The organism is Kitasatospora sp. UYEF31 (assembly GCF_057291755.1).
The window spans coordinates 1-57,671 of record NZ_JBXAWK010000016.1; the positions used below are offsets into that span (position 1 = coordinate 1).

A 57,671-nucleotide genomic window follows, 5' to 3' on the forward strand; every position below is an offset into this window, starting at 1 on the left:
ACGATCAGGCGTACGAGGTCGTCGTACGACGGACGACGCTTCGACAGGCTCACGGTCAGTCCAACGAGCTGATCATGCGCAGGTCACACCACCACGTGAGTAGTTACGTTCGCGGGACCTCAACTCGTTCGGGGTTCAGGTTGGTGGGCAGCGTTGAATAGTCACAGCGTCGACCCGACGAAAAGTCAACGATCCGCGCTCACAGCGTCCACCCCTGCACCCCCCCGTCCTGGTCCCCCACGATCAGCGCGTTCCGGGTGACCCCGGGGGAAGCGGGAAGCCCCGACCGCACCGGCAGTGTCCACAGCAGCTTCCCCGAGTCCACCCGGAACGCGTGCAGCCCCTGGTCGGTGCCGACGTACGCGACCCCCTCGGACAGGGTCGCCCCGGACCGGATCGCCCCCATCCCCTGATAGGCCCAGCGGACCCGTCCGGTGGCCGTGTCCAGGGTCACCAGGCCGTCGCCCAGGCACAGGCACAGCGCATCGTCGTCGCCGGACAGCGCGCTCACCATCTGCCGGGCGTTGTACAGCCAGCGCATCCGGCCGGTCGCCGGGTCGACCGCCTGCACGCTCTCCCCGGCGGAGAAGCACAGCAGCCCGGCGACGGTCAGTGGCTGGTTGATGACGGGGCCGTCCACCCGGGTCGTCCAGCGCAGTTGCCGGGTCTCGGGGTCCAGTGAGGACATCCTGGCGTCCGCGTAGCCGAGGTGGACGAACGCCCCGTGGGCCGCGGGTGTCACCGACACCTGGTGGTCCGCGTCGAACCACGACCACTCGACCTTCCCGTCGGTGAAGCTGAGACTGTGGACGCGCCCGGTGTCCGTGCCGACCAGGACCGAGCTGCCGAACGCCACGGGTGAGGACGCCGGCCGTTCCGGCAGGGAGCGCTGCCAGACGATCGCACCGGTGGTCGCGTGGATCCCGTAGACGGTGCTCCGGTCGGCGGCGGCGAACAGGATGCCGCCCACGATCATCGGGTCGGACCACACGACCCCGTCCGTCCGGACCGTCCAGCGGATCTCTCCGCTGGGGATGTCGATCGCGTGGACGGCACCGCCCGACACTGTGATCCAGGCCGTCTCACCGGCGGCGGTCACCGAGGTGACCCTGGTGTCCAACGGGCGGTGCCAGCGGCGGTGGGGCGCGGGGGCGTCCTTCGTGCCGTTCCCGGCCCGGAGTCCCCAGGCCGCGCCGGCACCGAGGACCGCGGCGCCGACCAGGCCCAGGATGATCAGCCTGCGCCGGGTCGGTTGCTCGGATTCCGGCTGCGGCAGGCCGCTTGACTGGGCGTCAGTGATTATCTCCGAGGCCGGGGCCTGCTCCGGCGGGGGACTGGTTTCGGGTGGCGGGTTGAGCCAGGCGTCCAATGCGTACGACGTAGGGCGGTCGGCGGGGTCCGGTTGCAGGCACTGGGTGATGAGTGTGCGTACAGCCCGGGGCGGCCGGGCGTCCAGGCCGCTGGTGTAACTGAGTAACAGGCCTAAAGCGAACACGTCCGCCGGAGGTTCGGGAATAGCCTCCAGCGACCACTCCGGCGGCCGGTAACCGACTTCCGGCGGGGTGTAGCTGACCGCCCCGCGCAGGCGCGGCCCGGCAGGGGTGAGCAGGATGTACGCCGGGCTGAGGTGCCCGTGCACCAGCCCGGCCCCGTGCAGTGCGGCCAGCGCGTGCGCGAGCTGCCCGGCCAGTTCGCGCACTGCTGCCCGGGACATGGGCCCGTCCCGGGTGACGGCCTCCTCCAGTGTGTGCGTGGAGGCGGCCGTGCGGGCCGGGTCTTCCCGTGGGCTGACAAGTGGGTCGGCGGGTGGGCAGGCATGTGGGCCGGCGGGTGGGCCGGTATCCGAACCTGTTCCTGCACTCGTCCCTGTACCGGGCATCGTCGGGCGTTTCCCCACTCCCGAAGCACTGTTAGGGAGAAGGTAGAGCCGACGGTGCCCGCGCGGGAACAGTTCGCGCGTCGACTTCCCAGAGCGACGTTCCGGTTCGCCAGGGGAAGCGCTGGAGCAACGTTCCGGTTCGTCAGGGGGAAACTCTGGAGCAACAGTCCGGTGAGCGCGGGGGGAAGCCCTGGAGCAACAGTCCGGCTAACGCGGGGAGTTCCCGGAACAGCGTTCCAGTTCGAGTGGGGAAGTCCCAGGGCAACTCTCCGGTTCAGGCCGCGCTGTCCGCCGAAGCCTTGTCCAGCGCCTCGTCCCACACCCGGTGCCAGTGCGCGACGGCGGACTCGCCGGTCCCGACGACCATCGTCCGGACGCCCGCCTCGAAGCCCCGCTGGCAGGCCTCCGCGCCGGGGAAGTCCTCGTTGGCCAGCACCCGCTTGTTGGTGTCGTGGTTGTACAACGCGGCCTTCTCGTCGATCCCGGACCAGACGCCTTCGGTCATGCTGATGACAGACTCGCCGGGACGGTCGCCGGGGTAGATGCGCAGCATCGTCGTGCTGACCGGCGACTCGATCAGTACGGTCGACGGGAAGACCGTCTGCACGTTGACCATCGGCAGCCGGTCCGGCCAGTGCTCCTCCGGCACGTCGGCGAGCTTCTCGAAGCCGAGGATGGGCACCGCGAAGCGGGTGTGCTTCCCGCCGAAGATGTCCACGATGCCGTGGTTGCCGACGATCTGACTGATCGTCTCCTTGTGCAGGAACGGGACGTGGTACGCCTCGACGTTGATGTCCTGGGTGAGCTTCCAGTTGCACTTGAGGCGGAACACCTCGGTGACCACGGCTCGGGTGCTGTCGTACGGGAAACCCGCGTACGGCTCCACGAGGTCGTCCAGCCAGCCCTCGACGACGACGTCGGGGCGCAGGCCGATCACGATGAGCCCGGCGCTGACGGTGACGGGCAGCGGGCGCAGGCCGAACTCTCCCGGGTCGATGCCGGGGAACTGCTTCCGGGCCGGAATGCCGGTCAACGCACCGGAGTTGGAGAACGTCCAGCCGTGGTAACCGCACGTGAAGCGCTTGGCTGAGCCGCACCCGACCGCGCGTCCCTCGGCCGCGTCGGTCTCGCTGGCGACCTGCATGCCGCGGTGGGTGCAGGCGTTGATGAACGCGTGCAGTTCACCGGCTTCGTTCCGCGTCACCAGGACTGGGACGCCGTCGACGTCGCGCGCGATGTAGTCGCCGGGCTCGGCGAGTTCGCCGGCCCACCCGACGACCTGGGGGGTGCGCCGGAACAGTACCTCGCGTTCCCGCTCGTGCCGGTCCTGGTCTGTGAAACACGCGGTGTCCACGATCGCCGGGGCGTCGCCCAGGTCCAGGGTGCGGTCGGCGAGGTGCTTGATGATGCGGCGCCCGGTGGCGACCACGTCGGTGTGCCTCATAAAAGTCTCTCTCCCGGAGTGCGGACACGTGTCCACAAGGCTGGACAGGTGCAGTATTGGCTTAATGCATGACAAGGTCAATGAAATCTCGACCCGGCCCCCCGGTTGGTGCGCCCGTGTGATGGGATCGGAGTCCTTCGGACGAGCAGGTTGGAGGGCGGGGCGCGTGCCGGTGCGGCAGGTCGAATACGAGGTCGGAGGTGTCCGGCTGTCCGGCCTGCGCGCCGAACCCGCCGGGGTGTCACGCGGCACGGTCCTGGCCCTGCACGGCGGCGGTTCCCGCGCCTCCTACTGGCACCGCGACCAGGCCCCCGAGCAGTCACTGCTACTGCTCGGCGCCCGGCTCGGCTGGACGGTGTGCGCGATAGACCGTCCCGGGTACGGGGCCTCAGCCGGTCTGCCCCGGCAACAGCAGGGCCTGGACCGCCAGGTCGACACCGTCTACACGCTCATCGAACAGCTGGACGCCCCGGTCTTCCTCGCCGCGCACTCGATGGGTGCGGTCCTGGCCCTGCGGATGACCGCCGACCCGCGCGCGGACAAGGCCGTGACGGGGCTCGCGGCGGCCGGTGTGCCGTTGCGCTACACCGCGGCGAAGGCGGCGCAGCTGGCGTCCGTGCCGACCGGCGGGGAGTACGTGCCTCCCCTGCGCGGCGGCGATCCGGCGTCGTACTTCGGCCCGGCGGGCACCTTCGACCCCGCGCTGCTCACCCGCGAGGGGCGGATAGCCGCGCCGGTTCCGATCGCCGAGTTCGCCGACGCGCGGGACAGCCCGGCGACCCTGCCCGGCATCCTCGGGCGGGTGCGGACCCCCGTGCAGTGGGCGGTCGCCGAATTCGAGCGGTCCAACGAGGCCGGGTCCGAAGTCCTCGCCGAGGCCGCTCTGTTGCTCGCCGCGGCGCCCCGGGTGGAGACCTTCCGGCAGCCGGACGTCGGGCACAACATCAGCCTGCACCTGGCCGCCGCCGCCTACCACCTGCGGGTGTTCGCGTTCGCCGAGGAATGCCGCAACAGCGGTCCGCGGTAGGGGCCCGGCGGCGCGGCTCGGTGGTCGGTGCTCAACGGCTGGTGTTCAACGGCTGGTGTTCAACGGTCGGTGTTCAACGGTCGGTGTTCAACGGCCGGCTTTTCAGTCACAGAGGCTCAGCCGTAGAGGTTGAGGCAGAACCACACGACCTTTCCGGGGGCCTTCGGCGTGCAGCCCCACGTGTCGGCCATGCAGTCGACCATCGCCAGGCCCCGCCCGAACTCCTGGTCGTCCGTCCCCTCCCGCAGCACGGGCATGCAGGGGGACGGGTCGCGCACCTCGACCGTCAGTCGCTCGCCGTCGTGCGTCACGGTCAGTGAGTACGGAACTCCCGGGCCGACGTGTACGAGCACGTTCGTCAGCAGCTCACTGACGAGCAGGATCGCGGTGTCGACGGACTCGCCGAGGCCCCAGGAGTCGAGCAGCCGGCCGGCCGCGCGCCGGGTGCGGCCCACGCCGTCGTCGGACGCGGCGAGATGGATGCGGTAGTGGCGGGCTGACAAGGCCTGCTGGTGTGTCGTCAGCTGTTGTGCCGTCAAACGCAAGGCGACCCCCGGGGAGTGCCGCCCGTGCTGAGGCTGGGGCGGGATGGCGACGGTGTCCGGACGGCCGGCGGGTGTGGACGGCGCCGGAGCGGGACCGGCCGGAGCCCGGATGTGGAATTCCGGTACACAGGCCAGGCGTGGTGCGACGATGAATCATGCCGGTTCCTCAGAGTGGCGGGCCGTCCGGGGGCCTGCAACTCCCATTGTGTGATTGGGCGTAAGTTTCTGCGAGTAGCCACTCGATCACTCTTTGTGCGGCACACTGTCCTCCGCCGGAGCCCTCCGCGTCGACGCGCCTGACGGATCGGTTGTCAGGAGCGGCCCATTACGGGCGGTTCGCCGAACAGGGATCCGGCAGCGGCTGCCGCCGGGTAGGAAACGGCCGCGCAGGTGTGAATCACCGGGATTCCCTTATGGGGCCTGTCCCGGACTGCGACGGTAGCGGCATGCGGGGCAGCAGCTGGAGCAAGGCAGTTCAGTCGGTTAGGAATGCTTCACGGGTGTAGTGGAGGTGCATCGTGACAATGTCGCCCAACCCCACCGTGCGCCAGCGTCGGCTCGGCGCGGAACTGCGACGGCTACGCGAAGCGTGCGGTCTCAGCCTCGAGGACGTCGCGGCACGGCTGGAATGCTCCGATTCCAAAGTCAGCCGGATCGAATTGGGGCGCAGCGGAGTGCGCCCGGTCGACCTGCGGATCCTCCTGGATCTGTACAGCGTCAACGACGAGGGCGAGCGTGAAGGACTGCTCACCCTCGCCCGCGAGGCGAAGAAGCGCGGGTGGTGGCGCAGCTATTCCTCAGTGCTGCCGCCTTCGTACACCGAACTCCTGTCGTTGGAGGCCGAGGCCTCCGGAATGCGCAATTTCGAACTCGCCCTGGTGCCCGGGTTGCTGCAGACCCCGGACTACGCGCGCTCGGTGATCACCACGGTGCGCGGCGACCTCAGCACCCCGCAGGTGGACACGCTCGTGCGGGTGCGGGCCGAACGGCAGGCCGTCCTGGGCCGCAGCCGCCCGGACGGGGAACCGGCCTTCCAGCTCACCGTCGTCCTGGGGGAGGCCGTGCTGCGGCAGTCCGTGGGCGGCAGGGAGACCATGCGGGCCCAACTGCACCACCTTGTGCAGGTGGCCCGCAGGCCTAATGTGCGCATTCAGGTTCTGCCGTTCGGCAGCGGTGCGCACCCGGCTCTTGAAGGCGCGTTCGCGATCATCGATTTCCCGGCCCTTTCCGACCTGGACGTCGTGGTGGTGGACACGCGCACGAGTAGCCTTTATCTCGAGGAAACCGAGCACGTTCGCGTCTATCAGCGGATCTTTGAAGACATCCGCGCTTCGGCGCTGCCGTACGGCGACTCGCTGTCCATGATCGAGCACGCTGCAAAGGAATTGACTTGAGCAACTCCCGGCACGATTCCCTGAATACGGAACAGCGAAAGAGTCGCTGTCCGGAAAACCGGGGCCCCGCAGGTCGCACCGTTCTGCAAGCGCAGGAAGACGGCCTTCGCTGGCACCGCAGCTCCTATAGCGGGGGCGCCAACAATTGCGTCGAAGCGGCCTTGCCGCAGCGTGCCGTTCTGGTCCGCGACTCCAAAGTCGACGCAGGTCCTGTCCTCGAACTGGGTCCGCAGGCGTGGTCCGCATTCCTCGGCTCCCTGGCCTGAGGCTCGCCCCACGGGAGCCACCGATCAAGTTGGTTGTATTCCGGGGCTGGAATCAGCCCCGGAAACTCCACCCGGTCGGGTGAAGGAAATCCCACGAATGGGTGAATTCACCCGATGATCTTTTTCTAGGAATGCCGCCGGGAATCCGCCGGGAGACGGTGGGAATCCCAGCGGTGTGCCGGCGGACGGCCCTTCCCCACTGTCCGGGCCCGCTGCCCGCGTTCGCGCCCCCGCAACCTGCGACAGTGGGGGCGTGCAGGTAAAGGTGCTGGGTCCGCTCGAAGTGCGGGACGACGAGGGCCGGCCGGTCGCGATCGGCGGGGCGCGGCTGCGCGTCCTGCTGCTCCGCCTCGCCCTCGACGCCGGGCGCCCCGTCGGTGCCACCCGGCTCATCGAAGCGGTCTGGGGTCCGCACGACACTCCCGCCCTGCCGGGCAACGCCCTGCAGGCCCTGGTGTCCCGGCTGCGCAGGGCGCTGCCGGACCCCGCGCTGCTGGTCGGCGACGCCGCCGGCTACACCCTCGCAATACAGCCCGGGCAGGTGGACGCCCACCACTTCACGGCCCGGGCCAGGACCGGTCGGCACCGGCTCGACGACAACGACCCCGCCGCGGCCCTGACCGCACTCGACGAAGCACTGGGCCTGTGGCGCGGCCCCGCACTGGCCGACGCCGGCGGCGCGGGCTTCGCCGCCGGACCGGCGGCGGGCCTGGCTGAGCGGCGCGCCGCCGCCGTCGAGGACCGCTTCGAAGCACTCCTGCGCCTGGGCAGGGCGGCCGGAACCGTCGCCGAACTCGAACAGGCCGTATGCGAACACCCCCTGCGCGAAAGGCTCTACGGACTGCTGATCCGCGCACTCGACGACACCGGAAGACGCGGCGAAGCGCTGAGCGCCTACCAGCGCGTCCGCAGCCTGCTCGCCGACAGCCTCGGGGCCGACCCGTCGCCGGAGCTGGCGGCCGTGCACCTGGCGGTGCTGCGCCGGGAGGGTCCGGAACCCTCCCGCGCGGAGTCAGGCGACCGCGGGTCCACCCGTACGACGTCTTCTTCTGAAGCGTCGCCCGCCGCAGGACCGCCGGCGGACTCCAGGACCAACCTGCCGGCCCGGCTGACCAGTTTTCTGGGCCGCGACCAGGACGTCGTACGGATCCGCAAACTGCTCCAGGAATCCCGTCTGGTCACGCTGGTCGGCCCCGGGGGCGCGGGCAAGACCCGGCTTTCCCTCGAAGTCGGTTCGCAGTTGCTCGGCGACGCGGGGGTCTGGTTCGTCGAACTCGCCCCCGTGCACGACCCGGCCAACGTCCTCCAGGCAGTCCTCAACGCCCTTGGGCGACGCGAGAGCGGCCTCCTGGAAACCCCCGCGCCGCCGGGCCGCGAAGCCGACAGACGGGCCTCCGTGGAGCGCATCGTCGACCGGATCGCCTCCTTTGTGGGCGACCGCCCCGGCGTGCTCATCGTGGACAACTGCGAGCACCTGGTCGATGCGGCCGCCGACTTCATCGACCGGCTCCTGGCCGCCGCGCCCGCCCTGCGGGTGCTGGCCACCACCAGGGAACCGCTCGGGATCGGCGGCGAAGTCCTGTGGCCCCTCGGCCCCCTCGCGCTCCCGTCGGCCGGCACCGAACCGGAGGTGGCGCTGACCTACGCCTCGGTGCGGCTGTTCGCCGACCGCGCGGCTTCCGTACGGCCCGACCTCGTGGTCGACGCGTCCAACATCGCCGCGGTCACCGCCATCTGCGCCCGGCTCGACGGGATGCCCCTGGCGATCGAGCTCGCGGCAGCCCGCACCCGGTCCCTGACGCCGGATCAGATCGCCGGGCGGCTCGACGACAGGTTCCGGCTGCTCACCGGCGGCAGCCGCACGGTCCTGCCCCGGCACCAGACGCTGCGCGCGGTGGTCGAATGGAGCTGGGACCTGCTCGACCAGGCCGAACGCGCAGTCCTGCGACGGCTTTCGGTGTTCGCCGGCGGCGCGACCCTGGAGGCCGCCGAGGAGATCATCGCGGGCGGCGACGTCCCCGCCGAGGACGTCCTCGACCTGCTGTCAGGACTGGTCGACAAGTCCCTCGTCGAAGCGGTCGGCGTACGGGAACGCCGCTACCGGATGCTGGAGACCATCCAGGCCTACGCCGCCGGGCAGTTGGCCGACTCCGGTGAACAGCGGTCCTTCGCCGACCGGCACACGGCCTGGTTCCGCGACCTGGCCGAGGAAGCCGACCGCAACATACACAGCAGGGAACAACTCGCCTGGCTGGACCGGCTGACCGCCGAACACGACAACCTGGCCACGGCGCTGCGCCACGCCGTCCACTTCGAAGACGCCGACTCGGCGGTCCGCATCGTGGCCGGCCTGGGCTGGTTCTGGACGATCCGCGGCTCCCACGTCGAGGCGGCCTCCTGGCTGGCGGAGGCGACCTCCGTACCCGGGCGCAGTCCAGCCGAAAAGTACGCGCTGGCCCAGCTGTTCAGCATGCTGCACTCCTATGCGACCGGCCAGGAGGAGCGCGGTATCCGCGCCGCCGCGCACGCCCGCTGGAAGATCCGCCGGTTCGACCACCGCACCATGCGGGCCGAACTGCTCTTCCTCATGCCGATGCTGGACGCGTTCCGCGGCGCGATGGAGCGGGCCGAAGCCGGTCTCGACCGGGCGGAGGAACGCGGCGACCCGTGGGTGAGTGCGATCGCCGACGCGGTGCGCGGCCACATCTACGTGAACGTGGGCCGGGTCGAGGACGCCCGCCGGTGCCTGGGGCAGGCGGTCACGGCCTTCGAGGTGATCGGTGACCGCTGGGGGCTGACCACCGCGTTGTCCGGGCTCGCGGAGCTGTACGCGTTCGCGGGGGAGCCGCACCAGGCCATCGCGGCCTCGGACCGGGTCCTTGAGCTGGTCAGGGAGCTCGGTGCGGAGGAGGACGCCGCCGAAGTACTTGTCCGCCGCGCGATGCTGAAGGCCCGGGTCGGCGATGTGCCCGGGGCACGGCGCGACCTGGCCGTGGCGCTGGAACTCTCGGAGCGGCAGTCGTCGATGGTAACGAGGGCCTTCACCCACATCGGGATGGCCGGCGTCGCCCGGATAATCGGCGACCTCCCGGAGGCCCGCCGGCATTTCGAGATCACCAGAGGGATACTGCCCCGGGTGCTCAACATGGCCCCGCAGGTCGTCGCACTGATGCACACCGGGATCGGCTACCTGCACGGCGAGGAAGGTGACCTGGTGGCCGCCCGCCTGGCCCACCTGGAGGCGTGGCGGTTCGCCAGGTCGACCTTCGACATGCCGATCTCCGGCGCGGTGGTCGAAGGTCACGCGGCGCTGGCCGCGCTTGAAGGCGACGTCCGGCGGGCCGCGCTGCTGCTCGGTGTGGCCAGGGGGCTGCGCGGCACGACCGACCTCAGCGACCACGACGTACGCGCGACGGTGGACGCGGCCCGCGGGGCGCTCGGCGCGGGGGAGTACGACCGGATCTATGAGCGGGGCGCGGCACTGGACCGGGAGGCGGCGCTGGCCGAGATGGGGCAGCCGGAGCCGGAACCGGGCGGCCCCGGGAGGGCGGCCCGCGGCCCCGGCCGGAGCACCGGAGCCGTTCGGGGATAATGGACCTTCCGGCGGAGCCTCGAAACGGCCCCGCCTGAGCCGGGCGGTGTCACAGTGCCGCCGGTGCTCTGCTTGACGAAGCCGCGGCGCGTCCCGGCAAATGATCCGCGTGAGCGGGGAACATGGCGGTTGACCCAGTGAGCACAGCAGACACCGAAGCGGCGCGGCGGCGTACCTTCGCGGTGATCAGCCACCCGGACGCCGGTAAGTCCACGATGACCGAGGCCCTGGCGCTGCACGCGCAGGCGATCCTCAGCGCCGGTGCCGTGCACGGCAAGGGCGGCCGTCGCGGTGTGACCTCCGACTGGATGGAGATGGAGCAGGCCCGGGGGATCTCGGTGACCTCCGCCGTCCTCCAGTTCGACCACCGCGGCCAGGTCTTCAACCTGCTCGACACCCCGGGGCACGCTGACTTCTCCGAGGACACCTACCGCGTCCTGGCGGCCGTCGACTGCGCGATCATGCTGGTCGACGCGGCCAAGGGCCTCGAAGAGCAGACCCGCAAGCTGTTCGACGTCTGCCGCCACCGCGGCGTCCCGGTGATCACTTTCATCAACAAGTGGGACCGTCCCGGCCTGGACGCGCTGGCCCTGATGGACGAGATCCAGACCACCTTCAACATCCGGCCCACCCCGGTGACCTGGCCGGTCGGCGAGGCCGGGCACCTGCGCGGGCTGCTCGACTCCCGCGAGCCCGGCATGATGCGCCGCTACACCCGCGCCCCGGGTGGTGCTCTGGAGGCCCTCGAAGAGGAACTGACGGCCGAGCGCGCGCTGGTCGAGGAGAACGTCGACTATGTGCGGGCGACCGAGGAACTGGAGCTGCTCCAGCTCGAGGGTGCTGTGCACGACGAGGAGTCCTTCCTCGCGGGCGAGACCACACCGGTGTTCTTCGGCGCGGCGCTGTCCAACATCGGTGTCCGCACGCTGCTCGACGCGGTCGTCGACATCGCCCCGGCCCCCGCGCCGCGTGAGCTCGACGGCGGCGGCACCCGACCGCTGGACGCCGACTTCGCCGGGCTGATCTTCAAGGTCCAGGCGGGCATGAACCGCTCGCACCGCGACCAGGTCGCGTTCGTCCGGATCTGCTCGGGCGTGTTCGAGCGCGGCATGAGCGTGACCCGCGAGGCCAACAACCGGCCGTTCGCGACCAAGTACGCGCACAGTGCGTTCGGGCAGGACCTCTCCGTGGTGGAGCGGGCCTACCCCGGCGACGTCGTGGGCCTGGTCAACGCGGGCGCGCTACGGGTGGGCGACACGCTGTACGTCGGCAAGCGGGTCAAGTTCCCGCCGCTGCCGACCTTCGCCCCCGAGCACTTCGCGGTCGTCCGCCCGGTGGACATCAGCAAGTCCAAGCAGTTCCGCCGCGGTGTCGAGCAGCTGGACGAGGAGGGCGTGGTGCAGGTGCTGACCTCCGACCGGCGCGGCGTCCAGGCCCCCGTCATGGCGGCCGTCGGGCCGATGCAGTTCGACGTGGTCACGCACCGCATGGAGCACGAGTTCTCCGCGCCCGTGCACCTGGACTTCCTGCCGTACAGCCTGGCCCGGCTGACCGACGCGGCCGGTGCCGACGCGCTCAACGGCTCGCGGATCGCGCAGGGCGAGGCGATGACCCGCACGAAGGACGGCGCGATCCTGGCGCTGTTCCCGGACAAGTGGAAGCTCGGCACGTTCGAGCGCACCTTCCCGGACGCGCACCTCGAGCCGTTGATCGCGGCGCACGAGTAGCCAGCGCGTACGAGTAGCCAGCGCTCGCGAGTAAGAAGCACGCGGCGCACGGGAAAACCGTACGGGAAAAGCCCGCCGGGTCACCGTGGAAAGGTGACCCGGCGGGCTTTTTGCTGTGCGGAAAACCAGTCAGCCGTACGGAAGGACCCAAGGCTCAGGTTTTGCGCTTGTACGCCCGGACGGCCATCGGGGCGGCGAAGGCGGTGATGCCCGCCGCCCAGGCCAGGGTGATCAGGACGTGGCTCGCCACCGGGCCGCCGAGCAGCAGGCCGCGGACGGCCGTGACCAGGTGGCTGACCGGGTTCACCTTCACCCAGGCCTGCAGCCAGCCGGGCATGGTGTCGGCCCTGGCGAAGATGTTGGCGCCGAAGGTCAGCGGGAACATCACGAGGAATCCGACGCCCTGCACGGTGCGTTCACTGCGCAGGATGACACCCATCCACGCGGCGATCCAGCAGATGGAGAAGGCGAAGACCAGGACGAGCAGCACGGCGGACAAGGTGGCCAGCGCGTTCGTCTGGACCCGGAAACCGATGATCATGCCGAAGCCGAGGGTGAAGACGGCACCGACGACGAACCGCACGATGTCGCCGATGATCGAACCGGCGAGCGGTGCCATCCGGGAGATCGGCAGTGACCGGAACCGGTCGAAGACACCCTTGTTGATGTCGGTGGCGAGCCCGATCCCGGTGCCCATGGTGGCGAACAGGATGGTCTGCACCAGCAGTCCGGGCAGGACGAACTGGAGGTACTGGTGGGTGCTGCCCTCGATCGCGCCGCCGAACAGGTAGACGAACATGACGATGAAGATGATCGGTTGCAGCGTCAGGTCGATCAGTTGCTCAGGTTGTTTCTTCAGTTTGACCAGGCTTCGCCACGCGAGCGTGAGCGAGTGCCGCACCGGCGCGAACGGGTCACGCGGGTGGGCCACGGCGGTCTTCGGAGCGGTCTTCGGGACGGGGGCGTTCAGGGTGGTGGTCATGTCAGGCTCCGGATGAGTACGAGGGCGAGGACGGCGAGGACGAGCAGGAACTGTTCGGGTGGGAAATCCGTACGCGATCGGCCTTTCACGCGGCCTCCGCCTCCGCCTCGTCCGGTTCCGGCTGCGCCCGGTGGCCCGTGAGGGTCAGGAAGACCTCGTCGAGGCTCGGCAGGCGCAGGGCGAATTCGGTCGTACGGATCTGAGCTTCGTCCAGGCGGCGCACCACGGCGCTCAGCAGCGCGTCGTCCCGGACGGTCAGCCGGACCAGGCCGCGGTCGACGGTCGGGACGTCTCCGGTGAGCCCGGTCAGGATCCCGGCCACCGCGTCGACGCGGGCACTGTCGGCGGGGCGGATCTCCAGCGTCTGCCCGCCGGTCTGCGCCTTGAGACTGTCCGAGGTGCCGCTGGCGATCACCTTGCCGTGGTCGATCACCACGATGTCGTTCGCCAGCCGGTCGGCTTCGTCCAGATACTGCGTCGTGAGCAGGACGGTCACGCCCTCGGACTCGACCAGCCCGCGCACGAGGTCCCACACCTGGCTGCGGCTGTGCGGGTCGAGGCCGGTGGTCGGCTCGTCCAGGTAGAGGAAGTCCGGGCGGCCGACCAGTGAGGCGGCCAGGTCGAGACGGCGGCGCATACCGCCGGAGTACGTGCCGGGGGCGCGGTTTCCGGCCTCCGTCAGGTCGAACTGCTCAAGCAGCTCGCGGGCCCGCGCCTTGGCGTCCTTGCGCGACATGTCGAGCAGCCGGCCGACCAGGAACAGGTTCTCGAACCCGGTCATCTCCTCGTCCACCGAGGCGTACTGCCCGGTCAGCCCGATCAGCCGGCGGACCTGCTGGGCCTGGCGGACGGTGTCGAACCCGCCGACGCTGGCCCGTCCCGAATCCGGCTTGACCAGGGTCGCCAGGGTCCGGGTGACGGTCGTCTTCCCGGCACCGTTGGGGCCCAGGAGGCTCAGGACGGTGCCCTGCTCGGCGACGAGCGAGATGCCGTCCAGGGCCTGGGTGTCACCGAACCGCTTGGTGAGGCCTTCGGCTTCGATTGCGTAAGTCATGGGATGTCCGTCCGGGTTGGGAGTTTCTTCTGTCCTGTCTGCTGAGAACACCGTGCACCGGCCCGCTGACAAGCCACCCACACGCCGCTGACACGGACCCGCGACCGCTGACATACCGCTGACAGCGCTGGTGGGGGCATCTGCGGGAACCCCCTCGAAAGCCCCTCCGAAGAGGGGATTTGAGGGAAAACCATCGGGCTGTGAGGGAGTTGGGCGATAGCGTCGGACGGGGCGGGTGAACCGTCCTTCGGCGGAGCCCGGTGAACGGGCCGCGCCGGGCAGCACCGTTGCGGGGGGAGGTTGGGCCATGGTGGCGTTGGACCCGTCGTCAACAGGGGTGATCGCCGCCCCGCCCCGGCCGCCGGCGCCGCCCGTCGCAGTGGCCGTCCAGGCTTCCCGCAGACGTCAGCGCCGGCTGCGGCGTCCCGACTTCCTGTCCGGGCGGTGGCTTCGCGCCACCCCCGGCCGGTTCGCCGGGCTCGGCGTCGTCGCCGTCGCACTGTGCGTGCTCGCCGGGGCCCTCGGGCTCGCGGCGGTCAACGAGCGGGCCGACGGCGCGACGGCCGTCGCGACCCACAGCGGGCCGCTGGTCCGGCAGACACAGGACCTCTACCAGGCCCTGGCGGACGCCGACGCGGCCGCAGCGGCCCGGCTGCTCACGGCGGGTAATGAACCCCCGGACCTCAAACTGGCCTACTCCGACGCCGTGGCCCGCGCGTCGCGCGCGCTGCACGACGCGACCGGATCCGAGCCCGGCGGACCGACGGCGGTCCTGCTCGCCGAGATCCAGGAGCGACTGCCCGAGTACTGGGCGTTCGTCGCCGAAGCGCGGGCGGAGACCCGCCAGGGCCACCCGGTCGGCGCGGCCTACCAGCGCGCCGCCTCGCAGCTCATGCGCGGCGAGATCCTGTCGCGGGCCAAAGAGGTGCACGGCATCGCCGCCACCAGGCTGCACGACGACAACACCAAGGCGACCAGCACACCCTGGACCGCGCTCGCGGCCCTGGTCCTGGTGGTCGTAGTCCTCCTGGGCACCCAGGTCTACGTCTTCCGGCGCACCCGCCGGGTGTTCAACCCCGGACTGGTGCTCGCCACCGTCGTCACGGTGGCCGCGGCCGGCTGGCTCGGCTGGGCGTCCTCCTCATCGCGCGCCGACTTCGCCGACGCGCGCAAGGACGGCTGGCTCCCGATGGAGTCGGTGGCCAAAGCCCGGTTCACCGCCCTCCAGGCCCGCGGCGACGAAGAACTGACGCTGGTTCAGCACGGCCAGGACAACGGCTTGTACGAAGCGGACTTCATCAAGGCCAAGGGCGAACTCGTCGGTCCGGGCAAGCTCCTGGACCTCGCCGCCGGGCTCTCGGCGTCCGACCCGGTCACCGCGGCGAAACTCGCGGAGGCCGCGCAGGCCGTGGACGCGTGGACGCAGGCGCACGCCGCCGCCGCGACGGACTTCCAGGAGAACCGCTTCAACGACGCGGTGACCAAGGTCGTGGCCGCCGACGGGTCCGCCCGTACGGCCTTCACGAAGGTCGACCAGGCACTCGCCGCCGTCGTCACCAAGGACCAGGCCGACTTCCAGAGCTCGGTCGCGAACGGGCGCGACAACCTCGCCGGTGTCGGGATCGGCACCGTGACCCTGCTGCTGCTGGCCGCGGTCGGCACGGTGGACGGACTGCGCCGCCGGGTGAGGGAGTACCGATGACAGCGTTCCGCACCCCCGCCGGTCTGCTCGCCGGTGTCGCCGCGCTGCTCGTCCTGGTCTCGTGCAGTGATCCGGAGCCCGGCGCCCTGCCGTCGGAGAAGCCCTCCGCCACACCCACCGCCCCGCCGGTCGCCGCGGCACCGGCCGACGACAAGGGCGCGTGTGTGCCCAGCCTGCGGCCGGACGGACCGCTGCCCGCGCCGGGCGGCCTCCCGGCCGGCAGCACCATGGCCGAGATCCGGCAGCGCGGCTACCTGCGCGCCGGGATCGACCAGAGCACCTACCCGTTCGGCTACCTCGACGTGGCCGACAACCGGCTCAAGGGCTTCGACATCGACATGCTGCGTGAGGTCGCCAAGGCGATCTTCGGCAGTGACGACCCGAAGTACGTCCAGTTCCAGGTGATCCGCAACCTCGACCGGGCGCAGGCGGTGAAGGACCGCCGGGTGGACATCGTCGCGCAGACCGCCACCATCACCTGCGCGCGCGAGCAGGACGCCGCCTTCACCACCCCGTACTTCGAAGCCGCGCAGCGGATGCTGGTCGCCCGGGGCGCGGGCGACGCGGGGCTCCAGGGCCGCCAGGGGCAGCGGGTGTGCGCGGTGAACGGCTCGACGTCGCTGACCCGGATCAGCGAACCGAAGTACGGCCTGACCAAGGTCGTCGGCGACACCTGGGCGGACTGCCTGGTCAAGATGCAGCAGGGCGCGGCCGACGCGGTGTCCACCGACGACGGCATCCTGGCCGGACTCCAGCACCAGGACCCGCTGTTCACCAAGATCGTCGGCCCCGCCGAATCACGCGAGCCGTACGGGATGCTCATCGCCCAGGACCACCCGGACTTCGTCCGCTTCGTCAACGCGATGCTGGAGAAGATCAGCAAGGACGGCACCTGGACCCGGCTGTACAACCAGTACCTGCGCACCGGCCAGGAGAAGACGACCCCGGCCATGCCTCAACCGGTGTACGAACCGTGACGCCCCGTCAGCTGGGCAGGGAGGAAGCCGACCGGGAACTCGCCCGGCGGCAGACCGAGGTCGACGGCATCGGCGCCGGGCTCATCAGCCTGGACGGACACCCCGGACACCAGCTCCTGTCCGGGCCCGGCTTGACCGGCGAGACCGCCCGCCGGTGGGAGCAGTGCACCCCCATCATCGCCCGCCTGTGGAGCCACTTCGACGCCCTGCGGACCACGATCGGCCAGGCCCGGCAGGTCCGGGCGCGGCGCATCCGGCCGGGCCGGGCCGAACTGGAGGAACTGACGTTCCTGCTCCACGGCGCGTCCGTCGGGATGACCGGCCAGGCACTGCCACTCGGGCGGCGCGGCCTGCTCGACGGGTCGGTCGTCACCCGGTGGCTCCCGATGGCCGCCGTAGTCGACGAGATGAGCCACGACTGGGCGCTGGTCGCCCGCACGGTCTCCGAAGCCGAGGAGGCCTGGAACACCCTGCTGCCCGCCGTGGACCGGACGGGCGCGCTGCTCGGCGAGTCCGAGACCCTGCTCACCGCCGTCGGCGGCCCGGCCACCGCACCGCAGCCGGCCCAGATCCTGGGCCGGGTACGCAACCGCTGGGCGACCGCCAGGAAGGCCGTGGCCGCCGACCCGCTGGGCCACGTCCAGGGACAGATCGAACTGTGCCTGGACCCCGGCGCGCCGGTCGTCGTCGCCGACGTCGACCTGGCCGCACTCGAACGCACCCTCACCACCGTCCGCGACGAACTCGCGGCACTGAAAGACCTTCAGGAACGTTATGACAGCAGAGTGCAGGAACTTGAGCGGGGAATCATCCGGCTCGTCGAAGCCGAGGACGAGACCGCGCGGCGGCGCGCCCACACGCTCAACCGGGTGACCGTCGCCAGGGAACCCGAAGTCGCCCGTCGCGGAGACCAGTTGCGGTCCGGCCTGGACCGTGTCCGGAAGCTGCGCGGACGCCTGGACTGGACCGGCCTGGCCGCCGCACTCGACACTCTGGAACAGGACACACGGAAGGCCGACGAGACGCTCCGCGGTGTGCGGGACGGCTTCGAAGCGCTCCTCGCCCGCCGCGACGAACTGCGCGGACGCCTGGAGTCCTACCGGGCGATGGCGGCCGGACGCGGCTGCGGCGAAAACCCGGACAGCGACCGCCTCTACCAGCAGGCCAAGCGGGAACTGGCCCGCAGGCCCTGCCCGCTCGACGAAGCCACGGCGACGGTGGACCGTTACACGGAGACAGTCTCCGGCACCTCACGGGCCACCGGAGCCGCGCGGGGCGCGCCGGCAGTCCACGACCATGAGAACAGCGGCGGCACCGCTGACGAAGTCCGCGGCAACCAATGGAGCAGGGGGACGTCATGACGCGGTGCGAACACCCGGGATGCGGCGGAGAGATCGACGAGGGCTACTGCCTGGACTGCGGCCGGCCGCCGGCGAAGGCAGCCAGACCGGCCACCTCGTCGACAGGACCGGCGAACCCGACAGGACCGACCGGCGGGTCAGGGTCGGTCTCCGCCCACGGCACGGCCGGCAGCAGCAGCCGCCGGGCCTCCGGAGTCCGCCACTCCTCCAGCTCCCGCCGCCTGGGCGGCGTCGTCAAGGTGCCGCAGATCCCCAAGCGGGACCCGGCCACCCTGCTGATGCCCAACCCGGTCGTGCCGGAGAACCGGCGGATCTGCAAGGAGTGCCGCAACCCCGTCGGCCGCACCCACGACGGCCACCCCGGACTGGTGCACGGCTTCTGCCCGCACTGCCGGACGCCGTACTCCTTCGCGCCCAAACTCCAGCCCGACGACACCGTCGGCGGCTACCGCATCGTCGGCTGCATCGCCCGCGGCGGCTTCGGCTGGGTCTACCTCGCCCGGCACATCGCCCTCGACCAGCTCGTCGTCCTCAAGGGCCTGCTCGGCAGCGGCGACAGCGAGGCCAGGGACATCGTCCTGGCCGAACAGCGCCACCTCGTCCTGCTGCGCCACCCCAACATCGTCATCGTGCACGACGTCGTGGCGCACACCGACCCGCGCAGCCGCGTCGACGACACGTACATCGTCATGGAGTACCTCGACGGGCTCTCCCTCAAGGACCTGCTCACCGAGCACCGCGCGGCGGTCAGGGACAAGCAGGCCGCGCTGCCGCTCGACCAGGTCCTGGCGTACGTGATCGAGATACTCCCCGCGCTCGGCCACCTCCACGAAGAGGGCCGCGTCTACTGTGACTTCAAGCCCGACAACGTGATGCTCACCGACAAGCAGGTCAAGCTCATCGACCTCGGCGCGGTCCGGGAGACCACCGCCGTCGGCGGGCCCATCTTCGGCACCTCCGGGTTCCAGGCACCCGAAGTCGAGTTCGAAGGCCCCTCCCCGTGGTCCGACATCTACACCGTCGGCCGCGCCATGGCCTACCTCGCGTTCGGCTTCCCCGGGTTCCACAAAGAGCGCAAGCACGAACTCCCGCCGGTGTCCGAAGTGCCGCTCTTCGCCGCGTACGAATCCTTCCACCGGCTGCTCCTGCGGGCCTGCCACCCCGACCCCGACCAGCGGTTCGAGAGCGCCGAGGAGATGGCCGAGCAGTGCCGCGGCGTCCTCCACGAGGTCGTCGCCACGCAGAGCGGCAAGCCCAGCCCCCGGCAGTCCGCCCTGTTCGGCCCCGAGGTGTCGATGGGCTACCCCGACGTCCCTGTGCCTACGGCCGCGGACGGCGCCAGGGGGCCGGCCCGCCAGCCCGCCGCGGCGGCCGGAGTCCGTCCGGCGCACGCCGGCTCCGAAGCCGAACGACCGGCTCCCGGAGTCGAAGCCCTCGCCCTGCCCGTCCCCCGGATAGACCCCGCAGACCCCGCCGCCGCGATCCTCGAAGCCACCACGGCCACCACCGTCGACGAACTGCTCCCGCAGCTCACCGCCGCCGGAGTCCGCACGACCGACACGCTCCTGCGCCTGGCCTGGCTGGCCCTGTCCGAAGGGGACACCGACCGCGCCGGGGCGTTCCTCGACGACATCGACAACAACCCGCCCGACTGGCGGCACCAGTGGTACCGGGGACTGCTCACCCTGTCCGCGGGCGACGCCGGACAGGCACTGCTCCAGTTCGAGGAACTGCGCGCGATGTTCCCCGGCGAGCGCACCGCCAGACTCGCGCTGGGCGTGTGCCGCGAACGCCTGGGCAGATACGCCGAAGCCGCCCCCGAATACGAAGACGTGTGGCGTACGGACACCACCTACGTCGCAGCAGCCTTCGGCCTGGCCCGCTGCCGACTGGCCGGCGGGGACCGCGACGGGGCCGTCGCCGTCCTGGAGTCCGTCCCCGCGGTGTCCAGCATGTACGTGGCCGCGCAGTCCGCCGCACTGCGCATCCGCGTCACCGGGCGCGCCCCGGACGAGGCCCTGGAACCCGACCTCGCGCAGGCCTCCGGGCACCTCATGGACCTCAGACTCGAAGGGGAGGTCGGCGACAGGCTCGCCGTCGACGTCCTCACCGCCGCCCTCGACTGGGTGTGCGCCGGGGCCAACGGGGCCACCGGCGGCGGCACCGTCCTGGGCACCGCGCTGACCGAAAAGCCGTTGCGTACGGCCCTGGAGGCGCGCTACCGGTCGCTCGCCCGGCATGTGGACACGACCGTCGAGCGGGTGGCCCTGGTCGACCGAGCGAACGAAGTGCGGCCACGGACATGGGTGTGACACAGATGCAGACGCCTCCGAACGGCAGCGGCGGCCGGACCGGCCAGATCTCCCCGGCGGACGGACCCGCCCAGGCCGGACGGGACCACCATCCCGTCGCCGCCGGCGGCCCGATCTCCACCGTGCACTGCCGCATGTGCGGAGCCCCCGCCGCCGCCGGGCACCGCTACTGCGAGGCCTGCGGCTACGAACTCCAGCCGGACGTCCCCACGCCCGTCGCCGAACGCCCCGCGCCCCGGCCCCCGGAAGGCGCCAGCGGCACCGTCCGCAGCGAACCCTCCAGCAGCGGACTGTCCGGGCGGGCCGGGTGGTCCCCGCGCCTGTGCGGCGTCTGCCGGACCCCGACCGTCGGCGCCGACGGCTGGTGCGACGACTGCGGACGCCCCTACAACCCGCGCGACCGCGTCGAGATCGACCTCGGCCCGGCCGCGGGCGTCAGCGACCGCGGCCACCGCCACCTCCGCAATGAGGACGCCCTCGCACTGCGCGTGATCCGTTCGCCGCAACTCGGCCGGGCCGTCGTCTCCGTGGTCTGTGACGGCGTCTCCTCCTCACCCCGTCCTGATGAAGCGTCAGCGGTCGCCGCGGCGACCGCCTGCCGCACGATGGCCTCGGCGCTGCGCAGCGGCGCGACACCGGTGAAGGCCACCGAAGCCGGAGTCGCCGCAGCAGCCGCCGCCGTGGCCCGGCTCACCGGTACCGACGCCGACGGCAACTGCCCCGCCTGCACGTTCGTCTCCGCCGTGGTCACCACCGACGCGGTCACCGTCGGCTGGGTGGGCGACAGCAGGGCCTACTGGCTCGACGCCGCCGACGACGCCAGGTCCGAGCTGCTCACCGAGGACGACTCGTGGGCGGTCCGGATGATCGCGCTCGGCATCCTCACCGCCGAACAGGCCTTCGCCGACCGGCGGGCGCACGCGATCGTGTCGTGGCTGGGCGCGGACGCGGGCGAAGTACGGGCCCGCACCGCGACCATCCGCCCCGAAGGCCCCGGCGTGGTCCTGCTGTGCAGCGACGGCCTGTGGAACTACCTGCCGGGCGCCGGGACACTGCACCGCGCCGCACTTCCCGACCCGTACGGCCAAACCCTGGACACCGCACGGGAACTGACGGCCCGTGCGTTGGACGGCGGCGGCGCCGACAACATCACCGTGGCACTCGTCCCGTTCCCGCCGCCCGCCCCCGACGTGCCCGACCCGGTGTCCTGCGACACCTACCAGCAGACCGTCACCGCGGGGTCCCAACCGCCCCCGCCGCCCACTACTGAGTCAGCCGCACCCCCGAAGGGAACCCGTTCATGAGTGCTCCGCACACGAGTCTGCCCACCTTCACCATCGAGGTGCACCAGAACGTCTTCCAGCCCGTCGGCGGCCGGGAGGTCCACGCGGTGGTCGACGTCAAGTCGGTCGGGCCCGGTCCTGGCGGCACAGGGACCGGCGGCGGCACAGCCGTCCAGGCCGCCGAAGTCATCATGGTGGACACCTCAGGATCGATGGACTTCCCGGGCACCAAGATCAAAGAGGCCCGGCGGGCGACCATGGCCGCCATCGACACCCTGCGCGACGGGACCCTGTTCGCCGTCGTCTCCGGCACCGCGATGGCCACCATGGTCTACCCGTACGAAGAAAGAATGGCAGTCGCCGACAACGCCACCCGCGGCGCCGCAAAGCGCGACGTGGAACGCCTCCGGGCCCGCGGCGGCACCGCCATCGGGTCCTGGCTGAGACTCGCCAACCGGCTCTTCGCCGAACACCCACAGGCCATCAAGCACGCCATCCTGCTCACCGACGGCAAGAACGAGTCGGAGAGCGAACAGGACTTCCAGGCCGCCATCGACGAGTGCGCCGGCGTGTTCAACTGCGACTGCCGGGGCATCGGCAAGGACTGGAACACCAGCGAACTCCTCAAGATCTCCTCCGCGCTGCTCGGCGGCTGCGCCCGGGTCGCCGAACCCGCCGACCTGGTCGCCGACTTCACCGAGATGACAGCCGAGGCGATGACCAAGTCCGTGGCCGACGTGGCGCTGCGCGTCCGCACCCCGGGCTCGGCGAAGGTCAAGTTCGTCAAGCAGGTACGCCCCGGCATGGAGGACCTGACCGGCCGCCGCACCGACACCGGGACCAACATCGGCGACTACCCGACCGCCGCGTGGGGTGAAGAGGAACGGCACTACCACGTCTGCCTGGACGTCGAACCCGGCGGCGTCGGCGAACGCTACCGACCAGGCCTGGTCTCCCTGGTCCTCACCCATTCCGACGGTACGGTCGAGGAACTGGCCAAAGCCGGGGTGTTCGCCGAATGGACCGACGACGAAGAGCGGTCCATGGAGATCTGCGACGAAGTGGCCTTCTACACCGGCCGCGCGGAGATCGCCAAGGACCTCAAGGAGGGCCTGGAGGCCCGCCGCAACAACAACATCGACGAGGCCACCGAGAAGCTCGGCCGGGCCCTGGCCCGCGCCGAGGAGGTCGGCGACGAGCAGACCGCGAAACTCCTCGGCAAGTTCGTCGAGGTCGAGCCGGACACCGGCACCATCGTCATGCGCGGCGCGATCGACAAGGGTGACGAGATGGACGGCGACATCTACAGTCAGACGTTCCGGCTCAAGGGGGCGTGACGACGGTCCTGCGGAACCTGACGCTGACCGTGGGAAACGCTGAGGACCGCAGTGGGGAACACGCCATCGGCCGCGGGAATCGCTGAGGACCGCGGTGGGGAACACGCCATCGGCCGCGGGAAAACCGTACGCCCGACTCAGGCCTGACAGCTCTTTGCAAGACTGTCGTTGACAGACCGTCAGTCAGCTCACCAGGAGGAACGGATGCCCCAGTGTCCCGTGGGGCACGAATCGCAGGACGCGGAGTACTGCGACGAGTGCGCCCGGCCCATCGGCGCTGTCCGGGCGGCTGCCGGTCAGGGCGGCCCGTCGTCCACCGCGCCCGCGGTCGGGCACCCTGCCCACGCGCCGGCCGCCGGCGTGGTCTGCGTCTACTGCGGGCACGCCCTCGAACCCGGCGCGCGCTTCTGCGAAGGCTGCGGCCGCCCGATCATCTCCAGCCCGCCGCCCGCCCCGATCCCCCAGCCGGTCGATCCGAAAGTGCCCGACCCCCGGCAACCCGACCCGCTGCCCGTCCGCCCCGGCCACGGCACCGGCGGCTGGGACGTCACCGTCTGCGCCGACACCCGCTACTTCACCTGGGTGCAGGACCAGGCCGGCCCCGACGGCCGGAAAATGCACTTCCCGCCGTACCACACCCCCCGCACCGTCCCGTTCGCCGCCGGCCAGGAGAACCTCCTCATCGGCCGGGCCAGCAAGAACAGTGAACGCCCCGCGAACACCCCCCTGGGCATCGACCTGGCCGACGCCCCCGCCGACTCGGGTGTCTCGCACACCCACGCGGTGCTGCTGCGCCGCGCCGACGGCACCCTGGCCGTGGCCGACCTGGGATCCCGCAACGGCACGTACATCAACTACGGTGAGGAAGCCATCGAGGTCAACATCCCCGTCCCCCTGCGGGAAGGGGACAAAGTGCACCTCGGGGCCTGGACGACCTTGGAGATACATCGCGCGGCGAACTGACCTGCGGCTAGGGTGGTCTGGACCAATCCGACTCCCACGGCACATCAGGCAGAGGAGCACGCGTGAGCGCAGCAGCCACCGGCTATGAGGCGATCGTCCCCGCACCCGTCGAGGTGCGGCCCGTCCCCGGGCGGCACTGGACACTGCGTCCCGGCAGCCGGATCCGGGTCCGCGCCGAGCTCCCGCGCGATGCCGACGCGCTGTTCCCCACCGCACGGCAACTGGCCGGGCTGCTCCGCACAGTCAGTGGCTACGCGGTGCCCGCGGTGAAGGACACCGGTGCCGTCGTGGCGCGTGGCGGCGGCGACATCGTGCTTGAGGTCAAGCCCGAGCTGGCGACGGGCTCCGGAGCGACCGGGGATGTCCACACTGTGCGCGTGACCGCGCAGACCGTCCTGATCCAGGGCAGCACCCCCACCGCGGTCTTCCACGGCGTGCAGACGCTGCGCCAGTTGCTCCCGGTCGAGGCCGAGGGCGGCAAGCGCGTCGCCATGGAGTGGACCGTGCCGTGCGGCACCGTCCAACTCGACCAGCCCAGGTACGAATACCGCAGTTTCAGCCTCGACATCTGCCGGCACTTCTTCACCCCGGCCGAGGTGATGAGGTTCACCGACCACCTGGCCCGGTACAAGTTCAACCACCTGCACCTGCACCTGACCGACGACCAGGGCTGGCGCATCGAGATCAACGGCCGTCCCGAACTGACCGCGCCCGACAAGATGACCGAGGTCGGCGGCGGCCCCGGCGGGTTCTGGACACAGCGGGACTACCGGGCGGTCGTCGAGTACGCGGCGGAGCGCCACATCACCGTGGTCCCGGAGATCGACATGCCGGGGCACACCCACGCGGTGATCCTCGCGTACCCGTCGCTCGGCGCCAGCACGATGCCGCCCGAACCGTACAACGGCATCGAGGTCGGCTTCAGCGACCTGGACGAGACCTCCGAAGACGTGTGGACCTTCGTCGACGAGGTCCTCGGCCAGCTCGCCGCGATCACCCCGGGCCCGTGGCTGCACATCGGCGGCGACGAGGCGCTCACCATGACCGCCGAGCGCTACACGGTGTTCATGGAGCGCGCGCAGGAGCTCGTCCTCAAGCACGGCAAGCAGATCTGGGGCTGGCACCAGCTGGCCGGCGGACCGCCGGCCGAGGGGGCGCTGCTCGGCTACTGGAACGAGTCGTCCAAGGACGCCGGGAAGGTCGCCGAGGCGGTCGCGGAGCACGGCGCGAAGGTCGTCATGGCACCGGCCGACCACACCTACGTCGACATGAAGTACGACGAGGACACTGAGCTGGGCCTGAAGTGGGCCGGGCTCGTGGACCTCGACAAGTCGTACGACTGGGACCCCGGAACCCATCTGCCGGGTGTCCCGGAGACGGCGGTCGTCGGCGTCGAGGGTGCTCTGTGGACGGAGACGGTACGGTCCGTCGCGGACGCTGAGTTCCTCATCTTCCCGAGACTGGCGGCGGTGGCCGAGAAGGCCTGGTCGCCCGCTGAATCACGGGACCTGGCGGCTTTCAAGGCCCGGGTGGCCGCACAGCAGGAGCGCTGGACGGCGGCCGGGATCAACTTCGCCGACCGCCTGTAGGGAATATTGCCGCGTCGGTCATGTACAAAATTGCCCTGAACGATCTCTCCAGGGGAATTTTGTACATGATCGACGCAGCGGCTCAGCCTGTGCCGCAGACCGTGACAGTGACACCGACGTACCAGCAAGTCCCGTAGTCCGACGGGAAACTCATACGGACCGAACCGGTCGCAGCGTCGATGATGTTGGTGACATTGCCGGAGCCGCTACGTTGAGCGGCGATGAGCAGACCCGGGCCTGCCTCGCCGATACCGCTGACGGTTCCTTCCGTGAGTCGCCAGCGCTCTGTGCCGTCAGCGGCCTCGAGCCCCAGAGTCACAAGCCAGCCGGTGTACTCGGGGCCGTATCCCGAACCGGCGATCACCGCGCCGGTATAGGCCGATGCGCGGAAGTCGTCCTTCTTCCAGCGGATCTGTCCGGTGGCCGTATCCAATACCCAAGTCATCGCTGCCGCACTTCTGTCACCGATACTGGCGATCACATTCCGCTCATCGGCTCCGACCAGGTGGAGTGCGGCCGACGGATATCTTGTCGATTTGCTCATGTCCAGGTCCAGCAGCGCAGACCAGCCGCCTTTGCCGTCGATCAGGAAGTAATCCGTCCCGTCGAGCAGTATGGCCGGAGGGTCTTACTGACTGGGTATGCTACCCGCCGTGAATGTTCCGGCATCAGTGGAAATTAGGTCCGTGACACTGCTTTCGAAGCGGACTGGCGGATCGAAAGTCTTCAGTGGCGGTACGGAATTCGACGCCGACCCGCCCGGGTGCTGCTGCTGGTGGGATTCTTCGCGCCCGCCACCTGCGGTTCAGGCCCCTTCCTGCTGTCGTCGCCACCACAAGCAGTGGCCGCCAGCAGCGCTGCGGTGGCAGCGATTATCCCTATGCGTGTTCGCATCTTCGTCAAATCCCCCGATTAATGGACATGCTGACCATATTTCTGATTTCGAATATACTCACCGCCGGTGAGGCGGTATTGCAAGGAGTGGGATCGCAATCAGGGAATATGAACCTCGCCCGTGTCGATCATGTAAAAAAATCCCCTATGGAGACAAATGGTGGGACTTTTGCACATGATCGACGCCGTCGGTTGTGCCGCTTTCGAGTGAACCGGTTGGAAGTCTGCCGGAAACCCGCCCGCTACCCGGCACTGTGGACGGCAGCCGAAACGGGGAGGTTTCCATGACGCAGGACCAGTTGGACCTGTTGCGGGCACTGGCCCGTACGCAGGACGGAGTGTTGACGGCCCCTCAGATCCGCTGGGGCGGACTGTCGTCGAAGCAGTTGCAGACCCTGCTGCGCCGGGGGCGCTGGGAGCGACTGACCCACGGTGCCTGCCTGATCGACGCAGGGGACCGGTCTGAGAATCCGCTGCGCAGCCGGGTCAGGGTCGTCCAGCTGGTCCGGCGGCCCACACCGGTGTCCGTGCTGGACTCCGCGCTCAATAAAGGTCTGCTCACAATGGAGAGTCTTCCGGCGGTCGGCTCCGCCATGGCGAAGCGCCGCGGAGTCGTCCGGGCCCGGCCCTGGCTGTCTTTGTCCGACGGCCGGGCGGAGTCGCCGTTCGAGACCCGGCTCCGGTTGACCTGCGTGGACGGGCGGATCCCGCCGGAGGAAGTGCAGTGGCCGATCTACCATCCGGAAACCGGCGGGCTTTCGGCCCGTGAGTCAGTGCGTCGATCATGTACAAAATGCCCCTGTGGAGATCCTTTAGGGCACTTTTGTACATGATCGACGGCGCAGTAAGAAATCAGTTCCGCTGTCCAACCACACCCGCCACTGTCGCCACCAGGGCGATCAGCACGCCGGGCACCGCCAGCGCCCACGCCAGGCTCGACTGGTGCGCGATGAAGCCGATGACCGGCGGACCGCCGAGCATGCCGACGTATGCGACACCCGAGACCTTGGAGATCGCCCAGGACGCCGGGACGCCCGGGAGGTTGCCGGCCGCGCTGAAGGCGACGGGCACGATCGGGGCCACGCCGAAGCCGAAGAGCGTGAACCCGGCGATCGTCAGCGCCGCGTTCGGGGCGAGGATCGCCAGCGCCATTCCGGCCGCGGCGATCAGTGAGCCGTAGCGCAGTGCGTTTACTCCGCCGACCTTCTCCACCACGCGGTCGCCGGTGAACCGGCCGATGGTCATCGCTATCGACAGGCCCAGGAAGCCGAGTGCGGCCACCCCTTCGGACGAGCCCTGGTGGTCGCGCAGGTACACGCCGCTCCAGTCGCCGATCGAACCCTCGGAGGCGTAGGAGCACAGAGCGATCGTGGCCAGCATCGCCACCGCGATCAGCGCGGCCTTGGGGTGCTTGCCGTCCGGTGCGGGCTCTGCGGAATCCGGAGCGGAACCCGGCGTGGCACCCGGAGCGGAACCCGGAGCGGAACCCGGAGCGGAATCCGGAGCAGAGCCCGGCGTGGCACCCGGAGCCGTGACCTCGTGCGTGTCCGCTTCAGCGCCGAGCAGGTTGCGGGACCCGAACCAGCCCAGCGCGCACATCAACACCGCCGCGACACCGAGGTGCCAGCCCACCGGCACCGAAGCGCTCGCGACGAGCGCGCCGACACCGGCGCCCGCCAGCCCGCCGACGCTGTACGCGCCGTGCAGGCTGTTCATGATCGAGCGGCCCATCTTCCGCTCGATCGCCACGCCCTGGGCGTTGACCGACACGTCGGTGAGGCCGAGGACCATGCCCATGAAGAAGAGTCCGCCGAACAGCGACCAGAGGTTCCAGGCGACGGCCGGCAGGATCAGCAGGCCCGAACCTACGGTGACCGTGAACCGGCCGACAGCCCGGGAGCCGAACCGGAGGATGAACTTGTTGGCGTTGGACACCGAAAGGATGATCCCGACCGGTGCGCCGAGCAGAGCCAGCCCCAGGGTGCCCTCGTTCAGGCCCAGGTCCTCCTTCATCGCCGGGATCCGGGCGATGTACGACGCGACCGCCGCACTGAACGTGAACATCATGATCGTGGCGGATATTCGCGCGGCGCGCAGTGCGCGCACCTGCGCTTCGTCCACGACTTCCGTCGAGTTGCCGTCCTGTTCCGTAGCGGCCCCCATGGGCGCACCCCTTCCGAGTCGTCGCCCCACCGCCGTCACGGAGTCGGTTGTCGCGAGTGAACCTGCTTATGTGCTGAAAAAAACGTGCAGCCTTCAACTATCAGGGTGAGCCGCGCTTTCCTCAAGGCTTCCTGGAGTGGCGTGGGTCATCCCCGAATCATCGGACTGACACGATTAAGTAAAGCAGGAGAGCGCCGCACGATCACCTGCTCCACCGGCGTAAGCTGCCCGCCGTCCTGTCGTATGACGCCGTTGGAGGCCAGCACATGGACCAGATCGCCCAGTACACCCGCGCCGCCGAGACCTTCCGTACCGTTTTCGCCCGGGTCGACGACGGCCAGCTCGGCCTGAAGTGCCCCTGCGACGGCTGGGACATCGAAGCACTGCTCGGCCACACCTTCGACGCCCAGCGGCAGCTGACCCTCGGCATCGGCGGTGCCGAGACCGAGGAGACCGGTGACCGCACCGCCGACTTCGAGGTCATCGCCGCAGCCGTGCTCGACGTGATGTCGACGCCCGGCGCGCTGACCACCGAGGTCGACACCTTCGCCGGGCGTCAGCCGGCCGCGTTCCTGGCGAGCCTCGCCGTCAGTGACCTGTTCGTGCACGCCTGGGACCTCGCGAAGGCCACCGGGCAGCCCACCGACCTGGACCCGGAGCTGGCCGAGGTGCTGCTCACGCTGGCACGTGGGCGCATGAGCGACGCCGTGCGCGGTGAAGGCAAGGCCTTCGGCCCCGAGCAGCCCGTCGCCGCCGACGCCCCGGCCGCGGACAGGCTCGCCGGGTTCCTGGGCCGCACTGCCTGAACCGGCTGCGTTGCGGCTGGTCTTCCGTCAGAACCCTTATTCCGTACGGGAGATCAGCCGCGTCGGTCGCCCGTCCCGGTGGTCGGCCGTGGAACCATGCGGATCCGTCTACCCTCGGGGAGCCCCGCATGAGCACATCGCACCACAACCACAATGCCGGCGGCCCGGCCACGTTGCGGGAGGTCGCGGACAACGTCTTCGCGTACATCCAGCCCGACGGCGGCTGGTGGATCAACAACACCGGCTTCATCACCGGCCGCCACGGCGTGATCAGCGTCGACGCGTGCTCCACCGAGCGCCGTACCCGGGCCTACCTCGACACGATCGCCACAGTCACCCCCGCACCAGTACGCACGCTCATCAACACGCACCACCATGGTGACCACACGCACGGGAACCACCTCTTCGCCACCGCGACGATCGTCGCCCATGAGAAGACCCGCCAGGAGATCCTCGACGCCCCGGCGCTGCCGCTCGACGCGGTGTGGCCCGGCGTCGACTGGGGTGACCTCACCCCTGCGCCGCCGTTCCTCACCTACACCGGGGGCGTCACCGTCTACGCCGACGACCTGCGCGCCGAGGTCACCTACATCGGCGACGCCGCGCACACCACCAACGACTCCGTGGTGTGGCTGCCCGAGCAGAAGGTGCTGTTCTCCGGCGACCTGGTGTTCAACGGCGGCACGCCGTTTGTTGTGATGGGCTCGGTCGCCGGATCCATCGACGCGCTGGAGAAGGTCCGGGCCTTCAACGCCGAAACCATCGTGCCCGGCCACGGCGGTGTCTGTGGGCCCGAAGCGGTCGAGACGCCGCTCGCCTACCTGCGTTTCATTCAGGAGACGGCCGTACGGGGTCGCGAGGCCGGTCTCGATCCACTGAAGGTTGCCAGGGAGACCGATCTGGGGGAGTTCGCCGGTCTGCTCGACCCCGAACGCCTGGTCGGCAACCTGCACCGGGCCTACGCCGAGCTCGACGGCGCGGCCAACGGAGCCGCCATCGACATCGGGGCGGCCCTGCGCGACATGGTCGCGTTCAACGGCGGCAAGCCCCTCACCTGCTACGCGTGAATCTTGTAAGCCCATTATCCGGAACCGCCAACTCCGGGGATGGAAACGAGTTGTGACTGCGCGTCAACCGGGCATCTCTCTGTGTCTTGATTGAAGCGGCCCCACGTGTCCGGAAGTGTGGCGTGCGCCCCGGCCGTAAACCCCTGAGACGCCGCACGGAACTTCAGTGACCCGCACCCGGTTCTTCGAGCACCGCGTCCCCTCCCTGTACGCGGGACGCTACGAGACCGTCAACAAGCAGACTCTGAAGAACGCCGGGGAGGTTCCGAGGACGGCCCCGCTGGTCTTCCGCGAGGACGAACTGCCCGAGGAAAGGGAAACGGTGGGTCCCGTCCGGGTCGGCACCGTAAGGCAGTAATCCGTCGACCGTCCTCAACGTGGGTAAGTTCCCGCCGGACTTCTACCTGCGGAACTTCCTCTGCACCCCACTGGTGATCGACAACGGCGACACGAACCCGGACGTGACCCCGGCCACCCCCAGTACCCTGGCCGGATGCCCCCCGCCGCCGCCGGTCCCCCCGAGCACGTCGACTTCCTCTCCTTCACCGACTTCGCCGTCCGTGAAGCCGGGAAGCGGCTGCCTGAGCTCGATACCGACGCGCTGCGCCTGGTGCTGATGCTCTACCGGGTCACCAGCGTCGTCACGTACGACCTGGAAGCGGCCGTGCACCGCCCGCGCGGCTGGAGCTGGCCGGGCTTCCGGCTGATGTACGTGCTGTGGCTCAGCGGCCCGCTGGAAGGCAAGCGGGCCGCTGAGGTGTCCGGCATGAGTCGCGCCGCTGTATCGGCGCTGGCCACCACGCTGGAGAAGCAGGGCCAGCTGGCCCGCACCCCCGCCGCGCACGACGGCCGGGCGGTCCTGCTCCAGCTCACCCCAGCCGGTGAGCGGGCCCTCGCCGAAACCTACGTCGACCACAACGCCCGCGAGCAGCAGTGGGCGGACGCGCTCACCCCGGACGAGGTCCGCACGATGATCCGCCTGCTCGGCAAGATCGCCGCGCACGCCGGCGCGGACTGGGTCCGCCGCCGCGACTGACGGACCCAGGACCCCGACACACGCCGGGGCCCTGCTGACGGACCTACCAGTTCGCCCCCCCCATGGGGCTCCCGCGGAACGAAGCGGGTGAATCCAGGCGTACTTCCCGCACGAGCCCCAGGACCAACACGGCTGGAGGTCGTGCCGTGCTGGATCAATTCTCGTAGTGGTAGCGGCACTGCGCGATCAGGACCGAGTCCTCAGTGGTCTTGTAGATCAGCCGGTGCTCGTCGTTGACCCGGCGCGACCAATAGCCCTGAAATCCGTGCTTGAGCGGCTCCGGCTTGCCGATGCCCACGTTGCCGTTGCGCGTCACGTCGGCGATCAGTGTGTTGATTCGCTTGAGGACCTTGCGGTCCTGGACCTGCCACCACAAGTAGTCGTCCCAGGCGCGCGAGGCGAAAGTGATCTTCACTCGGTGTCCGCCAGTTCCCGTACGGTCCCGCCACCGCTCTCCAGTTCATCGATGGAGGCCAGCAGTCGCCGGGCGTTCGCCGGGCTGCGCAGCAGGTAGGCCGTCTCCTTCAAGGACTGGTAGTCCTCCAGGGAGACGATCACGACCGGATCGTGTCCAGCGCGGGTGACCACGACTTCCTCGCGGTCGTCGTTGACGGCGTTGAGTGTCTCGGCGAAGTTCGCCCGGGTCTCGGTGTAGGTCATGGTCTTCATGGCACACCTTCCTCTTATGTACAGGAAACTGTACGTCGAGTTTTTCGGCAAGGCAAGCATGGAACTCTGTCAGTGCTTCGTTTCGAGCGAGGAGTGGGGCGAGGTGGCGCGCCCCTGCCTCTGGCGCACGGAAAATCCCCCTGGTACCGTCGCATTCGTAGTCGATGGTCAAAGGTTTTACTGAATCACGCCGAGCAGCTCCGGGAGCCCCGCCATGGCCGCCAAGCCCTTCGCCTCGTCCGCCGACCTCGCCGCTAAAGAGCAGACCCTCGAAGTCCTCGCCGACGGCGTCTACGCGCTGACGGCTGAAGGCGACCCGAACATCGGCGCTATCGAGGGCGAGGACTTCCTTGTCTGCTTCGAGGCTCTGGCCACCCCGGTCGCCGCCCGCAAATGGCTCACGCGGCTGCGCGAACACACTGACAAGCCGGTCCGCTACCTCGTGCTTTCGCACTACCACGCGGTCCGGGTGCTCGGCGCGTCCGCGTTCGACGCTGAGACCATCATCTCCAGCGAGCAGACCAGGGGCCTGATCGCCGAGCGCGGCAAGCAGGACTGGGACAGCGAATTCGGCCGGATGCCCCGGCTGTTCGACGAACCCGGGAGCATCCCCGGTCTCACCTGGCCGACCGCCACCTTCAGTGACCGCTTCACGATCGACCTGGGCGGCGACCGCGGCGAACTCGTCCTGCAGTACTGCGGTCGCGGCCACACCGAGGGCGACATCGTCGCCTGGCTGCCGAAGCAGAAGATCCTGTTCGCCGGCGACCTCGTGGAGTCGCAGGCCGCGCTGTACACCGGCGACGCCTTCCACCGTGACTGGTCCACCGGCACCCTCGACAACATCGCGGCCTTCGAAGCCGAGCAACTCGTCGGCGGGCGTGGTGCGATCGCCCGGGGCCGGACGGAGGTCGACGCGGCGATCGCGCAGACCCGGGGTTTCCTCACCACGATGATCGACGAGGTCTCCGCCGTACAGAAGTGCGGCGGCACGCTCAAGGAGGCCTTCGAGGCCTGCCACACCACCCTCGGCCCGCAGTTCGGGCACTGGCCCATCTTCGAACACTGCCTCCCGTTCGACGTGTCCCGGCTGTGGGACGAACTGACGGGCGTGGAGCGGCCGGTCATCTGGACGGCGGAGCGGGACCGGGCGGTCTGGGACCAGTTGCAGAGCTGAGCCCCGCCCGCCCATCCGCCGCCCGTCCTCCGGGGAGATGATCGTGTACGGGACCACCCCCGCCGAAGTGCTCATCATCGGCAACGGCCCGGTCGGCCAGACCGCGGCCCTCCTGCTCGCCAGGCACGGCGTACGCTCCCTGGTCCTCGACCGGCGCCCGCACCGGGACCCCGCCGGGTCCAAGGCCATCTGCCAGCAGGGCGACGTCCTCGACATCTGGGACTTCGCCGGCCGCCAGGGTGCCGCCTCCCCGGGGCGGCGCATCGCCGACGAAGGCGTCACCTGGACCACAGCGCGTACGTATTACCAAGGGTGCGAACTCTTCTCCCACTCCTTCACCGAGCGTGGACGGTCCGCGTTCCCGCCGTTCGTCAACATCTCCCAGTCGCGTACGGAGGAGATCCTCGACGAGGCGATCGCGAACGAGCCGCTGATTGACGTCCGTTGGAGTCATGAGGTCACCGGCATCAGACAGGACGAACAGTCAGTAACTGTTACCAGTAACGGAGTTGAGACCACGGCGCAGTACGTCGTCGCCTGCTCCGGAGCCCACAGCCGTGTCCTGCGCGACTGCCTCGGCGTCACCTTCGACGGAACCTCGTACGACGACAAGTTCCTCATCTGCGACATCAGGACAGACCTCCCGGGCTGGGAGGCCGAGCGCCGCTTCCACTTCGACCCCGAGTGGCACCCGCGCCGCCAGGTGCTGATCCACCCGTGCCCCGACTCGGTCTACCGCATCGACTGGCAGGTCCCCGACGATTACGACGTCAGTACGGACGACCTCGACGCGCGGATCCGGCGGATCGTGGGGGAGACCCCGTACGAGATCGTCTGGCAGTCGGTGTACCGCTTCCACTCGCGCATCGCGAGCCGGATGCAGACCGGCAGGGTCCTCCTCGCCGGGGACTGCGCGCATCTGGTGGCACCGTTCGGCGCGCGGGGGCTGAACTCCGGCGTCCAGGATGCGGAGAACGCGGCGTGGAAGCTGGCTTACGTCCTCCACAAGAAGGCCCCCGAAGCACTCCTCACCACCTACCACGACGAAAGACACGCTGCCGCGCTGGAGAACCTCGACGTCACCGGCGCGACCATGCGGTTCCTCGCGCCGCCGGACACTGCGGCCTGGGAGCGGCGGCATGAGCTGCTCCAGCACGCCGAAGGGGATCCCGAAGCGCGGGCGGGAGTCGACTCGGGACGGCTGTCCGAGCCGTACTGGTACCACGACTCACCACTGACCACCCCGAGCGGCAAACGGCCCGCCACCGGCCGGCCGCCCAGGGGCGGGACGCCGCCGCCCGGCCCCGGCGTACTGCTGCCGGACGTGCCCGTGGGGGACACCCGGCTGCGGCTCCTGGCCAGGAGCCGGCCGATGATCCTGTCCTGTGGATACGCGGACGCGGCAGTCCATACGTACGACATCGGCCTTCTTGACCCCAGCGGCGTGCTGCGCGGCGCGCTGGACGCCCGGCCGGGGGAGGTGTGGGTCATCCGGCCCGACGCGTACGTCGCGGCGGTGCTTCGTGATCCACGCCCTTCCGACGTACGGTCGGCAGTGGGCAGGATGCTTGCAGAACGGGCTACGGAGACCCCGGAGTCCCGGAATATCGCTACCGACCAGGGAGAGTGACATGGCGTACTACCGGCAGGTGGGCACCGTGCCGCCCAAACGGCACACCCAGCACCGCGATCCGCAAGGAAGGCTCTACTTCGAGGAACTGATGGGGGAGGAGGGCTTCTCCAGCGACTCGTCGCTGCTCTACCACCGGGAGATCCCGTCGGCGATCGGCGGCGCCGCGGTGTGGGAGCTGCCCGACCAGACGATCACCCCGAACCACCCGCTCACTCCGCGGCACCTGAAACTGCACGACCTCTTCGCCAAGGACGACTGGGAGTCCGTCGACGCGGTCACCGGCCGGCGGCTTGTCCTGGGGAACGCCGATGTACGGATTTCCTACGTGGTCGCCTCGGCCCCGTCGCCGTTGTACCGCAACGGCATCGGTGACGAGTGCGTGTACGTCGAGTCCGGGACGGCGGTCGTCGAGACCGTCTTCGGCGCACTCGACGTCGGGCCGGGCGACTACGTGATCCTCCCGCGCGCCACCACGCACCGCTGGGTGCCGACCGGCGACGAACCGCTGCGCGCCTACTGCATCGAGGCGAACAGTCACATCGCCCCGCCGAAGCGCTACCTGTCGAAGTACGGGCAACTGCTTGAGAACGCGCCGTACTGCGAACGTGACCTGCGCACCCCGGCCGGGACGCTGGTCGTGGAAGGCGCCGACGTCGACGTGCTGGTGAAGCACCGCGGCCTCGGCGGCGAGATCGTCGGCACGCGGTACACCTACCCCACCCACCCGTTCGACGTGGTCGGCTGGGACGGGTGCCTGTACCCGTACGTCTTCAACATCTCGGACTACGAGCCCATCACCGGGCGTGTCCACCAGCCGCCGACGGTGCATCAGGTCTTCGAGGGCGCGAACTTCGTCATCTGCAACTTCGTGCCGCGCAAGGTGGATTACCACCCGCTGTCCATCCCCGTGCCGTACTACCACTCCAACGTCGACTCCGACGAGGTCATGTTCTACGTCGCCGGAGACTACGCGGCCCGCAAGGGTTCCGGGATCAAGGAGGGCTCCGTCTCCCTGCACCCCGGCGGCCACGCGCACGGCCCGCAGCCCGGCGCGTACGAACGCAGCATCGGCGCGGAGTACTTCGACGAACTCGCGGTCATGGTCGACACGTTCAGGCCGCTCGGCCTGGGCGAAGGCGGTACCGCCGTAGACGACGGCGTCTACGCGTGGACCTGGGCCGGAGGCCGGAAATGACGCTGTACCACCCGCTGTTCGCAGGTCTCTGGGACGACGCCGCGGTCTTCCCGCCCGGGAACGCGCCGCTGGACGAGGCCGTCCCGGCGCACCGTAACCACGAATCCGCGTGGTACGCCGACTACGTGGGCCCGTTCCTCATCGGCGCGGCGCGGATTCCGGAACTGTCCGCCTACGCCGATCCGATGAAGCCGCTCCGGGTGTTGCCGGTGGCGGCCTCGCCTGAGGCCGTCGGGGACGCCGTACGCCTGGTCCTCGCAACGCCCGGTCTGCTGCTCGCCGGCGTCGAGGTGGCCGGGGACACGGCGAAGGCCGTCGCCGCGCTGCGCGAACACCTGCCCGAAGACCTCAGCGGCGCGGTCGAAGTCCAGCGCGGGGACACCGCGGCGCTGGATCTGCTCGTGGGCACCCGCCACCGGGCCAAGTTCCGTACGGGCGGCGTCACGGCCGCGGCGTTCCCCACGGTGGGCGAACTCGCCGACTTCCTGCTGACCGCCGCTGAGCGCGACCTGCCGGTCAAGCTCACCGCAGGGCTGCACAACGCCGTGCGCCACACCGACCCCGACACCGGATTTGACCACCACGGTTTCCTCAACGTGCTGCTCGCCTCCTACCTGGCGACCGTCGGCGCTGACCGCGACATGCTCGTGGCCAACCTCGCGCACCGCGACGGCGACCGGCTCGCCGACGAGATCCGGGGCCTGACGGAGACACAGATAGAAGAGCTGCGCGGTTTGTTCACCGCCTACGGCACGTGCAGTATCGGCGAACCACTGGCCGACCTGATCAACCTCGGACTGCTGACCCGCCCGTGACCGTGAGCCCAACGCCCGCTTCCCCTAAGGACTTTCCCGTGACCTGGCTCGACGTCCCCGCCGACCACCTCTTCGGCATCCACAACCTCCCGTACGGCGTCTTCAGCGCTGCCGGCGCGGAGCCCCGCCTCGTCGTCGCCGTCGGCGACCAGGCGCTCGACCTCGCTGCCGCCGCCGACGCTGTCGGCTCCGCGCACCTCGGCCTGTTCACCGGCGGCAGCCTGGACAAGCTGCTCGCCGCCGGACGGCCCGTGTGGACCGCCGTCCGCGCCGAGATCACCGCCTGGCTCACCGACCCCGGCTTCCGCGCCGCCGTCGAACCGCACCTGCGGGACCGCGCCGGCCTGACGCCGCACCTGGCGTTCACCGTCGCCGACTACGTGGACTTCTACGCGTCGGAGAACCACGCGAGCAACGTGGGCAGGATCTTCCGGCCCGACTCCGAGCCGCTGACGCCCAACTGGAAGCACCTGCCCATCGGCTACCACGGGCGCGCCGGGACGATCGTGTCCTCCCGTACGCCGATCGTCCGTCCGTCGGGCCAGCGCAAGGCCCCCGCCGACGCGGCGCCGGGCTTCGGGCCTTCCGTCAGGCTCGACATCGAAGCGGAGGTCGGCTTTGTCGTCGGCACACCGTCCCCGCTGGGCACACCGGTCAGCCTCGGTGACTTCGCCGACCACGTCTTCGGCGTGTGCCTCGTCAACGACTGGTCGGCCCGCGACATCCAGGCCTGGGAGTACGTGCCGCTCGGCCCGTTCCTCGGCAAGTCGTTCGCAACTTCCTTGTCCCCGTGGATCGTTCCGCTGGACGCGCTCGAAGCGGCCCGGGTTTCCCCGCCCGTCCGCGACGTGGAGCCGCTGCCCTACCTCGACGACCGTACGTCCGAGCCGTGGGGACTCGACCTCGACATGTCGGTGTCGCTGAACGGCCACGAGATCTCCCGGCCCCCGTTCAAGACCATGTACTGGACGGCGGCACAGCAGCTCGCGCACCTGACAGTCAACGGAGCCTCCCTCCGCACCGGTGACCTCTTCGCCTCCGGCACGGTCTCCGGCCCCGAAGTGAACGAGCGCGGCGCGCTCATCGAGATCACCTGGAACGGCCGCGACCCGCTGAAGCTCGCCGACGGCTCGACGCGCACCTACCTGGAGGACGGCGACGAGGTGGTCATCACGGCCACCGCGCCCGGCCTGGCCGGAACCCGTCTCGGCTTCGGTGAGGTGACCGGCCGGATCGACCCGGCCCGCAGCTGATCCTGCCGCTGTTCCCGCTGCGTCGATCATGTACAGAAATGCCCACTGGAGATCGTTGAGGGGCCTGCTGTACATGATCGACGCGGGGGAGTGTCAGCCCACGGGGAAGGCGATGTCGCAGACTTCACTGTCCGGACCCGCAGCGTCCCAATCCGCGAAGTAGACCTCGCGCGGCGCACCGGTGGTCTGGAGGCCGTCCTGCGCCTCAACCCAGTGCGCCACCGCTTCGTACGCCGTCAGGATCTGCGGAAACGCGACCTGGGCCTTCACGATCCGGGTGTAGGCCTCGCGGTGCGCCGGTTCCCTGCGCGCGCAGACGTCCGCCGGCACGTCCCTTCGCGGATCGATCGGCACGCACATCTCCACCGGGCCGTCACTGTCCTCGGTCACCTCACCGTGGTAGACGACAAACGCGGGCCCCGCGACGCCGCCGTGATTCTCCGCCGCCTCGACGAGCCGCCCGCCCGCCGCGGAGATCCACCCCGGGATCTCCTCCGGGGTGATGTGCCGCTGTTCGGACAGCACCAGCTGCTCCGGAACCGTGCGCTCGAAGACTTTGAACATGTCCCACACTCCTTCTCCACCCGACAGTCTGGACCGGAGGTACGTGGCGAGCTCCCGTTGCCCGGCCGTCCGGCGTTCGACCGACCCCCAGTACGCGGCGACCAGTTCGGCCGCCTCGGACTCCGGGGCGTCGACCACCTCGGCCACCTGGGTCAACGGCATGTCGATCCGCCGCAGCAACGCCACCAGACGGGCCGTCGCCAACTGCGACTGGCCGTAGTGCCGGTAGCCGTTGGCGGGGTCCACAAGCTCCGGCGTCAGCAGCCCGAGCCGGTCGTACAGGCGCAGGGCCTTCAACGACAGCCTCGACCTGCGCGCGAACACGCCGATGCCGAGCAGTACGGGTTCCTCGTCCACGTCCAACCTCCAACGTCAGGCTGCGGTCTGCCCCTGGGGCAGAGTCAAGCAGCCGGCGGAGGGGGGGCCGGTCAGGCGGGCCGTGTGCTCAGCTGGACCGCATGACTGGACGAATGCGCGAAGGATACGCGGGCACGGGTCCTGGGCCGATCACTCCGGACGGCTGCGCGGTCGACCTGTACCTGAGACTTCCCGTCAACGACGAACCGGACATCATTCAGGCTGCGGTTCCTCCGGGCGCCTCGATACTCGAACTCGGCGCGGGAGTCGGCCGGGTGACGCACCCTCTGACCGAACGCGGATTCACGGTCACCGCCGTCGACGAGTCTGCCGAGATGCTCGACCGCATTTCAGGCGCGCGTACGGTGTGCGGCCCGATCGAGACGCTGGACCTGGGCGACCGCTTCGATGTCGTGATGCTCGGGTCGTTCCTCGTCCACGCAGGGGAGGTGGCGGTGCGCGAAGGGCTGCTGCGCACCTGCCGCCGCCACGTCGCCGAGGGCGGCTGCGTCCTGATCCAGCGCGAGGGCGCGGACTGGCACGCCAACGTCCCCCGGGAGCGCCGGAGCGGCGACGCGGTCTTCCGTACGGTCTCGGCTGACCCCGTCGGCGAGGGTGTGGACTCCATCTACTTCGAATACATCTTCCCGGACGCCACCTGGACCCAGACGTTCTTGTCTCGCCCGCTGACCCGGGAAGCCTTTGAGCAGGCCCTCGCCGAGGCGGGCCTGAAGGTGGACGCGTATCTCACGGACGACGGGACGTGGGTGCGCGTAGTGGCCTCCTAATCGCGCCCGGCCACGTCGAGGTCGACTTTCCGCCCGTCAGGATCGGTGAGCGTGATTACGCCTGCCGACAGCGCGGAGGTCACCTCGACGGCCAGCCCGATCCGTACGGTCCCTGTTTCGCGCTCGGCCGTCGCCGGATAGATCTCGAACACCGCGCCGTCGTCGAGCACCGCGGCGTAGTGCACCGGGCCGGATCCGTGCCGCTCTTCGGTGAACGCCAACCCGAGGCGGCGGTAGAACTCCACGCACGCTGTGACGTCGGGGCTGTAGAGGACGAGCAGATTCAGGCGCACGGGTAGGTTCCTCTCCGTACAGGCGGGGGCCGGTGGCGCTGACGTCGCCCTTCGTGCGGCCGTCGGGAACGGCGGTGAACTGTCAGATCCGTTCCCGGCGAGTTTGCCGGATGGGCTGCCCACACTGTTCGCTGTTGCGTAGCACGCACCGCCTGTTTCATGTTATGAAACAGGCTGCGCCGATGCTCTTGCCGATACTGCGTTCACCGTTCCAGGGTGAGCTGCTGGCTCTCATTTACGGCCCCGCCGCAGTGCTGGACGAGATCCTCGCCGGACTCGACGGCATCGACGCGGCGTACATCTACGGCTCCTGGGCCGCACGCTATCTGGGCGAGGCGGGGCAGGCGCCCAAGGATATCGACGTGCTTGTTGTCGGAGACGCCGATGAGGATGACCTCGACGATGCCGCCCGAGCGGCGCGACGGATCTTGGGCCGGGAGGTCAATGCCCACCGGATAGGCCGGGCGGCCTGGGAGCGGCAGGACGGCGTCGCAACCAGGCCGAGTACGGCGGGCGGGACACTCCTGCGGTCTCGTTGGAGGAGGTGGAGCGTGTGACCAGCCGAAGGTTGAGGCGATCGTGGACCTCGCAGATCGTGTTCTGGACCAGATGAGTCCCTACTGAGCAGGTGAAGGTTCGGCTCGGTCGGCGCGCGGGTGTAGTTCCCGCCGCATGCACACCCGCGGCCACCGGTCCAGCCCGCGCTCCGCCTCCAGCTTGCGGATCTCCCTTAGCCCCGGGGTGAGCTCACTGTCAGTCAGCTCCCGGAACCCGCACCGCGCGTAGTACGGCGCGTTCCACGGGACCTCGGCGAATGTGGTCAACGTCAGCGCCGGTACGCCGTCGCGCACGGCCCGGTCCGCGAGTTGCCCGATCAGCGCCCGGCCGACACCGCGTCGTGCGTGCGCCGGGTGCACCGACACCTGCTCGATGTGGAGGCTCCCGTCCACGACTTCGGCGATCAGGTAGGCCACCGGCCGGTCGTCCGCGTCGACTGCCGCCCACGCGTGGCCCGCGCGTCGGTACCGCGCCAACTCCGCTACCGGGAAAGGCTCGTCGTCGGAGATCTCCGGCATACCGATGTCCCGGAAGCATTCCCCGGCCGCGCGCTCGATCGCCTGGAGGACGGGAAGTTCATCTACGGTGACTTCGCGAATCCGCATCATCCCATTGTGCTGGAAGCCGGAGGAGGAATCCGGTACCGCCGCCGGAGGTGGAATCCGGTACCGCCAAAGCCTTCCGGCAACCAACCTGTCGCCATGACTGTCACCCTGAACAAAGGCTTCCGCGAACTCCTCGACGGCCGGAACTTCGCCGTCCTGGCCACCGTGAACCCCGACGGTGGCGTGGAGCTGGACGAGGCACTGTCGTGGAAGTACGACGGCAAGCCCGCCGGCGAGGACCCGCCGGGGACCGTGCGGGTCGTCGTCCGCGTCACGCCGGAGAAGCTGACGGGCTATGCGGCACAGGAGGCCGCCGAGGCCGCCGAGGCCACCGGGGGCACCGGGGGCACCGGGGCCACGGGGTCTGCCGGTCCCCTCGTCAGCGAGGAGACGGACTGACAGGCAACACAAGATTCCCGTGTATCCAACTGACTGAAAACAGCGCCCTGAATACACGCGGATCAAGGAATCCGACGCCGCGCAGCGTCGAGCGCGAGCCGCACATCCCGCACCAATTGCTGCGGCCGCCGCGGCACATCCTCCGTCGTGAAGCGCAGCACCTCCCACCCCCGCCGCCGCAGCGCCTGATCACGTCGGCGGTCCCGTAGGACGGCGTCCGGCGTGAAGTGGTTCGCCCGGCCGTCGACCTCCACGCCCACGAGCAGCTCGGGATCGCCGAAGTCGAGCCGCGCGATCAGGTAAGGGCCGTCGTGGATCTCCACCTGCTTGGCCAGGATGACCCCGGCCGCGCGGAAGTACGCGTCAGCCTGCTGCTCGGTCTCCGCGTCGTACGCCGGATCGAACTCCGCAAGCAGTGACCGCAGCAGCGCCACCCCGGGAAGGTTGCGGCCTTCCGCCGCGACGAGGAGCTGATCCAGCGTCACCAGACGCCGTCAGCAAGCCTCGTACAGCACCCGGCGCAACTGGACCGGATCAAGCAGCTGGGCCAGGTCGAGGACGGTGTGCACAGGAGTCGTAACCGGACGGCCACACGCGACGCCGACCGACTCGGGAGTCAGCCGACGCGAGCGCGTGACAACGAGGCGTGGGGCGACGACCGCACGTCGATGCGCGGGGACGGTGATCCACACCCGCCGGTCGGCCGACCGGACATCGATGCCCAGCAGTCGGGCCGCGGTCAGGTGGCTGAAGCACCCGTCGCCGCAGTGCAGGAGACCGGCCATGGCGACGGTTTCAGCGCCGACAGGAGTCGCCGCGACCTGGAACACCCGCGGATAGTGCGGGAGCCAGAGCCCGCGCTCGACCCGCCGCCGGACGCGCGACGAGGTGAACCCGGCCGCGGTGGCCTGACGGTGGGTGAACAAGCCTGCCTGGGCGCGGGCAAGACCGCCGAGACGGTCGTCCGGAGACAGCGGGTGGGGAGACGTCATTCACTCATTGGGCAGCGAGGAAGCACGCTGCGAACGCACCGCGGAATGGACCTGTGGACAACCAGGGGTTGTGGACAACAGGACGGCACTATCGGGGGATGGCGGCGCGCGGGGTGGGGTGCTAACGAAGTACGGCGCACCGGATCAAGCGGCTGCCGATCCAGCGGGCGCGCCCACGCCGAGCGGCCCAGGACTGCGCGTTCGCACCCGGCTGCTCAGCTGTGGGGCGGGCAATCCCCGCCGCCCCGCCCGGTCGCAGTTCAGACAATTTCGGTCGGCCCGTACAACGCCGCCCGCGATTCCGTACCGAAAGCCCAGTAACGGTCCCCGTGCGACCAATGCCACCACTCAGTCGGGTAATTCACCAGACCGGCTTCGAGCAGCACGGCGGACAGGATCCGCCGGTTGGCGACAGCAGTCGCACCCAGACCCGCGAAGTGGGTGTAGCACGCCCCACCGCTCTCCTCCGGTGACGCGTTCACCCGCGTGCCCATGTCGAGTTCATGCCCCTCGGCGTCCACCAACGTCAGGTCCACCGCCGAACCGGCGCTGTGCGGGGCTATCTCCGGCGGCGACACATACCGGCTCGTCTCAATGCGCAGCTGGGACACCGACCACAGCGGATTCGCGGCGCGCAACTCCTCCGCGTACTCGTCGAAGTACATCCGCTGCAGCGCAGGCGGCCGGAAACCCTCGACGAACAGCAGCCGCAGGCCCTCAGGCAGCAGTTTCTCCGCATGCAGCAGCCTTTCGAGGACACCACTGCGCAGGTGCGCGTACGCGCCTGTGGCGTCCTGCTTGCGCGGGTCGACGAGCAGTCGGCCCCGTACGTCGACGAGCTGTTCTCCGCACTCCTCGACGCTGATCGCAGCGATCCTGAGGTCGGACATGAGGGTGATCTCGGTCATGGATTGATCATGTCGTACGGGGGAGCCGGCAGCGGATTCACCCCGTCGCGGCGGCGCTGCTCCCCGCTCCCTTGCCAGTTTCCGGAGTCGCCCGCGCTACCTGGCCGGCAGGCCGGCGGCAGCGGCGATGACTTTCGGTGTGCTCGGCCCCTTGGCGGCCGTGGACAGGCGGGGGCCGGTTCCGTTGAAAGGGCTCCGGCATCGGGAGGCGCTGGTCCGGCTGGAGCGGACCGCGGCCCTGTGGCGCGGCCCCGCGTACGCGGAGTTCGCCGCGGAAGGCCGAAACACTCAGTTAATTTACCGGTGTAATAGTGGTGTGCATGCCTGCTGTCCCCGGTGCCTCCGTCAGGCCTCCAGCCAAGAACCCAGCCGAGAACCCAGCCGAGAACCCAGCCGAGCCCGCGGTTGAGCCCGCGTTCCCCGCCCGCCTCGTCGCCGCCCTCGCCCCCCGCGAAGCCCTCCGCCTGCGCCCCTTCACCCCGGTCGCCTCCTTCTGCCTGCGCGCGGCAGTCGTCCTCACCCTCCCCGCGCTTCTGCTCGTCCTGACCGGGCACGCCCAGGAGGCCGGCTACGCAGCCTTCGGCGGGTTCCCCCTCCTCTGCACCCGCGACATGGCCTACGGAAAACGCCTTCTGCGCACCTGCGGGATCGGCCTGGGCATCATCGCGGCGGTGGCGGCCGGAAGCGCCACGGCGGCGTACGGGAACACCGCCGTACTCCTCACCGGCATGGGTCTCATCATGGGCCTGGCGGTCTACGTGTGCTCGGTGCTGCGGGTCACGGGGCCCGGCGCGGTGCTGTTCCTCTTCGCGTACGCGGTCCCCGCGGTCGCCCCGGCCGTCACCGGCACCGACATCCCGCAGCACGCCGCGCTGACCGCGGCGGGTCTGGTCTTCACCTGCGCGGTAGCCGTGACCGGCTGGGCCGTCCACCCGCTGCGCCCGGAGCGCCTCGCGGTAGCCGCCGCACTGCGCGCGACAGCCGCCGTACTCGACGGGTCGTCTTCGGGACCGCACCAGACAGCGGCGCAGCACCAGGCCGTGGCCGCGATCGTCACCGCGCGCCGCAGCATCGGAAGCCGGGCCGGAAACAGCGCCAAGAGCAACCGCAAGAGCAACCGCAAGAGCAACCGCAAAAACCGGGGCGCCCATCACGCCCTGCTCAACCACGCGTGGGCCGAACTGACGCACGTCATGCACAGCCCGGAAACAGACACCGGAACCGCGACGGAGATGCGCGCGACAGCGGCGCTACTGGCCTCCCGGAACCGCCGCGTCGAACTGCCGAAGACGGCCGTACGGAATGACAGGCTCGCCGCCGGATGGGCGGAAGCCGCCGCGCGCCACGCGTGGCCGCAGCCCGCGGCACGCAGCCTCGCCGTGCTCCCGCACGCTGTCCGGGCGGCCGTCGGCACCGCGCTCGCGGGCTACCTCGCGTGGGCGCTCGGCCTCGGCCACGACTACTGGGCGGCGATCGGCGCGGCGGCCGTACTCCAGGGCGGCACCGCCCGCCTGACGACCCATCGGGCGGTGCAGCGGGTCCTCGGCACGGTGCTCGGCCTGATCCTCACCGCCGTGTTCCTCGCCTTCCACCCGGGCGCGGTCGTGATCGTCGTGATGGTCGCCGTGATGCAGTTCGGCACGGAGTACGTGATCGGCCGCAACTACGCCCTGGGAGTCATGTTCCTGACCCCGCTGAGCCTGCTGCTCGGCGAACTCAGCCTCCAGCCGGGGATGGGCGGGCTCCTGTGGGACCGCGTCCTGGCCACCGCGCTCGGCGCTGCGGTGACCCTGCCGGTGGTCCTGCTGCTCACCCACAACCAGGCGGCCGTCGGCCTGCACCGGGCGTTGGGCGCGGTGCGGACGGCGACGGAAAACGCGGACTCGGCCGGCACCGCGGCCGAGCGGCAGGCCGCCACGGCCGAACTCGCGTACGCGGTCGCGGCGCTGCGCGAAGCGGAGGACGGGGCCCGCGGCGAACTGTGGCCCGTACGCGTGGAAGAGGGCGAGGTCGCCCAGGCCGAGCAGCGCGCCTACACCCTCCTGGGCCGGCTGCGGCACGGGAATCCCACCCGTGACCTGCGCTCCCTTACCGCATAAGCTGCGGCCGTGCCTGAACACACCGATCCCGTACGGCGACTCATCGACCAATGGGCCACGACGCTGCCCGGTGTCGACACGACCCCGATCGAGATCGGCGGCCGGATCCAGCATTCGCTGAACCTCGTCAGGGACGCCACCGAGCAGACCCTGAAGGCGTACGGATTGACCCGTGCGGACTTCGAGGTGCTCAGTGCGCTGCGGCGGCACGGTGACTCACTCACCGCCTCGGGTATCACCCGGGAGACGCTGTCCTCGGCCGCGGCCACCACCAAGCGCATCGCGCGCCTGGCGGGGGTCGGCCTGGTCAGCCGGCAGGCCGACGAACGGGACGGGCGGGTCGTGCACCTCGTGCTCACCGAAGCCGGGCGGCAGCGGGTGGACGCGGCGCTGCCCGCGCTGCTCGCCGTCGAACGGGAACTGTTCGGGGTGCTGGACGAGGACCAGCAGGCACAGCTCATCGCACTGCTCAACACGCTGGCGGAAGGCGTTGTGCGGCATACCTTCCGCTGAGCGGCGGTTGAGTGAAAGTTTCCACTCAGCAGAAGCCGGACGGCTGCCGGAAGAACCCGGAGCCGTAGGGTCGACAGGCCGGGCGGGGGCGCTCGAACAGAGCGCACAGCGCGGCCGACCGGAGAGTCAGGGAGACCATGGACAAAGTGGTGACATCCGCGGCAGAGGCCGTGGCGGACATCGGCGACGGGGCATCGCTCGCCGTCGGCGGATTCGGCCTGTGCGGCATTCCGTCCGTACTCATCCAGGCGCTGTTCGAGCTCGGTTCGACCGACCTCAAGGTCGTGTCGAACAACTGCGGCGTGGACAGCCTGGGCCTGGGCGTCCTGCTGCACGCGGCACGTGTCTCACGCGCCACGGGGTCGTACGTGGGGGAGAACAAGGAGTTCGCCCGGCAGTACCTGTCCGGCGAGATCGAGCTGGAACTGACCCCGCAGGGCACCCTCGCCGAGCGGCTGCGGGCAGGCGGCTGCGGGATCCCGGCGTTCTTCACGCCCGCCGGTGTCGGCACGCTGGTCGCCGACGGCGGTCTGCCGTGGCGCTACAACACCGACGGCACCGTCGCGGTAGCCTCCCCGGCCAAGGAAGTTCGGGAGTTCAACGGGACCGAGTACGTCCTGGAGGAGTCCATCACCACCGACTTCGCGCTCGTGCGGGCCGCGAAGGGGGACCGGCACGGGAACCTCGTCTTCGAGAAGTCGGCGCGCAACTTCAACCCGCTCGCGGCGATGGCCGGACGCATCACCATCGCCGAGGTCGAGGAGCTGGTGGAGCCGGGTGAGCTCGATCCCGACCTCATCCACACCCCGGGCGTGTTCGTCCAGCGGGTCGTGCTCCTGACGTCGGATCAGGTCGCGGCGAAGCAGATCGAGAAGCGCACGGTTTCCGCGGCCCCGAAGGACGGTGTGTGACCGATGGCTTGGACACGGAACGAGATGGCCGCCCGCGCGGCGCTTGAACTCACCGACGGCTCGTACGTCAACCTGGGCATCGGCCTGCCGACGCTCGTGCCGAACTACCTCCCGGCGGGCGTGCACGTCGTCCTCCAGTCGGAGAACGGCATCCTCGGGGTCGGCCCGTACCCGACCGAGGACGCCGTCGACCCGGACCTCATCAACGCCGGCAAGGAGACCGTCACGGTCGCCGCCGGAGCCTCGTACTTCGACTCCTCGCTGTCCTTCGGGATGATCCGCGGCGGCCACATCGACGCGGCGGTCCTCGGCGCGATGCAGGTGTCCGTACGCGGCGACCTGGCCAACTGGACCATCCCCGGCAAGATGATCAAGGGCATGGGCGGTGCGATGGACCTCATCCACGGTGCACGCAAGGTCATCGTGCTCATGGAGCACGTGGCCAGGGACGGCACGCACAAGATCGTGGACGAGTGCTCGCTGCCGCTCACCGGCAAGTCCTGCGTCCAGCGGATCATCACCGACCTCGCCGTCATCGACGTCACCGGGGACGGCCTGGTGCTGGTGGAGACCGCGCCGGGGGTCACCCCGGAGGAGATCCAGGAGAAGACCGGGCCGAAGCTGCGCGTGCAGGTGGCCTGAAAGCCCTGAAGCCTGATCCAGAACGGGACTGGATGCCGCGCCACACACCGTAGGACTGACTGTGAGAGGGGCCTCCGCCATCCGGCGGGGGCCCCTTCTGCGTACCCGGACGGTCGCCGGGCGCACATCTCCGGACAGGTTTATCGCACATCGTTGACTGTCGTCAGATTTCGTGGATACCTTGGCTCCGCGACCGTCGCTGACACCAGAATGAGGTGCGCGCCCATGGAGCTGTCCCCTTCCGCGCACATCGACACCTTCTGCCGGGACCGACTGCCTGTCGCTGAACAGTGGCCCGAGCTGCGCTTCGAACTCCCGGAACTGCACTACCCGTTGCGGCTCAACTGCGCGAGCGAACTGCTCGACGCGACCGTCGCGCGACTCGGCCCGGACCGCAGGTGCCTCGTGACGCCCGACGGGCAATGGACGTACGGAGAACTCCAGCGCCGCGCGAACCAGGTCGCGCAGGTGCTCACCGAAGACCTCGGCCTCGTCCCCGGAAACCGCGTGCTCCTGCGCGGGCCCAACAACCCCTGGCTGGTCGCCTGCTGGTTCGGCGTCCTGAAAGCCGGGGGAGTGGCCGTCACGACCATGCCGCTGCTCCGCGCGCACGAACTGTCGGCACTGCACGGGATCAGCCGCCCGGTCGTCGCGCTGTGCGACCAGCGCTACCTTGCCGAACTGGCCGCCGCACAGACACCCGGCCTGGTGAGCGTCGGCTACGGCGCGGACACCCCGGACGATCTGATCCGGCGCTGTGCTGACAAAAGCGGCGTGTTCGAGGCAGTCGAGACCGCTGCCGATGACGTCGCGCTGATCGCGTTCACGTCCGGGACGACCGGGCGGCCCAAGGCCACGCTGCACTTCCACCGCGACGTGCTCGCCAACTCCGACACGTTCTCCCGGCACATCCTCAAGCCCGTCGCCGGCGACCTGTTCACCGGGACACCGCCGCTCGGGTTCACCTTCGGGCTCGGCGGACTTGTCGTCTTCCCGTTCCACGTCGGCGCGGCGACGCTGCTCCTGGAGCGGGCCACGCCGGAGGAACTCGCAGTGTTCGTCTCCGAGTTCGGTGTGACCGTACTGTTCACCGCGCCCACCGCCTACCGGGCGATACTCGTCGGCGGCCTAGCCGGCCGGCTCGCGGGCCTGCGCCGGTGTGTGTCGGCGGGGGAAGCTCTGCCCGCCGAGACCTGGCACGCGTTCCACGCGGCCACCGGAATCCGGCTCATCGACGGGATCGGCGCGACCGAGATGCTGCACGTCTTCGTCTCGGCCGCCGACGACGACATCCGCCCCGGCGCGACCGGCCGCGCGGTGCCCGGATTCGAGGCCGTGGTGCTGGGCGCGGACGGACTGCCGGTGCCCGACGGTGATCCCGGACTGCTCGCGGTCAAGGGTCCCACCGGCTGCCGCTACCTGGACGACGACCGCCAGCTCACGTACGTGCGCGACGGCTGGAACCTCACCGGCGACACCTACATCCGCGACACCGACGGCTACCTGTGGTACCAGGCGCGCAGCGACGACATGATCATCTCCGCCGGCTACAACATCGCCGGGCCCGAGGTCGAACTCGCCCTGGTCCAGCACCCCGACGTGCTCGAGTGCGGAGTGGTCGGCGCCCCTGACGAACGGCGCGGCACGATCGTCAAGGCCTTTGTGGTCCTGCGCGCGGGTGTCCCCGCAGACGCCGCCACCGCCGAGCGGTTGCAGGTGTTCGTCAAACAGGCGATAGCTCCGTACAAATATCCGCGCGCGGTCGAATTTGTCGACGCCCTGCCGCGCACCAGCAACGGCAAGCTGCGGCGCGGTGAACTGCGCACCCGGCCCCACTCGCACAATCCGGTCGTCGGGACCGGCTGATGAAAGGCATCCGGATGGACGAGCAGGAAGCAACCACTGAACAGGCGGGCGTGCAGTCGTTGCCCGCAGTCGTCGTCGAGCGGCGGGTCGAGTGGTCCGACACCGACGCGGCCGGGCACTACCACTTCTCAGCGGTCCAGCGCTGGGTCGAAGCGGCTGAGGCGGTGCTGCTGCGGCGGCTCGGGCTGAACCAGCTGTTCGGCAGCATCCCCCGGGTGCACTTCGACGCCGACTACCGGGAGCGGTTGTGGTTCGGCGAGGCCGTCCACACCGAACTGCGCGTCGAGAAGGTGGGCGTCAGTTCGCTGCACTACGCGTTCGAGGTGCGCGGTGCGCACGGGATCGCCGCCGTCGGCCACCTGTCGGTCGTGTATTCGGCGGCGCAGGCGAAAGGGTCCACTCCGTGGCCGGACGACGTGCGCGAACTGCTCTCCCGGGGCGGACTACAGGCTCCGGAGTCCTACGCCTGAGAAATATCCGTACGGCGCCGTCAAAGTGCCGTGAAAGCGCCGTGAAAGCGCCGTGAAAGCGCCGTGAAAGCGCCGTCAAAGTGCCGTGAAAGCGCGCACGAATTGCCCTGAAATGCCGGGCACCAGGCGGCGGTGCGATCGTAGGTATCGTGAACAATTGACGACAGTAGATTTTACTGCATATTCTGCGGTGAGTCGGGAACCAAGGGGAGGGCGCTGTGCGCGCAGCAGTCATCGGCGGAGGCCCGGGTGGGTTGTACTTCGCCGCGCTGGCCAAGCAACTGTCGCCGACTTCGGAGATCACCCTGTGGGAACGCAACGCTCCGGACGACACGTTCGGATTCGGCGTGGTGTTCTCGGACGAGACCCTGGACGGCATCGCCCAGGCCGACGCAGAGATCTTCGCCGCGATGTCCGGACAGTTCGCCCGCTGGACCGACATCGACATCCGGTACGCGGGCCGCACACTCACCTCAGGCGGACACGGCTTCGCGGCACTCGGCCGCAAGCGGCTGCTCCAGATCCTCCAGGACCGCTGCACGGCCCTGGGTGTGGACATGCGCTATCGCACCGAAGCCCCGCCGGTTGACGAACTGGCCGCCGCCTACGACCTGGTGGTCGCGTCGGACGGGGTGCGCTCGGCGGCCCGCGAGCAGTACGCCGACACGTTCAAGCCCGAACTGGACGAGCGTCACTGCCGCTACATGTGGCTCGGCACGGACAAGGTCTTCGAAGCGTTCACCTTCATCGTCGCCGAGCACGACTTCGGCACCCTCCAAGTGCACGCCTATCCCTTCGACGAGCACAGCAGCACGTTCATCGTGGAGATCGGCGAAGAGGCCTGGCGGCGCGGCGGGTTCGCCGAGTTCGCGGACCGCGAACTCCCGCGCGGGGCAAGCGACGAGGACAGCATCCGGCGGTGCGGGGAGTTGCTCGCCGAACACCTCGACGGGCACCGGCTGATCCCGAACAACTCACGGTGGATCAGATTCACGACGGTCCGCAACACGAACTGGCACCACGGCAACGTGGTCCTCCTCGGGGACGCGGCGCACACCGCGCACTTCTCGATCGGGTCCGGCACCAAGCTCGCGATGGAGGACGCGCTCGCGCTCGCCGCGTGCCTGAACGAACACGCGGACATCCCGGCGGCGCTCACCGCCTATGAGGCAGAGCGCAAGCCGGTCGTGCAGTCCACGCAGCGCGCGGCGCAGGCGAGTCTGGAGTGGTTCGAGAACATCGGCCGGTCGGTGGGCCAGGGACCTGAGCAGTTCGCGTTCAACCTGCTGACGCGGAGCCGGCGGGTCACGTACGGGAACCTGCGCGAGCGGGACGCCGGATTTGTGGCGACGGTGGACGCGGCGTTCGTGGACGGGCAGGCGGGGTTGGCGGAGCAAGCGGAGCAGGCGGATCGGGCGGAGCGGGCGGGGTTGGCGGATCGGGCGGAGCAGGCGGATCGGGCGGAGCGGGCGGAGCAGGAAGGGCTGACGGAACTGGCGGAACTGACGGAGCTGGCAGAGCTGGTGAGCCAGGCCGGGAAAGGTGGCCAGGTCAGCCAGGTCAGCGAGGCCGGGGAAGCCGGGGAAGCCGGGCAGCCCGCGCGGTCCACAGTGTCCGTCCCGCCGATGTTCCGGCCCTTCCAGCTCGGCCCCGTCCGGCTGCGCAACCGGGTGGTGGTACCGCCGCTGGCCACCTACACCGCGCGTGACGGCGTCCCCAGCGCCTTCGAGCAGGCCCAACTGGGCGCGTTCGCCCTCGGCGGTGCGGGGCTGGTCCTCGCGGGCATGGTGGCGGTCACCCCGGAAGGCCGGGCGACAAGCGCCTGTACGGGACTGTGGTCCGACGCGCAGGAGTCCGCGTGGGCGGGGATCACCGCGGCCGTCCGGGAACAGTCCGCCGACGGGCCGCTCCTGGGCGTCCAGCTGACCCATGCGGGCCGCCGCGCCGCGACCCGAACGCCGGACCACCAGGGCATCTGCGCGCCGCTCGCCGCGGCGGACGGCTGGCCGACGGTGGCTGCGTCCGCGATTCCTTGGAACGTCGGGAGCAGCACGCCCCACGAGGCGACGCGGGCAGAGCTGCAGGAGCTTGCTTCAGCTTTCGCGGCGGCGGCCCGGCGGGCCGACCGTGCGGGCTTCGATGTGCTTGAACTCCAATACGGCCACGGGCACTTGCTGTCCGGTTTCCTGTCGCCGCTGACCAACCTCCGCGCCGACGGGTACGGCGGACCGCTCGCTGGTCGGCTGCGCTTCCCGCTGGAGGCGCTGTCCGCCGTACGCGCCGTCTGGCCGGCGCAGAAGGCGCTGATCGTGCGTATCTCGGCGACGGACTGGGCCGACGGCGGGACGACCGAAGCCGAGGCGGTCGAGACGGCCCGGGCGCTCGGGGCGGCCGGCGCGGACGCCGTCGACGTGTCGACAGGCGAGGTCGTGGCGCATGAACGGCCCGCGTTCGGGCGCAGCTACCAGACCCCGCTCGCCGACCTGATCCGCAATGCGACGGGTGTGCCGACCATCGCGGTCGGTGCGATCTCCACGTACGACGACGTCAACTCGATCCTCCTCGCGGGCCGCGCCGATTTGTGCGCGGTGGGCCGGGCCCACCTGTACGACCCGCTGTGGACCCTGCATGCCGCAGCCGAACAGGGGTACAGCGGACCGGGCGCGGTCTGGCCGGCGCCGTGGCGCGCGGGCAGCCGCAAACCGCCCGGGGCGCGCAGTGACCGGGTGGCGCCGCGGCTGCACCTGCTCAAGGAGTCCGTCGACCCCGTGCGCCCCCGGTGGACGCCGCAGAAGGAACCGCTGGTGCTGACCGGGCAACGCTGACCCCAGTCGGGAGGCGACGCGCCGACCCCGCCGGAATCCGAGGAGAGCCCATGACCGTTTCGACCCCGCCGCCCGTCATGACGAGCAGTCAGCGCGACAATCCGCCACGCTTCAAGGCGGCTGCGGTCCAGGCTTCGCCTGTCTATCTGGACACGGCCAAGACCGTGGACAAGGCAGTGTCGCTGATCCGTGAAGCCGCGGCCCGCGGGGCCGAATTCATTGTGTTCCCCGAGGCGTTCGTGCCTGGTTACCCGTACTGGAACTGGACGATGAACCCCGTACAGGGATCACCCTGGTTCGAGCGGCTCTACCGTTCGTCCATCGATGTCCCGGGGCCGCACGTGGACACCCTGCGCGCCGCGGCCCGCGAAGCCGGTGCGGTTGTTGTCATCGGCGTCAACGAGCGCGGCACGCACAGCATGGGAGTCCTGTACAACACGCTCCTCACTATTGACGCCGACGGCGAACTGATCGGTGTGCACCGGAAGTTGGTTCCGACCTGGGCTGAGAAACTGACGTGGACGGGTGGTGACGGAAGCTCGCTGCGCGTGCACCCCACCAGGATCGGCCCGCTCGGTGTGCTCGCGTGCGGCGAGAACACCAACACCCTCGCCCGCTACACCCTGCTCGCGCAGGGCGAACTCGTACACGCGGCAAGCTACATCGCCCTCCCGGTCGCGCCCACCGACTACGACATGGCGGACGCCATCGCCGTACGAACGGCAGCGCACAGCTTCGAGGGCAAGGTCTTCTCGGTCGTCGCGTGCTCGACCATCTCACCCGGGATCGTCGATGCGATCGCCGGTGACGACGAGGAGGTCCGTAAGGCCCTCGCCCGAAAGCGCAGCGCACTGTCCGGCATCTTCGGCCCGGACGGCCGCCCCGTCACCGAGCCCCTGATCGACGACGAGGGCATCGTCTACGCCGACATCGACCTCGCCAAGTGCATCCAGCCCAAGCAGATGCACGACATCGTCGGCCACTACAACCGCTTCGACGTCTTCCGGCTGCACGTCGACAACCGGGCGCAGACGCCGATCACGTTCACCTGCGACCCGGCGGAATTCCAGGAACGCCAGAGGCCTCAGACGCCCGTCGCACCTCAAGCAACCCTGGAATCTCAAGCAACCCTGGCACGTCAAGCAACCCTGGCACGTCAAGCAACCCTGGAATCTCAAGCAACCCTGGCACCTCAAGCACCGCAGTCGATTCAGGAACCGCCGGCGCAGGCAACCGGATCAGCTCCCGAGGAGGACAGGTGACCACGCAGGACGACAGCGTGCTCGGCCGCGCCCGAGTGTCCGAAACCCCCGAACTCAAGTCCTACTACGCCGAGTTGGCTGAACACCAGGCCGGTGCGCTGTGGACCGTCGCCAACGAGATCGAACCGTGGTACCCGCAGCCGAAGTCCGTGCCGACGCTGTGGCGCTACGCCGAACTGCGCCCCCTCGTCCGCAAGGCACTCGACCTCGTGAAGGCCGACGACGCCGGCCGCCGGGTCGTGATGCTCGTCAACCCGGGGCGGCGCGACGTCAGCGCGGCGGCCGGGCTGCTTTACTCCGGCCTCCAGATCATGGGTCCCGGCGAGTCGATGACCGCGCACCGGCACCAGGCTGCGGCGCTGCGCTTCGTGCTCGAAGGAACCGGCGCGTGGACGGTCGTCGACGGTCAGAAACTCCGGGTCGGCGCGCGGGACTTCGCGATCACCCCGAACGGTACGTGGCACGAGCACGGCAACGAGTCCGACGACACGCCCGTCATCTGGCAGGACGGTCTCGACATCCCCCTGGTCAACGCGCTCGACGCCGGTTTCTACGAGGTCCACCCCGACGTCTACCAGGTGCCCGGCAAGGTCGTGAACTCGTCCGTGCTCACCTTCGGCGGCAACCTCGTGCCGTACGGCGCGTCGAAGTGGACGCGCCCGTACTCGCCGCTGCTCGCCTGGCCGTGGGAGCCCACCTACCAGGCCCTCCTCGACCTGGCGTCCGCGACCGGAGGTTCCCCGTACGACGGTGTGATCATGGAATACACCAACCCCGCCACCGGCGGCCCGGTCATGCCGACGATGAGCGCGCACATCCAGCTCCTGCGCGCCGGCCAGGCCACGAAGTCACACCGGCACACGGGGTCCGTCGTCTACACGGCGGCCAAGGGGCACGGCGTGTCGATCGTCGGCGGGCAGCGCCTTGAGTGGCACGAAGGCGATGTCTTCGCCGTCCCGTCGTGGGCCTGGCACGAGCACGCCAACCTCGACGTGTCCGACGATGCAGTCCTGTTCTCGTTCAACGACTTCCCCGTCATGCGCTCGCTCGGCTTCTACCGCGAGGAGGCATACACCGAAAACGGCGGCCGACAGCCCGGCGCTTAGCCGCTGAAGGCGTTGCCCAGGGTCCGGCGGCGGTCCGAATCCGCCGCCGGGCCGCAGCAGAAGAGCCTTCAAGCAGCTTTCAAGCGGCCTTCAAGCAGCTTTCAAGCGGCCTTCAAGCAGCCTTCAAGCAGCCTTCAAGCAGCCTTCAAGCAGCTTTCAAACAATCTTAAAACAGCCTTCAAACCTTGAATCGTACGGTTGAACCCGAGGCGCGGCCGGTGTGCCGCCCTGACGTGAGGACCCCCCCATGCGACTGGTCACTTTCACCACTGGAAACGCATCCCAGCGCCTGGGCGCCGAAGTCGGCGACCGCGTCGTGGACCTGGCCGTGCTCGCCGCGGCGTCCGGTGTCGAACTGCCCGGCGACCTGCTGTCGTTCATCCAGGCCGGACCCGACGCGCTCGCCACAGCGCGGGAACTCCTGGTCGGCGACCACGCCTCCTGGCCCGCCGATGCGATGCGCGGCACGGCCGAGGTGACCCTCCTGGCGCCGCTCCGCCCCGGGAAGGTCATCGGGATCGGCCTCAACTACGTCGAGCACGTCGCCGAGTCCAGCCGCACTCTGGACACCGCGAAGGAACTCCCGGACCGGCCCGTCCTGTTCGGCAAGCCGGCGACCGCGGTCACCGGGCCGGGAGCGCCGATCCTGCACAACGCAGACCTCACCGCGCAGCTCGACTGGGAGTGCGAACTCGCCGTTGTCATCGGCCGGACCGCGTACAAGGTCAGCGAAGCCGACGCGTGGGACCACGTGTTCGGTTACAGCATCATGAACGACATCAGCGCCCGCGACCAGCGCCGCTCCGGCCAGTGGTTCTTCTCCAAGGGCCAGGACTCCTACGCCCCGTTCGGCCCGGCCGTCGTCACCGGCGACGACATCCCCGACCCGCAGGCGCTCGACCTGTCGCTCACGGTCAACGGGGACACCAAGCAGAAGTCCAACACCCGGCACATGCTCTTCGACATCCCGCGCCTGATCGCCGACATCTCTTCGGGCATGACCCTCGAACCCGGCGACGTGATCTCCACAGGATCGCCCGCCGGGGTCGGCGCGGGCATGGTCCCGCCGCAGTTCCTCAAGCCCGGCGACCTCGTCGAGGCCACGATCGAGCGCATCGGCACGCTGTCCAACCCGGTGGTCGACGCCCGCTGAACCAGCCGGAATCCCAGTGACCGCATAGCCCGTCCCGACCGTCCCGACCGTCCTGCCCGCGCAGCCCGCCCTGTCCGTCCTGACTACGCAGCCCGCCCTGTCCGTCCTGACTACGCAGCCCACGCTGCCCACGCGTAAGGAACCGTCATGCCCAGAACCAACTTCCGCATCGGCCAGATCGTGCCGAGTTCCAACGTCACCATGGAAACCGAAGTGCCGGCGATCCTCCGCGCCCGTGAGGCTGTCGCGCCCGAGCGCTTCACCTTCCACTCCAGCCGGATGCGGATGACCCACGTCACCCCCGAGCAGCTCAAAGCCATGGACGCCGACTCCGACCGGTGCGCGGTCGAGCTGTCCGACGCGCGTGTGGACGTCCTCGGCTACGCGTGCCTCGTCGCCATCATGGCCATGGGACTCGGCTACCACCGGACGGCCGAACAGCGCCTGCACGCCCGTACCGTCGACAACGGTGGCCCGGCCCCCGTCGTCACGAGTGCGGGCGCCCTCGTCCACGGCCTGCACACCATCGGTGCGAAGAAGGTCGCCCTGATCGCGCCGTACATGCTGCCCCTCACCCGTACCGTCGTCGACTACCTCGGCCACGAAGGGATCGAAGTCCTGGACTACGAGGCCCTGGAGATCCCTGACAACCTGGACGTCGCGGCGCACGACCCGCTGCTGCTGCCGGGTATCGCCGAACGGCTCGCCTACTCGGACGCCGACGCCGTCGTGCTGTCCGCGTGCGTGCAGATGCCTTCGCTCGCCGCGATCGACGCCGCCGAACAGAAGCTCGGCAAGCCGGTGGTCTCCGCGGCGGTGTGCACCGTCCACCAGATGCTGCGCGCGCTCGGCCTCCCGGCGTTCGCGCCGGGCGCGGGACACCTGCTGTCAGGTGCCTACGCGCAGGCTCCGCTGCCTTCGGCACCGACGGGGTGACACCCGCGCTCCGAACCCACAGGGCGGCACCGGGCCGGACAGGCCCCTGCGGATAAGATTGCCGTCCTGTCCAGGGAAAGGTGATCATGGCGGACAGCGCTCCCCGGCCCGGCTCTGTGATCAATACGGTCTACGGCGCGTACGTCCGCCGCCTGGGCGGCTGGATCTCCATCGCCGACCTGATCGTGCTGATGGGCGAACTCGGGGTGGACGCCCCCGCCGTACGCTCGGCCGTGTCCCGGCTGAAGAAACGCGGCACCTTCGTCCAGGAGTCCCGGGCGG

53 protein-coding genes (1 of these 53 running past the window's edge) are annotated in these 57,671 nt (G+C 69.8%); 38 read left to right on the top strand and 15 right to left on the bottom strand.

The features are described from left to right. Positions 1-199 precede the first annotated feature (199 nt). Entirely contained in the window at positions 200-1,714 is a 1,515-nt protein-coding gene (locus tag AC0Z36_RS10545) for an outer membrane protein assembly factor BamB family protein (RefSeq protein ID WP_485462504.1), read from the bottom strand. A 439-nt stretch (positions 1,715-2,153) separates the two neighbouring features. Next, the gene (locus AC0Z36_RS10550; protein ID WP_485462505.1) at positions 2,154-3,323 is read right to left on the bottom strand and encodes an aromatic ring-hydroxylating oxygenase subunit alpha; all 1,170 of its coding nucleotides are present in this window, start codon (positions 3,321-3,323) and stop codon (positions 2,154-2,156) included. Between the two features lie 166 nt (positions 3,324-3,489). Between AC0Z36_RS10550 and AC0Z36_RS10555 the strand changes: the two genes are divergently transcribed. Further along, on the top strand, positions 3,490-4,350 hold the full coding sequence (locus tag AC0Z36_RS10555) for an alpha/beta hydrolase (RefSeq protein ID WP_485462506.1): 861 nt from the start codon (positions 3,490-3,492) through the stop codon (positions 4,348-4,350). Positions 4,351-4,466: 116 nt separating this feature from the next. Here the strand turns inward: AC0Z36_RS10555 and AC0Z36_RS10560 are convergent, their stop codons facing one another. Beyond that, a complete protein-coding gene (locus AC0Z36_RS10560) occupies positions 4,467-4,889 on the bottom strand; it encodes an ATP-binding protein (RefSeq protein WP_485462507.1) in 423 nt (140 codons plus the stop codon). Between the two features lie 530 nt (positions 4,890-5,419). On the opposite strand from AC0Z36_RS10560, the gene AC0Z36_RS10565 reads away from it, so the two are divergent. The 4 genes from AC0Z36_RS10565 to AC0Z36_RS10580 all read left to right on the top strand — a co-directional run bounded on the left by AC0Z36_RS10565 (position 5,420) and on the right by AC0Z36_RS10580 (position 11,874). Next, a complete protein-coding gene (locus AC0Z36_RS10565; RefSeq protein WP_485462508.1) occupies positions 5,420-6,289 on the top strand; it encodes a helix-turn-helix domain-containing protein in 870 nt (289 codons plus the stop codon). Next, positions 6,286-6,555 carry a DUF397 domain-containing protein gene (locus AC0Z36_RS10570; protein ID WP_485462509.1) on the top strand — a complete coding sequence of 90 codons (270 nt, stop codon included), beginning with the start codon at positions 6,286-6,288 and terminating at the stop codon, positions 6,553-6,555. Before AC0Z36_RS10565 ends, AC0Z36_RS10570 begins: the two co-directional genes overlap by 4 nt. Positions 6,556-6,808: 253 nt before the next feature. Beyond that, the gene (locus AC0Z36_RS10575) at positions 6,809-10,147 is read left to right on the top strand and encodes an AfsR/SARP family transcriptional regulator (RefSeq protein WP_485462510.1); all 3,339 of its coding nucleotides are present in this window, start codon (positions 6,809-6,811) and stop codon (positions 10,145-10,147) included. 137 nt (positions 10,148-10,284) lie between these two features. Then, positions 10,285-11,874 carry a peptide chain release factor 3 gene (locus AC0Z36_RS10580; protein WP_485462511.1) on the top strand — a complete coding sequence of 530 codons (1,590 nt, stop codon included), beginning with the start codon at positions 10,285-10,287 and terminating at the stop codon, positions 11,872-11,874. 154 nt (positions 11,875-12,028) lie between these two features. Here the strand turns inward: AC0Z36_RS10580 and AC0Z36_RS10585 are convergent, their stop codons facing one another. Beyond that, entirely contained in the window at positions 12,029-12,856 is an 828-nt protein-coding gene (locus tag AC0Z36_RS10585) for an ABC transporter permease (protein ID WP_485462512.1), read from the bottom strand. An 85-nt stretch (positions 12,857-12,941) separates the two neighbouring features. After that, complete coding sequence (locus AC0Z36_RS10590; protein ID WP_485462513.1) at positions 12,942-13,910, bottom strand: ATP-binding cassette domain-containing protein; 969 nt, start codon at positions 13,908-13,910, stop codon at positions 12,942-12,944. A 307-nt stretch (positions 13,911-14,217) separates the two neighbouring features. Between AC0Z36_RS10590 and AC0Z36_RS10595 the strand changes: the two genes are divergently transcribed. From AC0Z36_RS10595 to AC0Z36_RS10630, 8 genes are all read left to right on the top strand, one after another. Further along, entirely contained in the window at positions 14,218-15,612 is a 1,395-nt protein-coding gene (locus AC0Z36_RS10595) for a hypothetical protein (protein ID WP_485462514.1), read from the top strand. Further along, positions 15,609-16,589, top strand: a complete 981-nt coding sequence (locus AC0Z36_RS10600; RefSeq protein ID WP_485462515.1) for a glutamate ABC transporter substrate-binding protein — start codon at positions 15,609-15,611, stop codon at positions 16,587-16,589. Before AC0Z36_RS10595 ends, AC0Z36_RS10600 begins: the two co-directional genes overlap by 4 nt. Next, entirely contained in the window at positions 16,586-17,950 is a 1,365-nt protein-coding gene (locus AC0Z36_RS10605; RefSeq protein ID WP_485462516.1) for a hypothetical protein, read from the top strand. The genes AC0Z36_RS10600 and AC0Z36_RS10605 overlap by 4 nt, the downstream gene beginning before the upstream one ends. Continuing rightward, positions 17,947-20,262 (top strand): serine/threonine-protein kinase, encoded by a 2,316-nt coding sequence (locus tag AC0Z36_RS10610; RefSeq protein WP_485462517.1) that lies wholly within the window; start codon positions 17,947-17,949, stop codon positions 20,260-20,262. Before AC0Z36_RS10605 ends, AC0Z36_RS10610 begins: the two co-directional genes overlap by 4 nt. Positions 20,263-20,267: 5 nt before the next feature. Further along, the gene (locus AC0Z36_RS10615; protein WP_485462595.1) at positions 20,268-21,566 is read left to right on the top strand and encodes a PP2C family protein-serine/threonine phosphatase; all 1,299 of its coding nucleotides are present in this window, start codon (positions 20,268-20,270) and stop codon (positions 21,564-21,566) included. Next, positions 21,563-22,882 (top strand): VWA domain-containing protein, encoded by a 1,320-nt coding sequence (locus AC0Z36_RS10620; protein WP_485462518.1) that lies wholly within the window; start codon positions 21,563-21,565, stop codon positions 22,880-22,882. Before AC0Z36_RS10615 ends, AC0Z36_RS10620 begins: the two co-directional genes overlap by 4 nt. Positions 22,883-23,086: 204 nt before the next feature. Then, on the top strand, positions 23,087-23,845 hold the full coding sequence (locus AC0Z36_RS10625) for an FHA domain-containing protein (protein WP_485462519.1): 759 nt from the start codon (positions 23,087-23,089) through the stop codon (positions 23,843-23,845). Positions 23,846-23,907: 62 nt separating this feature from the next. Next, positions 23,908-25,434, top strand: a complete 1,527-nt coding sequence (locus AC0Z36_RS10630) for a family 20 glycosylhydrolase (RefSeq protein ID WP_485462520.1) — start codon at positions 23,908-23,910, stop codon at positions 25,432-25,434. 82 nt (positions 25,435-25,516) lie between these two features. On the opposite strand, the gene AC0Z36_RS10635 is transcribed toward AC0Z36_RS10630, so the two are convergent. Further along, positions 25,517-25,978 carry a hypothetical protein gene (locus AC0Z36_RS10635; protein ID WP_485462521.1) on the bottom strand — a complete coding sequence of 154 codons (462 nt, stop codon included), beginning with the start codon at positions 25,976-25,978 and terminating at the stop codon, positions 25,517-25,519. A 634-nt stretch (positions 25,979-26,612) separates the two neighbouring features. On the opposite strand from AC0Z36_RS10635, the gene AC0Z36_RS10640 reads away from it, so the two are divergent. Beyond that, entirely contained in the window at positions 26,613-27,161 is a 549-nt protein-coding gene (locus AC0Z36_RS10640; protein ID WP_485462522.1) for a type IV toxin-antitoxin system AbiEi family antitoxin domain-containing protein, read from the top strand. Between the two features lie 19 nt (positions 27,162-27,180). Here AC0Z36_RS10640 and AC0Z36_RS10645 read toward each other — a convergent pair whose 3' ends face one another. After that, positions 27,181-28,491, bottom strand: coding sequence for an MFS transporter (locus AC0Z36_RS10645; protein WP_485462523.1), 1,311 nt, complete (start codon positions 28,489-28,491; stop codon positions 27,181-27,183). Between the two features lie 266 nt (positions 28,492-28,757). On the opposite strand from AC0Z36_RS10645, the gene AC0Z36_RS10650 reads away from it, so the two are divergent. From AC0Z36_RS10650 to AC0Z36_RS10665, 4 genes are all read left to right on the top strand, one after another. After that, positions 28,758-29,297 (top strand): TIGR03086 family metal-binding protein, encoded by a 540-nt coding sequence (locus tag AC0Z36_RS10650; protein WP_485462524.1) that lies wholly within the window; start codon positions 28,758-28,760, stop codon positions 29,295-29,297. Between the two features lie 128 nt (positions 29,298-29,425). Beyond that, on the top strand, positions 29,426-30,364 hold the full coding sequence (locus tag AC0Z36_RS10655; RefSeq protein WP_485462525.1) for an MBL fold metallo-hydrolase: 939 nt from the start codon (positions 29,426-29,428) through the stop codon (positions 30,362-30,364). Between the two features lie 166 nt (positions 30,365-30,530). After that, a complete protein-coding gene (locus tag AC0Z36_RS10660) occupies positions 30,531-30,722 on the top strand; it encodes a hypothetical protein (RefSeq protein ID WP_485462526.1) in 192 nt (63 codons plus the stop codon). Positions 30,723-30,857: 135 nt separating this feature from the next. Further along, positions 30,858-31,400 (top strand): MarR family winged helix-turn-helix transcriptional regulator, encoded by a 543-nt coding sequence (locus AC0Z36_RS10665; protein WP_485462527.1) that lies wholly within the window; start codon positions 30,858-30,860, stop codon positions 31,398-31,400. 154 nt (positions 31,401-31,554) lie between these two features. Here the strand turns inward: AC0Z36_RS10665 and AC0Z36_RS10670 are convergent, their stop codons facing one another. Then, positions 31,555-31,815: a Txe/YoeB family addiction module toxin gene (locus AC0Z36_RS10670; RefSeq protein ID WP_485462528.1), complete on the bottom strand. Its 261-nt coding sequence runs from the start codon at positions 31,813-31,815 to the stop codon at positions 31,555-31,557. Further along, positions 31,812-32,069 carry a type II toxin-antitoxin system Phd/YefM family antitoxin gene (locus tag AC0Z36_RS10675; RefSeq protein WP_485462529.1) on the bottom strand — a complete coding sequence of 86 codons (258 nt, stop codon included), beginning with the start codon at positions 32,067-32,069 and terminating at the stop codon, positions 31,812-31,814. Before AC0Z36_RS10675 ends, AC0Z36_RS10670 begins: the two co-directional genes overlap by 4 nt. 214 nt (positions 32,070-32,283) lie before the next feature. Between AC0Z36_RS10675 and AC0Z36_RS10680 the strand changes: the two genes are divergently transcribed. From AC0Z36_RS10680 to fahA, 5 genes are read left to right on the top strand one after another with little or no spacing between them, the layout of a single operon-like run. Further along, positions 32,284-33,246, top strand: coding sequence for an MBL fold metallo-hydrolase (locus AC0Z36_RS10680; RefSeq protein ID WP_485462530.1), 963 nt, complete (start codon positions 32,284-32,286; stop codon positions 33,244-33,246). 43 nt (positions 33,247-33,289) lie between these two features. Continuing rightward, the gene (locus tag AC0Z36_RS10685; RefSeq protein WP_485462531.1) at positions 33,290-34,876 is read left to right on the top strand and encodes an FAD-dependent monooxygenase; all 1,587 of its coding nucleotides are present in this window, start codon (positions 33,290-33,292) and stop codon (positions 34,874-34,876) included. A 1-nt stretch (position 34,877) separates the two neighbouring features. Further along, the gene (locus tag AC0Z36_RS10690; RefSeq protein ID WP_485462532.1) at positions 34,878-36,074 is read left to right on the top strand and encodes a cupin domain-containing protein; all 1,197 of its coding nucleotides are present in this window, start codon (positions 34,878-34,880) and stop codon (positions 36,072-36,074) included. Next, positions 36,071-36,889, top strand: coding sequence for a hypothetical protein (locus tag AC0Z36_RS10695; RefSeq protein WP_485462533.1), 819 nt, complete (start codon positions 36,071-36,073; stop codon positions 36,887-36,889). The genes AC0Z36_RS10690 and AC0Z36_RS10695 overlap by 4 nt, the downstream gene beginning before the upstream one ends. A gap of 38 nt (positions 36,890-36,927) precedes the next feature. Next, positions 36,928-38,142, top strand: a complete 1,215-nt coding sequence (gene fahA / locus AC0Z36_RS10700; RefSeq protein ID WP_485462534.1) for a fumarylacetoacetase — start codon at positions 36,928-36,930, stop codon at positions 38,140-38,142. Positions 38,143-38,235: 93 nt separating this feature from the next. Here fahA and AC0Z36_RS10705 read toward each other — a convergent pair whose 3' ends face one another. After that, positions 38,236-39,063: a MerR family transcriptional regulator gene (locus tag AC0Z36_RS10705; protein WP_485462535.1), complete on the bottom strand. Its 828-nt coding sequence runs from the start codon at positions 39,061-39,063 to the stop codon at positions 38,236-38,238. A gap of 101 nt (positions 39,064-39,164) precedes the next feature. Between AC0Z36_RS10705 and AC0Z36_RS10710 the strand changes: the two genes are divergently transcribed. After that, a complete protein-coding gene (locus AC0Z36_RS10710; protein WP_485462536.1) occupies positions 39,165-39,851 on the top strand; it encodes a class I SAM-dependent methyltransferase in 687 nt (228 codons plus the stop codon). On the opposite strand, the gene AC0Z36_RS10715 is transcribed toward AC0Z36_RS10710, so the two are convergent. After that, a complete protein-coding gene (locus AC0Z36_RS10715) occupies positions 39,848-40,144 on the bottom strand; it encodes a VOC family protein (protein WP_485462537.1) in 297 nt (98 codons plus the stop codon). The genes AC0Z36_RS10710 and AC0Z36_RS10715 overlap by 4 nt on opposite strands. Before the next feature lie 182 nt (positions 40,145-40,326). Here AC0Z36_RS10715 and AC0Z36_RS10720 point away from each other — a divergent pair, with 182 nt between their 5' ends. Continuing rightward, positions 40,327-40,701: a hypothetical protein gene (locus AC0Z36_RS10720; RefSeq protein ID WP_485462538.1), complete on the top strand. Its 375-nt coding sequence runs from the start codon at positions 40,327-40,329 to the stop codon at positions 40,699-40,701. Between the two features lie 60 nt (positions 40,702-40,761). On the opposite strand, the gene AC0Z36_RS10725 is transcribed toward AC0Z36_RS10720, so the two are convergent. Then, entirely contained in the window at positions 40,762-41,307 is a 546-nt protein-coding gene (locus AC0Z36_RS10725; protein ID WP_485462539.1) for a GNAT family N-acetyltransferase, read from the bottom strand. Positions 41,308-41,403: 96 nt separating this feature from the next. Here AC0Z36_RS10725 and AC0Z36_RS10730 point away from each other — a divergent pair, with 96 nt between their 5' ends. After that, positions 41,404-41,706 carry a hypothetical protein gene (locus AC0Z36_RS10730; protein WP_485462540.1) on the top strand — a complete coding sequence of 101 codons (303 nt, stop codon included), beginning with the start codon at positions 41,404-41,406 and terminating at the stop codon, positions 41,704-41,706. 62 nt (positions 41,707-41,768) lie between these two features. Here the strand turns inward: AC0Z36_RS10730 and AC0Z36_RS10735 are convergent, their stop codons facing one another. The 3 genes from AC0Z36_RS10735 to AC0Z36_RS10745 all read right to left on the bottom strand — a co-directional run bounded on the left by AC0Z36_RS10735 (position 41,769) and on the right by AC0Z36_RS10745 (position 43,606). After that, a complete protein-coding gene (locus AC0Z36_RS10735; RefSeq protein WP_485462541.1) occupies positions 41,769-42,191 on the bottom strand; it encodes a DUF559 domain-containing protein in 423 nt (140 codons plus the stop codon). Between the two features lie 9 nt (positions 42,192-42,200). Then, a complete protein-coding gene (locus AC0Z36_RS10740; protein WP_485462542.1) occupies positions 42,201-42,698 on the bottom strand; it encodes a hypothetical protein in 498 nt (165 codons plus the stop codon). 260 nt (positions 42,699-42,958) lie between these two features. Continuing rightward, positions 42,959-43,606 carry a M15 family metallopeptidase gene (locus AC0Z36_RS10745; RefSeq protein WP_485462543.1) on the bottom strand — a complete coding sequence of 216 codons (648 nt, stop codon included), beginning with the start codon at positions 43,604-43,606 and terminating at the stop codon, positions 42,959-42,961. Between the two features lie 320 nt (positions 43,607-43,926). On the opposite strand from AC0Z36_RS10745, the gene AC0Z36_RS10750 reads away from it, so the two are divergent. The 12 genes from AC0Z36_RS10750 to AC0Z36_RS10805 form a co-directional block, all read left to right on the top strand. Next, positions 43,927-45,705: an FUSC family protein gene (locus AC0Z36_RS10750; RefSeq protein WP_485462544.1), complete on the top strand. Its 1,779-nt coding sequence runs from the start codon at positions 43,927-43,929 to the stop codon at positions 45,703-45,705. A 9-nt stretch (positions 45,706-45,714) separates the two neighbouring features. Continuing rightward, positions 45,715-46,218, top strand: coding sequence for a MarR family winged helix-turn-helix transcriptional regulator (locus AC0Z36_RS10755; protein WP_485462545.1), 504 nt, complete (start codon positions 45,715-45,717; stop codon positions 46,216-46,218). A gap of 137 nt (positions 46,219-46,355) precedes the next feature. Continuing rightward, on the top strand, positions 46,356-47,129 hold the full coding sequence (locus AC0Z36_RS10760) for a CoA transferase subunit A (RefSeq protein ID WP_485462546.1): 774 nt from the start codon (positions 46,356-46,358) through the stop codon (positions 47,127-47,129). A gap of 3 nt (positions 47,130-47,132) precedes the next feature. Further along, positions 47,133-47,771 carry a CoA transferase subunit B gene (locus AC0Z36_RS10765; protein ID WP_485462547.1) on the top strand — a complete coding sequence of 213 codons (639 nt, stop codon included), beginning with the start codon at positions 47,133-47,135 and terminating at the stop codon, positions 47,769-47,771. 225 nt (positions 47,772-47,996) lie between these two features. Then, positions 47,997-49,637, top strand: coding sequence for an AMP-binding protein (locus AC0Z36_RS10770; RefSeq protein ID WP_485462548.1), 1,641 nt, complete (start codon positions 47,997-47,999; stop codon positions 49,635-49,637). Then, entirely contained in the window at positions 49,637-50,107 is a 471-nt protein-coding gene (locus tag AC0Z36_RS10775) for an acyl-CoA thioesterase (RefSeq protein WP_485462549.1), read from the top strand. The genes AC0Z36_RS10770 and AC0Z36_RS10775 overlap by 1 nt, the downstream gene beginning before the upstream one ends. Positions 50,108-50,325: 218 nt before the next feature. Further along, a complete protein-coding gene (locus tag AC0Z36_RS10780) occupies positions 50,326-52,932 on the top strand; it encodes an oxidoreductase (RefSeq protein WP_485462550.1) in 2,607 nt (868 codons plus the stop codon). A 50-nt stretch (positions 52,933-52,982) separates the two neighbouring features. Next, a complete protein-coding gene (locus AC0Z36_RS10785; protein WP_485462551.1) occupies positions 52,983-54,194 on the top strand; it encodes a carbon-nitrogen hydrolase family protein in 1,212 nt (403 codons plus the stop codon). Next, positions 54,191-55,300, top strand: coding sequence for a cupin domain-containing protein (locus AC0Z36_RS10790; RefSeq protein ID WP_485462552.1), 1,110 nt, complete (start codon positions 54,191-54,193; stop codon positions 55,298-55,300). Before AC0Z36_RS10785 ends, AC0Z36_RS10790 begins: the two co-directional genes overlap by 4 nt. 247 nt (positions 55,301-55,547) lie before the next feature. Then, complete coding sequence (locus AC0Z36_RS10795; RefSeq protein WP_485462553.1) at positions 55,548-56,453, top strand: fumarylacetoacetate hydrolase family protein; 906 nt, start codon at positions 55,548-55,550, stop codon at positions 56,451-56,453. Between the two features lie 147 nt (positions 56,454-56,600). Further along, positions 56,601-57,389 carry a maleate cis-trans isomerase family protein gene (locus tag AC0Z36_RS10800; RefSeq protein ID WP_485462554.1) on the top strand — a complete coding sequence of 263 codons (789 nt, stop codon included), beginning with the start codon at positions 56,601-56,603 and terminating at the stop codon, positions 57,387-57,389. Positions 57,390-57,475: 86 nt separating this feature from the next. Then, positions 57,476-57,671, top strand: partial view of a PaaX family transcriptional regulator gene (locus AC0Z36_RS10805; RefSeq protein WP_485462555.1) — the 5' end (the start) only. 635 nt of this gene lie beyond the right edge of the window; the window shows 196 of its 831 coding nt (coding positions 1-196); it begins with the start codon at positions 57,476-57,478; its stop codon lies off the right edge, out of view.

Coding starts and splice junctions, on each gene's coding strand:
- AC0Z36_RS10710 (WP_485462536.1), top strand. CDS start 39,165: ATGACTGGACGAATGCGCGAAGGATACGCGGGCACGGGTCCTGGGCCG.
- AC0Z36_RS10640 (WP_485462522.1), top strand. CDS start 26,613: ATGACGCAGGACCAGTTGGACCTGTTGCGGGCACTGGCCCGTACGCAG.
- AC0Z36_RS10565 (WP_485462508.1), top strand. CDS start 5,420: ATGTCGCCCAACCCCACCGTGCGCCAGCGTCGGCTCGGCGCGGAACTG.
- AC0Z36_RS10635 (WP_485462521.1), bottom strand. CDS start 25,978: ATGAGCAAATCGACAAGATATCCGTCGGCCGCACTCCACCTGGTCGGA.
- AC0Z36_RS10590 (WP_485462513.1), bottom strand. CDS start 13,910: ATGACTTACGCAATCGAAGCCGAAGGCCTCACCAAGCGGTTCGGTGAC.
- AC0Z36_RS10550 (WP_485462505.1), bottom strand. CDS start 3,323: ATGAGGCACACCGACGTGGTCGCCACCGGGCGCCGCATCATCAAGCAC.
- AC0Z36_RS10600 (WP_485462515.1), top strand. CDS start 15,609: ATGACAGCGTTCCGCACCCCCGCCGGTCTGCTCGCCGGTGTCGCCGCG.
- AC0Z36_RS10620 (WP_485462518.1), top strand. CDS start 21,563: ATGAGTGCTCCGCACACGAGTCTGCCCACCTTCACCATCGAGGTGCAC.
- AC0Z36_RS10695 (WP_485462533.1), top strand. CDS start 36,071: ATGACGCTGTACCACCCGCTGTTCGCAGGTCTCTGGGACGACGCCGCG.
- AC0Z36_RS10785 (WP_485462551.1), top strand. CDS start 52,983: ATGACCGTTTCGACCCCGCCGCCCGTCATGACGAGCAGTCAGCGCGAC.
- AC0Z36_RS10675 (WP_485462529.1), bottom strand. CDS start 32,069: ATGAAGACCATGACCTACACCGAGACCCGGGCGAACTTCGCCGAGACA.
- AC0Z36_RS10585 (WP_485462512.1), bottom strand. CDS start 12,856: ATGACCACCACCCTGAACGCCCCCGTCCCGAAGACCGCTCCGAAGACC.
- AC0Z36_RS10750 (WP_485462544.1), top strand. CDS start 43,927: ATGCCTGCTGTCCCCGGTGCCTCCGTCAGGCCTCCAGCCAAGAACCCA.
- AC0Z36_RS10615 (WP_485462595.1), top strand. CDS start 20,268: ATGCAGACGCCTCCGAACGGCAGCGGCGGCCGGACCGGCCAGATCTCC.
- AC0Z36_RS10795 (WP_485462553.1), top strand. CDS start 55,548: ATGCGACTGGTCACTTTCACCACTGGAAACGCATCCCAGCGCCTGGGC.
- AC0Z36_RS10725 (WP_485462539.1), bottom strand. CDS start 41,307: ATGCGGATTCGCGAAGTCACCGTAGATGAACTTCCCGTCCTCCAGGCG.
- AC0Z36_RS10730 (WP_485462540.1), top strand. CDS start 41,404: ATGACTGTCACCCTGAACAAAGGCTTCCGCGAACTCCTCGACGGCCGG.
- AC0Z36_RS10650 (WP_485462524.1), top strand. CDS start 28,758: ATGGACCAGATCGCCCAGTACACCCGCGCCGCCGAGACCTTCCGTACC.
- AC0Z36_RS10775 (WP_485462549.1), top strand. CDS start 49,637: ATGAAAGGCATCCGGATGGACGAGCAGGAAGCAACCACTGAACAGGCG.
- AC0Z36_RS10760 (WP_485462546.1), top strand. CDS start 46,356: ATGGACAAAGTGGTGACATCCGCGGCAGAGGCCGTGGCGGACATCGGC.
- AC0Z36_RS10655 (WP_485462525.1), top strand. CDS start 29,426: ATGAGCACATCGCACCACAACCACAATGCCGGCGGCCCGGCCACGTTG.
- AC0Z36_RS10545 (WP_485462504.1), bottom strand. CDS start 1,714: ATGTCCCGGGCAGCAGTGCGCGAACTGGCCGGGCAGCTCGCGCACGCG.
- AC0Z36_RS10770 (WP_485462548.1), top strand. CDS start 47,997: ATGGAGCTGTCCCCTTCCGCGCACATCGACACCTTCTGCCGGGACCGA.
- AC0Z36_RS10745 (WP_485462543.1), bottom strand. CDS start 43,606: ATGACCGAGATCACCCTCATGTCCGACCTCAGGATCGCTGCGATCAGC.
- AC0Z36_RS10720 (WP_485462538.1), top strand. CDS start 40,327: ATGCTCTTGCCGATACTGCGTTCACCGTTCCAGGGTGAGCTGCTGGCT.
- AC0Z36_RS10800 (WP_485462554.1), top strand. CDS start 56,601: ATGCCCAGAACCAACTTCCGCATCGGCCAGATCGTGCCGAGTTCCAAC.
- AC0Z36_RS10765 (WP_485462547.1), top strand. CDS start 47,133: ATGGCTTGGACACGGAACGAGATGGCCGCCCGCGCGGCGCTTGAACTC.
- AC0Z36_RS10625 (WP_485462519.1), top strand. CDS start 23,087: ATGCCCCAGTGTCCCGTGGGGCACGAATCGCAGGACGCGGAGTACTGC.
- AC0Z36_RS10645 (WP_485462523.1), bottom strand. CDS start 28,491: ATGGGGGCCGCTACGGAACAGGACGGCAACTCGACGGAAGTCGTGGAC.
- AC0Z36_RS10595 (WP_485462514.1), top strand. CDS start 14,218: ATGGTGGCGTTGGACCCGTCGTCAACAGGGGTGATCGCCGCCCCGCCC.
- AC0Z36_RS10680 (WP_485462530.1), top strand. CDS start 32,284: ATGGCCGCCAAGCCCTTCGCCTCGTCCGCCGACCTCGCCGCTAAAGAG.
- AC0Z36_RS10740 (WP_485462542.1), bottom strand. CDS start 42,698: ATGACGTCTCCCCACCCGCTGTCTCCGGACGACCGTCTCGGCGGTCTT.
- AC0Z36_RS10610 (WP_485462517.1), top strand. CDS start 17,947: ATGACGCGGTGCGAACACCCGGGATGCGGCGGAGAGATCGACGAGGGC.
- AC0Z36_RS10665 (WP_485462527.1), top strand. CDS start 30,858: ATGCCCCCCGCCGCCGCCGGTCCCCCCGAGCACGTCGACTTCCTCTCC.
- AC0Z36_RS10690 (WP_485462532.1), top strand. CDS start 34,878: ATGGCGTACTACCGGCAGGTGGGCACCGTGCCGCCCAAACGGCACACC.